The sequence below is a fragment of the Corynebacterium sp. UBA2622 genome, from assembly GCF_002339505.1.
GTDB lineage: Bacteria > Actinomycetota > Actinomycetes > Mycobacteriales > Mycobacteriaceae > Corynebacterium.
The window spans coordinates 37,794-95,464 of sequence record NZ_DDJO01000021.1 but is presented as its reverse complement, the minus strand read 5'-3'; the positions used below and the strand labels follow the sequence as shown (position 1 = coordinate 95,464).

The window sequence follows — 57,671 nt, the reverse complement described above, 5'->3', positions numbered from 1 at the left end:
CACACACCAAACCGGCACACCAAACCGGTACACACCGAACCGGCACACACCCCCGAACGCACAAACCGCCCTCTAGAGCTCCGCGCGGAGCTCTAGAGGGCGGGGAAGGTGCTAGGCGCTCACCAGGGGCGAGCGCTCAATCCTTAGTTGGTGGCCGGGGCGGGGGTGCCCTCCGGAGCCATGGTCTCGGCACCCGGGGTGGCAACCTCGGAACCGGAGACCGGAGCCTCGGTGCCGGAGGCCGGGGTGGCCTCCGAGGAGGTCACGGACGAGGTCGTGGTGGCCACGGTGTCGGTGGTGGTGGTCGTGGAGCTGTCACCCTCGTCATCACCGGAGAACAGGCTCCACAGCAGCCATGCCAGCAGCAGCAGGGCCAGCAGACCCAGCAGCCACTTCCACCAGCCGCCGCTCTTCTCCTCGCGCACGGCGGTGGAGCCGGCGGTGTCGCGGGCGACCGGCTTGGAGGTGGTGGTCTTCTCGGTAGTCGTCTTCTCCACGCGGGTGGGCTCCTCGGTGCGGCTGGTGCGCACTTCGTCGACGCGCTTGTCGGCCGCGCCCTTCACGTCATCGACGCGACGGTTAACGTCGTCCGCACCGGGACGGGGATCGTTCGGGTTCGGGGTGTTGCGGTTCGTCATTGCGAATCCTTTCGTGGGGTAATTTTCTTCGGGCATACGTCGCCATATTCACGTGTATCCGACGCGCCTTCACGTCTCCGCGGAGGCGTTGTCTTTATCCACGGTAACAAAATCCGCGGGCCTTACGTCGGAGCGAAGCGACAAGCGGGAAGGGGCGCACGGCTGCAATCCGGGAAATGTGCAGGTCAGACGAACCTGATGCGAACCAGAACGGATTTTCATTAAGTTGCCGATAACGCGGGGGGGTGGATAGACTCCCTTCCTATGACGGACGATTCGGGGGCCGCCCACGCCCACCACCACGGGCACGACCATCATCCGCCGACCGACGCGCCGCTGAAGGCCCTCTCGGCGGCGCTGGCCATCACGGCGGTCGTCTTCCTCGCTGAGCTCGTCGGGGGCTGGGTCACGGGGTCGATGGCGCTCATGGCCGACGCGATGCACATGCTCTCGGACGCGGCCGGCCTCATCATCGCCGTCATCGCGGTGATCATCGGGAGGAAGTCCACAACCGCTGCCGCAACCTACGGTTTCCGCCGTGTCGAGGTTCTCGCCGCGCTGCTCAACGCCGTTACGGTCCTCCTGCTCTCCGTGTGGATCGTCGTCGAGGCAGTACGCCGACTCAGCTCCCCGGGGCACATCATGGCGGGGCCCATGATGGTCATCGCGCTCGTCGGTCTGGTGGCCAACGCAGCTTCCGCGGTGGTGCTCAACCGCCAGCGCGCCAACTCGATCAACGTTGAAGGTGCTTTCCTCCACGTCCTGGTGGACCTCTTCGGATCGGTGGCCGTCCTAGCCGCCGGTGCCGTGATCCTGTTCACCGGCTGGGGTGCCGCCGACGTCGTCGCGTCCTTCCTCATCGCCGCGCTCGTTCTGCCCCGCGCCTGGCAGCTGATGAACCAGTCGGTGCGCGTGCTGCTCGAGCAGGTCCCGCCCGGCTTCGACACCTGCCGCATCGAACCTGCCCTGCGGGCCGTCCCCGGGGTCGTCGACATGCACGACCTGCACCTGTGGAGCCTCGACGGGAACAACGTGCTTGCCTCCGCCCACCTGGTGGTGGCACCGGGGGAGGACGCCGACGAGGTCCTGCGCGGCGCCCAGGCGGAGCTGGCGGCCTTCGGCATCGGGCATTCAACCATCCAGATCGAGCGGCCCGGCCACGTCAGCCTCGAAGGTCCCGAGAACGTTTGCTGAGTCTGCTCTACAGTTGGGCCCCATGGGCTTCACGACGCCGAGCTACTCTCTGTCCGACCTCTTCGCCCGCGCCGACCGGGGTGAACTCCAGCTGCCCGACTTCCAGCGCGAGTACATCTGGGACGTCGACCGCATTCGCACCCTGGTCACCTCCGTGCTGCGCGGGTACCCGATCGGCTCCCTCCTCGCGCTCGACACCCGCAACGTCCCGATGCGCTTCCGCGCCCGCGCCATCGAGGGGGCGCCCGACACGGGCAGGGACCCGGGCCTTCTGCTTCTCGACGGCCAGCAGCGCCTGACCTCCCTTTACCACGCGTTCCGGGGCGACGGTGAGATTCCCACCGTGGACTTCCTCGGCCGGCCAATCCGCCGGCGCTTCTACGTCGATGTCGCTGCGGCTGTCTCGGCGGACCCGATGCCCGTGGAGGCCGTCTTCGCGGTCGACCCCGACGGGCGGGTGTGCTCGCACTTCGGCCCCGGTATCGAGGGTGGGATCCACAGCCGCCGGGACATGCTCGCCCACGGGGTCGTGCCGGTCTCGGCGCTGCTGTGGCCGGAGGGTGACGACCTCCTGTTCGACATGGCCGCGGAGGGGGCGGACGAGGGGCGTCGTGAAGCAGCGAAGCTCTTCCACTCCCGGGTGGTCAGCCACCTGCCCGCGTACACGGTGCCGGTGATCCGCATCGACCGCGAAACGCCCCTGACGGGTATCGGGCAGATTTTCGCGCACGCCAACTCCGCGGGGGTGCAGATGGATGTCTTCGAGCTGCTGACGTCGCTGTTCGCGCTGGAGGACCCGGGTTTCGTGCTGGCTGAGCACTGGGCGGGCGTCGAACGGCGGTTGCGCGCCCACCCTGTCCTTGAGCGCGTGGGGCGCACAGAGTACCTCCGCGCGATGTCGCTCGTCGTGACCAGCCGGCGAGGGCCAGCCCTGGGGCACCGCGGCGACATACTGAATCTCAGCCTCTCCGATTACCTCGCACACGCCGGAGAGCTCACCGCGGCGTTCGAGGCGGCGGCGCACTTTCTCGCCCAGCGCCGGATCTTCACTGCGGAGCAGGTGCCCTACGCGGCGCAGATCGTGTCGCTCGCCGCCATCCTCGCGAGGCTGTCGGCGGACAAGGACGCGCTGGATCAGCGGGGGATAGACCGGCTCAACCAGTGGTTCTGGTGCGGCGTGCTCGGCGAGCTCTACGGTGCCCACGCCCCGACGATCCGCTCGGGCAGCGACGTCGACGAGGTCACGCCCTGGGCCGCGGGGGAGACCGACCGGATACCGCGCACCGTCGCGGACGCCAGCTTCAGCCAGTCCCGCCTGCTCACCGCCGGCCCGGAGTCGGGCGTCTACCGCGGCCTCTACGCCCTCATCATGGGCCGTGGCGCGCGGGACTGGCGCACCGGGCTCGCCTTCGACGCCGCGGCCTTCCGTGACCTGGACCCCCGCTTCAACCAGGTTTTCCCGCGCGGATACTGCGACTCCCGCGGGGTGGATGCGCAGCTGGCGGGCAGCGTGCTCAACCGGACCCCCATGGGCATCCGCACGCAGGTTCTCATGGAGGACAACGGTCCGAAGCGCTACCTGCCGCGGCTGCAATCGAAGTCCCTGCTCGAGGACGAGGAGTTCGACGCGATGCTCGCCGGGCACCTCCTCGATCCCACCCTGCTCCTGGCCTCGGACCACGACGCCTTCTTCCGCGACAGGCTGCGCCGCCTCACCGGGGCGGTCGAGTACTCCATCGGCAAACCGGTCGACCGCGACCTGGAAAACGGGGGCGATACGATGGGGGAGTAGTCACCCCAGCCCTGGAACCGAGCCGACCCCCGAGGCACATGACCCCCACACCCCGCACGCGCGGCACCCGCGCCCTCTGTGCCCTCTGCGCCACGGCCTGCGCGGCCGCCCTCGCCCTGACCGGCTGCGGCTCCGGCGGCCCGGCCAGTCCCCTGGGGACGGCGCGCAGCGCCAACCAGTCCCGCCACGTGGCCGAGCGTTTCGAGGGCCACCCCGTCGTGGTCGACGATCCGACCGGGGTTGAAACGGCCCGCCTGCTCTTCGACGCCTCCGAAACCCTCGTGGTCACCGACGCCACGCCGGAGGCCCAGCTGCGGGGGGCGTCGATAGCCGTCGTCGCCCATGCCCCGATGCTCGTCTACGACCCGGCGCACCGGGAGGACGTTGTCTCGGAGATCCAGCGGCTCAAGGCCTTCACGGTGCTCACGGTGGGGGACGTGACTCTCGCCGCGCGCACCGGCACGGTCCGCGTGTTCCGCGACCCGGGCGGTGAGGACGCGCTGGGCGTGATGACGACGCTGCGCTTCGGCCAACGCGACGTGGAGGACCCGGAACGCGCTGCGCGCGCCGTGGCCGGGCTCGACCCGAAGGCGCCGACGTGGCTGAGGGCCGCGTGGGCGGATCCGAAGGTGATGCCGGGAGCGGAGGCGCGGCCCTTCCCGGTACACTCGCGCCGGGATGCCGACATGGCACCGGCGGTGGTGGCCACCCCGGACAGCCCCGTCGCCGCGGTGGCGAACCTGCGCAGCTTCGGTGCCTCGGTGACGGTCGTGGACGACCCGGATCCGCGCGATTCCGAGGACACGCTCATGGCCATGGCCGGGTTGTCCCGCGCGCCGCTGCTCGCGATCGGCCGGAGGTTCGGCACGGGGGAGGAGCTCAGCTCCCGGATTATGCGGGCCGAGGAAAATTATTAGCCCCGGCGGGCGAGTTTCCCGGCGCAAGGGGCTACTCTATTCAGGGTCGGGCGGCGCGCGCCGCCCAGCGCACAACCGCTCATGCCCCCTTCACCGAACGCCGCGGGGGCGTTCAACCCGCAGGAGATAATTGCCGTGACTAAACCCGTCGTGCTCATCGCAGACAAACTGGCCCCATCCACCGTCGAAGCCCTGGGAGATTCCGTCGAGGTGCGTTGGGTTGACGGGCCGGACCGCCCCGAGCTCCTCGCCGCGGTGCCCGAGGCTGACGCGCTCCTCGTGCGCTCCGCCACCACAGTCGACCGCGAGGTCATCGAGGCCGCCCCAAACCTGAAGATCATCGGCCGCGCGGGGGTCGGCCTCGACAACGTCGACATCGACGCGGCAACCGAGCGCGGCGTGATGGTGGTCAACGCGCCGACCTCCAACATCCACTCCGCCTGCGAGCACGCCATCGCCCTCCTCCTGGCCACCGCCCGCCAAATCCCCGCCGCGGACGCCACCCTGCGTGAGGCGCAGTGGAAGCGCTCGGCCTTCAAGGGCGTGGAGATCTACGGCAAAACGGTGGGCATCGTCGGCTTCGGCCACATCGGCCAGCTCTTTGCCCAGCGCCTCGCGGCCTTCGAGACCAGCATCATTGCCTACGACCCCTACGCCAACCCGGCGCGCGCCGCCCAGCTCGGCGTGGAGCTCGTCGAGCTCGACGAGCTCATGGCCCGCGCCGACTTCGTCACCATCCACCTGCCGAAGACGAAGGAGACCGCGGGCATGTTCAACGCGGAGCTGCTCGCCAAGGCGAAGGAGGGGCAGATCATCATCAACGCCGCGCGCGGCGGGCTTGTCGACGAAGCCGCCCTCGCCGACGCCATCGTCTCCGGCAGGATCCGCGGCGCCGGATTCGATGTCTACGCCACCGAGCCGTGCACCGACTCGCCCCTGTTCGCCCTCGAGCAGGTTGTGGTCACCCCGCACCTGGGGGCGTCCACCGAGGAGGCGCAGGACCGCGCCGGAACCGATGTCGCCGCCTCCGTGCTCAAGGCGCTGGCAGGCGAGTTCGTCGCCGACGCCGTGAACGTCACCGGCGGGCGCGTCGGCGAGGAGGTGTCGCGCTGGCTGGAGCTGGCCCGCAAGCTGGGTCTCATCGCGGGCAAACTGCTCGACGACGCCCCCGTCTCCCTCAAGGTCACCGCCTCCGGGGAGCTCTCCACCGAGGACGTCTCCGCGCTGGGCCTGTCCGCCGTGCGCGGACTGTTCTCCGGCATCACGAGCGACCCGGTCACCTTCGTCAACGCCCCCGCCATCGCCGAGAGCCGCGGTCTCGAGTACGCCGTGGAGACGAAGACGGAGGCCGACATCCACCGCAGCGCCCTCGAGGTGCAGGTGGTCTCCGCCGGCGGTGCGACCTCCACGGTCACCGGTGCCCTGACCGGCATCGACGGGGTGGAAAAGATCGTGCGCATCAACGGCCGCGGCCTGGATCTGCGCGCGCAGGGCCGCAACCTCTTCCTCCTCTACACCGACGTGCCGGGTGCGCTCGGCCGCGTGGGAAGCCAGCTGGGCGAGGCTGACATCAACATCGAGGCCGCCGCGCTCACGCCCACGACCAAGGGCGATGGAGCGGTGCTTATCCTGCGCGTGGAAAAGGATGTTCCGGCCGAGCTCGAGCAGCGCATTGCGCAGTCCCTGGACGGGTTCTCCGCGCAGATCGACCTGGATTAGCCCGACCCGGGGAGCCGCCCGCCTGATAGGCTGAACGCACAGTCCATCAGGTGAGAAAGGAATCCCAAAAAATGAAGATCGCGGTTATCGCCGGAGATGGCATCGGCACCGAGGTGATGGCGGAGGGCCTGAAGGTCCTCCGCGCGGTGCGTGACGATGTCCACACCACCGACTACGACCTCGGCGCGCGCCGCTACCTGCGCAACGGCGAGCTTCTCACCGACGACGACCTGGACAGCCTGCGCGAGCACGACGCGATCCTGCTCGGGGCGATCGGCGATCCCGCCCGCGTCCCGTCCGGCGTCCTGGAGCGCGGCCTCCTCCTGCCCCTGCGCTCCAAGCTGGACCACTTCGTCAACCTCCGCCCGTCGCGTCTCTACCCGTCGTCGATAAGCCCTCTGGCCAACCCCGGCGACATCGACTTCGTGGTCGTACGCGAGGGCACCGAGAGCCTCTACGCCGGCAACGGCGGAACACTGCGCGAGGGGACGCCGCACGAGGTCGCGTGCGAGGTCTCCCAGAACACCCGCTTCGGAGTGGAGCGCCTGGTGCGCCACGCCTTCGAGACCGCCGCGGCCCGGCGGGGAAAGCTCACGCTCGTGCATAAGACGAACGTTCTGGTCAACGCCGGCGGGTTGTGGCAGAAAACCGTCGACGACGTCGCGCGCGAGTACCCCGACGTCGAGGTGGACTACAACCACATCGACGCCGCCACCATCTACATGGTCACCGACCCGCAGCGCTACGACGTCATCGTCACCGACAACCTCTTCGGCGACATCCTCACCGACCTCGCCGGCGCCGTCACCGGAGGGGTGGGCCAGGCATGCTCGGGCAACATCGACGCCTCCCGGGCCAACCCCTCCATGTTCGAGCCGGTCCACGGATCGGCCCCCGACATCGCGGGCAAGGGCGTCGCCGACCCGACCGCGATGATCCTCTCGGTGGCGATGATGCTGCGCTGGCTCGGCGATGAGGACAACGCGGTGCGCATCGAGGACGCGGTGGAAGCCGACGTGGCCGCCCGCGGGGGCGCGCCCGTGCGCACCGCCGAGGTGGGCGACCGGATTGCCGCGGCCGTGAAGTAGGGTATGACGCGGGCTCGCCCCGCCGCGGCCCCCGACGACCAGCACAGCAAGCACGACCGGGCGCGCCGCGCCGGGGAAGGACACACATGAACCTCACCTCCACACGGACACGGGCCCGCACGGGTGCCCTCGGACTCGGCGCGATCGCCGTCTCGGCCGCGCTGGTGCTCACCGGGTGCGGCGACGGGTCATCGGGCGGGAAGGCGAACGGGGGGTCCACGGGCGGGGCGAAGAACGCCAAGCGCCTGGAAACGCACGGGCAGGAGGTCATCGCCGACGCCGACGGCACCGGCGCGGAGGTCTCGCGGAGACTCTTCGAGAAGTCGGACGCGGTGGTCGTGTCCGGACCCGCCCGCGACGACCAGCTGCGCGCCGCGGCGGTGGCGAACAAGCTGGGCGCCCCCATGCTGGTGCGCCTGCCCGGCAAGGACGCCGCGGTGGACGGGGAGGTCCAGCGCCTCGGCGCGAAGCGCGTGGTCAACGTCCCCGGGGACGACTCCGATGCGCAGAACACCCAGCCGGTCGGTTCCGCCGAGCCGGGCTCGGATGTCGCCGCGGTGGCCGGGCAGCAGCCCGCGCAGCCCCTCGACCTTCAGCTGCCCCCGATGTTCGCCACCGGCGCCACCTCCATGGCGGCTGCCGCAACCGCCCGCGCGGCCGGTGCCGACGTGCACGTCCTGCCCGCCCCCGACCCGCGCGCGACCAGCGAGTCGATGAAGACCGTCACCTCGCAGGACACCATCGCCCTCGGGGAGCAGTGGGGAAGCACCGACAACTACAGCGAGCGCGCCCAGCTGGCCGGCAACGGCGAGCTCCCCGGTGGCGGCGGCCTGGTCTTCCCGGGCCGGCGCATGGTCGCGCTCTACGGCCACCCTTCCGGGCCCGCGCTCGGCGTGATGGGGGAGCAGGGGCCCTCGGAGGCCGCCGAACTGGCCAAGCAGTACGCGGAGAAATACGCGCCGCTGGACCCGCAGCCCATCGTGCCGGCCTTCGAGATCATCGTCACGGTCGCCTCCGACGCTCCCGGCGGCGACGGCGACTATTCCAACGAGACGGACCCGGCCGAGGTGGCACCCTACGTTGACGCCATCACCCAGGCTGGCGGTTACGCCGTGCTCGATCTCCAGCCCGGCCAGGGCGACTTCCTGCGCCAGGCGAAGATGTACGAGGACCTGCTGAAGCGCCCGAACGTGGGCCTCGCCCTCGACGCCGAGTGGAAGCTCAACCCCGGCGAGCAGCCGCTCTCGCGCGTGGGCTCGGCGACGGCGGAGGAGATCAACACGGCCGCCGACTGGCTGGCCCAGCTCACCCGCGACAACCACCTCCCGCAGAAGGCATTCGTCCTGCACCAGTTCCAGGTGGCCATGTTCCCCGACCGGGAGAACATCCGCACCGACCACCCCGAGCTGGCCTACGTCCTGCACGCCGACGGGCACGGCTCGCCGGACCAGAAGTACGACACCTGGAACGTGCTGCGCCAGGGTCTGGACCCGAACTTCTTCCTCGCCTGGAAGAACTTCATCGACGAGGACATGCCGATGTTCACCCCGGAGCAGACGTACAACGAGGTCTCGCCGCGGCCCTGGTTCGTCAGCTACCAGTAAAAACGCCTCTGGCCGCCCCGCGGGCGCGCTAAAGTTTTGGGCATGAAAGTAGAACTCGAGGAGATCGGCTCCTTCCTTTCGGGGCAGGAGCCGTTTGCACATCTGCCGGCAGAGACGCTGCGCGCGCTGCCCGGGCAGATGGGCATCACCTACGTCCGCCGCGGGCGCCGGATCATCGGGGCCGGCACCGAGAACAACAACCTCTACATCATCCGCTCCGGCGCCGTCGACGTCATGGACGGCGAGGGCATCCTGCTCGACCGCAGGGACGCCGGCCGCAACTTCGGCTACTCCACGCTTGTCGACGACCCCGTCTCCCGCTACACCATGGAGGCCGTCGAGGACTGCGTCCTGCTCATCCTCCCGCGCGACGCCTTCCGTTCCCTCGTCGCCGCCCACCCGGGGATCGAGCGCTACTTCCTCTCCCAGTCCCGCCGCATCCGCGCCGCAGCCGACGAGCTGCGCGAGGGCCACTCCGCGGCGGATGTCCTGCGCACCCCGATGGGAGGCCTCGTTTTAGGCCGCCCGGTGGTGGCGATCGGGGCGTCGGCAAGCATTGCGGAGGCCGCGCAGACGATGCGCGACAACCGTTCCTCCTACATCCTCGTGGAGGGCGCGGGTGAAACCGGCATCCTCACTGACCGCGACCTGCGCTCGCGGGTGGTCGCCCCGATGCTCGACCCGCGCCTGCCGGTCCGCGAGGTGGCGACCTTCCCCGTGCGCACAATCGGCGAGGACACGATGGTTTTCGAGGCGATGCTGCTCATGGGCGAGCTGGGCTTCCACCACCTGCCCGTGGAGGGTGCCGGGGGGATCATCGGCGTGGCCACCGGCAGCGACATCATGCGCCCGCTGCAGATGGACCCCATCTACCTCTCCGCCGCCGTGGAGCGCGCCGACGTGCACGAGCTGGAGGGGGCGTACCGCCGTGCAGCGGATGTCGCGGCACGCTTCCTGGAGCGGGGTGCCTCCGCCTTCGAGGCGCAGCGGCTGCTGACAAGCATCGCCGACGCCGTCGCGCGTCGGCTGTTCGCGCTGGCGACCGAGGCGCTCGGGCCCGCGCCGATTCCCTTCGCCTTCGTCGCTGTGGGGTCGCAGGCGCGCCACGAGATGGGGCCGGCCTCGGACCAGGACAACGCGCTGGTGCTCGACGACTCCTACGACGAAGCAGCCCACGGCGAATACTTCGCGCGCCTGAGCGAGTTCGTCTGCACCGGCCTCGCCGGCGCGGGCCAGATGCTGTGCCCGGGCGGGATGATGGCCATGTCCCCGCAGTGGCGCATGACGGAGTCCGAGTGGGACCGCACCTTCCACGGCTGGATCACGGCCCCCGAGCCCGACGCCCTCCTGCACGCCCAGGTTTTCTTCGACTTCCGCTGCGTCTTCGGCGACGCCGACATGGCCGCCCGCGTCCACGCCAACGCCGTGGCCGGGGCCCATGCCTCCCAGCGCCTGCACACGCACCTCGCTGCCCTGGCAACGTGGCGCGAGCCTCCGCTCGGGTTCTTCCGGGGCCTCGTGGTGGAGCGAAGCGGCGAATACGCCGACACGCTGGACGTGAAGAAGGGTGGTACCGCCGCGGTCGTGCAGATGGCCAGGCTCTACGCCATCACCGCCGGGGTAGCGGAGGTGGACACCCTGGCCCGCATCAGGGCGTCGTCGGGCGAGACGATCTCGGAGCGCGGCGCGGAGGACCTCGCAGGCGCCTACGAATACCTGACCAACCTCGCGCTGCGCCACCAGGCGCGGCAGGTGCGCGCAGGCGGAAGCCCCGACTACCACATCGACCCGAAGCAGCTTCCCGGCCGCGAGCGCGACGCCCTGCGCGACGCGTTCGGCGTGATCAAGTCGATGCAGTCGGCCCTGAGCAACCGATACCCCGTCAGGGCGGTTTAGGTGTTTCGCAGGAAGAAGAGCACGCTTGACGGCGCCCACCTCCTCGCCGTGGACGTCGAGACAACCGGCCTGCGCCCGGGCCGCGACCAGCTCGTCTCAGTCGGCTGGGTGCCGGTGACGGACCGGGTGATCGAGCTCTCCGGCGCGCGGCGCTTCCTCGTCGCGGGGGCGGAGGTGGGGGAGTCAGCCACGCTGCACGGCGTGACGGACGACGACATCGCCCTGGACGGCGTGGACCTCGCCGTCATCCTCGACGAGCTCGACCGGGCCCTGGAGGGCCGGCTGCTGCTCGCCCACTACGCGGAGATGGAGACGGGTTTCCTCGGCCACGCCTACAGGCGGGCGCGCGGGAGGGTGCGGCGGTTCCGGGAGTCTGAGGTCGTGGACACCTTCGCGCTGGAGCGCCGCCACATGGAGTGCATGGGCACCTACCCTCGCGGGGAGGACCTGCGCTTGGCGCGGGTGCGGCGGCGCTACGGTCTTCCCGACTACGGCAACCACGACGCCCTGACGGACGCCATCGCCTGCGCCGAGCTCTACCTCGCTCTCACCGCGGAGTGACCCGGGCCACCGGGTATGCTCGTCCGCATGCGTTTTGGACGAATTGCGACACCCGAAGGAATGACGTTCGCCGTCATCGACGACGAGGGGACCACGGCGAAGGCCATCGCCGGCACCCCCTTCACCGACCCCGAGTACACAGGCAGGGAGTGGCCGCTGGGTGAGGTCCGCCTGTTGGCCCCCATGCTGCCGTCGAAGGTCGTGGCCATCGGCCGCAACTACGCGGACCACGTGGCCGAGGTGTTCAAGCAGTCCGCCGAGCACCTCCCGCCCACGCTGTTCATCAAACCGCCGACAGCCGTCATCGGCCCCGAGTCACCCATCAAGATTCCCGACTTCGCCACCAAGGTCGAGTTCGAGGGCGAGATGGCCCTGGTGATCGGAACGCCCTGCAAGAACGTCAAGGCCGAGGACTGGAAGTCCGTCGTGCGCGGCGTGACCATCGTCAACGACGTCTCCTCCCGCGACCTGCAGTTCGCGGACGGGCAGTGGGCGCGGGCGAAGGGCATCGACACCTTCTGCCCGCTCGGACCCTGGATCGAGACCGACTTGGACAAGTTCGACTTCTCCGACACCCCGATCAAGGCGCACCTCACGCACGAGGGCACGACGGAAACGAAGCAGGACTCCAACTCCAACCAGATGATCATGAACCTCGGCGAGATCATCGAGTTCATCACCGCCTCCTTCACCCTCCTGCCGGGCGATGTCATCTGCACGGGCTCCCCGGCGGGCACCGCCGAGATGGTGCCGGGCGATTACATCCAGGTGGAGATTCCGGGCATCGGCACGCTGGGGAACCCGATCGAACGCGCCTAGGACGGGCTAGAGGCCGAAAGCGCGCATGATCGTGCGCAGCTTGGCCGTCGTCTCGTCGAGCTCCGCCTGCGGGTCGGACCCCGCGACGAGGCCCCCACCGGCCCAGGCGCGCGCCGCTGTGCCCGCGGCGTTGACCTCGGCGCAGCGGATGGCCACCATGTACTCGCCGTCGCCGTTGGCGTCGGTGAAACCCACGGCCCCGGCGTAGAAGCCGCGGTCGGACTCGGCGGTCGTGATGAGCGCCTCGGCCGCGTCCTGTGGTGTACCGCACACCGCGGGAGTGGGGTAGAGGCGCGTCGCCAGGTCGAGAGCGTTGAGGGACGGGTCCTTCAACACCCCCTCGACGGGCGTGGCCAGGTGCCACATCTCGCTCGTCCGCTCCAGGCGGGGGCGCTCCGGAATATCCAGGTGGGAGCACAGGGGCGAGAGCACCCGGCGGATGTGGTCGACCACGAAGGCGTGCTCGTCGAGGTCCTTGGCGGAGTCGTGGAGCGCGCGGCCCGCGGCGCGGTCGGCATCCGGGTCGTCGGGGTGGCGCGGCGCGGAGCCCGCCAGCGGGAATGAGCTCACCTTGGCGCCCCGGCGGCGCACCAGGACCTCGGGGGAGGAGCCGACCAGGAAATGCCCGCGCCGGCCGGAGGGGGTGAGGTCGGCGATGAAGCCGTCGCGGGTGAGGGAGAGGTCGATGAGCCGTGCGGCCACGAGGCGCGGGTCCACCGGGGGATCGAAGTCGATGTCGACGGCGCGGGCGAGCACGACCTTCTCCAGCGCGGAGCCCTGGATCGTGGAAACGGCCGCCTCGATGCGTCGCAAATGCTCTTCGGGCGCCGGGTCGAGCTCGCGCACCCTCGCCGTGAGCCTCGAGCCGGGCCCGACGCGATAGTAGGGGTGCGGCTCGAGCGTCCCCGGCTCCCGCACGATTGTCTCGGGAACGGTCAGGGCCGCCGCCGCATCGCGCTCGAAGGGGAGCGCACCCACGACCATCTCGGCATTCCCACTGTTCAGGGCGTCGATCGCGTCCCACGCGTCCGTGAAGGTCGCCGCGGCGCCCTGGGTGCGGACGGACCCGGTGCTGCGGGAGAGCAGGAAGTCGGGGGCGGTTGAGGGGCGCGCTGAAGACATGGGGCCACAGTGTAGTGCCCGCGCCGGGGCCGCCCCGCACCCACCTCGGGCGGGGCGGGGCCGGGCGCTACGATTGTCGGCATGACTGAAACCCCCGCCACCGCGCCCATGCGCGTCCGCTTTTGCCCTTCCCCGACCGGTACCCCGCACGTCGGGATGGTCCGCACGGCCCTGTTCAACTGGGCCCAGGCCCGCCACAGCGGCGGCACCCTCGTCTTCCGCATCGAGGACACCGACGCGGCACGTGACTCGGAGGAGTCCTACCAGGCGATCATCGACTCCCTGACCTGGCTCGGCATGGACTGGGACGAGGGAGTGGTCAAGGGCGGGCCGCACGAGCCGTACCGCCAGTCGCAGCGCATGGACATCTACAAGGACGTGCTGAACAAGCTCATCGAGGCGGGCGAGGTCTACCCCTCCTACTCCTCGAACGAAGAGGTGCAGGAGCGCCACAAGGCAGCCGGCCGGGACCCGCAGCTCGGCTACGACAACTTCGACCGCGAGCTTAGCGACGCCCAAATCGCCGCCTTCGAGGCCGAGGGCCGCAAACCCGTCTGGCGCCTGCGCATGCCCGACCAGGACTGGACCTGGACCGACCTCGTGCGCGGCGAGGTGACCTTCAAATCCGAGACGCAGCCCGACTACGTCGTCGCGCGCTCCAACGGGGCGCCGCTCTACACGCTCGTCAACCCGGTTGACGACGCGCTTATGCAGATCACCCACGTCCTGCGCGGCGAGGACCTGCTCTCCTCCACGCCGCGCCAGCTGGCGATGTACGCGGCCCTGCAGCGCATCGGCGTCACCAGCTTCACCCCGCAGTTCGGCCACCTGCCCTTCGTCATGGGCCAGGGCAACAAGAAGCTCTCCAAGCGCGACCCGGAATCCAACCTGTTCAACCACCGCGACAACGGCATCATCCCCGAGGGCATGATCAACTACCTCGCGCTGCTGGGGTGGTCGCTGTCTGCCGACAAGGACATCTTCACCGCCGACGAGCTCATCGAGGCCTTCGACGTCTCGGATGTGCTGGGCAACCCCGCGCGCTTCGACCAGAAGAAGCTCGAGGCCATCAACGCGGACCACATCCGCCTGCTGGACCCCGCCGACTTCGCCGGGCGCCTGCGCGACTACCTCACCGAGTTCACCGACTTCCCGACCGATTACCCCGCGGAGAAGTTCGCGGTCGCGGCGGACCTGGTGCAGACGCGCATCAAGGTGCTGTCCGATGCCTACGGCCTGCTCAAGTTCCTCGTCACCGCCGACGCCGACCTTGAGCTCGACGAAAAGTCGGCCCGCAAGAACCTCAAGGAGGCAGCCGTCCAGCCCCTCGATGCCGGCATCGCCGCCCTCGAGGCCCTTGGGGAGGGAGACTGGACCACCGAAAAGATCGAGGCGGCCCTGAACAAGGCCCTCATCGAGGACCTGGAGCTCAAGCCCCGCACCGCGTTCGGCGCCCTGCGCGTGGGCATTTCCGGTGCCGCGGTGTCCCCGCCGCTGTTCGAGTCCATGGAGCTGCTGGGCAGGGAGTCAACGCTCGCGCGCCTGCGCGCTGCCCGCGCCGTTACCCCGTATGCGCCAGCGGAGTAAAAAACACCGATGAGCTGGCGATTTGTTTAGTCGCCAGCCCGGTGGTTATAGTAATCCACGTTGTTCAGAGAGAGCAGCGAGGGCCGGAAAGCCCGAGCGGCAGGATCTGGAAAACGAATGGCCTATGGTGTAATTGGCAACACAGCGGTTTCTGGTACCGCCATTCTTGGTTCGAGTCCAGGTAGGCCAGCTGCAGAGATTTAGATTCTGCAAGTCCTCATGCCCCGTTCGTCTAGCGGCCTAGGACGTCGCCCTCTCACGGCGGTAACACGGGTTCAAATCCCGTACGGGGTACAAATATTGAAGCACCCGGTGGATCCCACCGGGTGCTTTTTCGTGCGCCGGAGGCGGAGTAGGGGAATCCGTGCGGCGGTACTAATGTTTCACCCGTGTTGCGCACCATGCTGAAATCCAAGATCCACCGGGCCACCGTCACGCAGGCCGACCTGCACTACGTCGGCTCCTGCACCATCGACGCCGACCTCATGGAGGCCGCCGACATCCTCGAGGGCGAGCAGATCGACATCGTGGACATCAACAACGGCAACCGCCTCACCACGTACGCGATCACCGGTGACAGGGGGACCGGTGTGATCGGCATCAACGGCGCCGCCGCGCGCCAGATCAGCCCGGGCGACCTCGTCATCATCATCGGGTACGCCCAGTACACCGAGGAGGATCTCGGGCACTACAGCTCGAGGGTGATTTTCGTGGACGGGGACAACCGGCAGGTGGAGGCGGGGGAGGACCCGGCTCATGCTCCCTCCGGGTCTGGCCTGGTGAATCCGCGCCACCCGGAATAGGCCCCACGGCTAAATGAGCGCCCGTAAAAGAGCGCCAGTCTGGCGGATTTTTCGACCGTTCGCCCGGTGACCAGACTGGCGCTCTTTTACGGGCGCTCATATGCGTCGGGTCGGCCGCGCCAACTGGGGAAGTGCCCGGTTCCGGGGCAGCCAGCGGGGCGTCGGCAAGCGGCGTTAATAAGGCGTTAAGGCGAATTAGTTTTCAGTCATGCGCGGCCGGCCGTCGGCATTGGGGTGGTTATTTAATGGGCATGACTCAAGATATTGTCGGAGCCATTCTCAGTGTCGGTGTCCTCGTGTACCTGGTGTACGCGCTGTTGAACCCCGAGAAGTTCTGAGGATGCCATGCCACTTCTAATCCAGACCGTCCTCGCCCTGCTGCTGGTCATCATCCTGCTCGCAGTGGCCCGCGTGCCGCTGGGCACGTACATGTACAAGTGCTTCACCGATGAGAGGCACAACCGCGCCGAGCGGGCCATCTACAAGGCGATCGGCGTCAACCCGGACAACGAGATGCGCTGGACCTCCTACGCCATCGCGGCGGTGGCCTTCGGTGTGTTCTCCGTGCTTTTCCTGTGGCTCCTGATCCTCGGGCAGGGCTTCCTCCCGTGGAACTTCGACCGGTCCCAGGACTGGCACACGGCGCTGAACACCGCCGTGTCCTTCACCACCAACACCAACTGGCAGAGCTACTCCGGTGAGACCGGGGCGGGATACGTGGTGGGAATGGCGGGCCTGACGGTGCAGAACTTCGTCTCCGCCGCCACCGGCATCGCCGTCGCCATCGCCCTGTTCCGCGGCCTGGCGCGCAGGGGAGCGTCGACCATCGGAAACTTCTGGGTCGACCTGGTGCGCGCCTCCCTGCGCGTGCTCCTGCCGATCTCCATCGTCGGCGCCTTGGTGCTCATGCTTGGCGGCGTGATCCAGAACCTGGCCGACCCACAGGTGGTCACCACCATCACGGGCCAGTCCCAGACCATCCTCGGTGGCCCGGTGGCGTCCGAGGAGGCGATCAAGATGCTCGGCACCAACGGCGGCGGCATCTTCAACGCCAACTCCGCGCACCCCTTCGAGAACCCGAACGCCTTCACCAATCTCATCGAGATCTTCCTCGTCCTCCTCATCCCCTTCGCCCTGCCCGTCACCTACGGGCTCTTCGTCAGGGACCGCCGCCAGGGCTGGGCCCTGACTGCCGCGATGCTCGTGCTCTGGGCCACCTCTGCCGCCCTGCTCGTCTGGGCGGAAAGCTCTGCGTCGGCCACCGCGATGGAGGGCAAGGAGACCCGCTTCGGTGTGCTCTGGTCGGCCATTTTCGCCACCACGACCACCGGGACGTCGACGGGAGCCGTCAACTCGATGCACGATTCGTACAGCCCCCTCGGCGGTGGGCTCGTGATGTTCAACATGATGCTCGGCGAGGTCTCACCGGGCGGCGTGGGCACCGGCATGTACAACATGCTCACCTTCGTGGTGCTCAGTGTCTTCATCGCGGGCCTGATGATCGGGCGCACCCCCGAGTTGCTGGGTAAGACCATCGGCCGCCGCGAGATCACCCTGGCCGCCCTGGCCGCCATCGTCATGCCTGCGCTGGTCCTGCTGCTCACCGGGACCGCCGTGCTTCTTCCGGGTGTGCGCGACTCCATGGCAAACAGCGGTTCCCACGGCCTGAGCGAGGTCCTGTACGCGTACACGTCGGGCTCGAACAACAACGGCTCCGCCTTCGCGGGCCTGTCCGCGGGCACGCCGTACCTCAACCTCACCATCGCCCTTGCGATGTTCCTCGGCCGCTTCATCCCGATCGTGCTCATGGTCGCCCTCGCCGGCGCTCTTGCCGCGCAGCGCGGCCGCACGGACACCACCGGTTCCATGCCGACCCACAACACCACCTTCACCGTCCTGCTCATCGGCGTGATCCTCATCATCGCCGGACTCACCTTCCTGCCGTCGCTCGCGCTCGGCCCAATCGCGGAGGCACTCTCATGACAACCGCCACCACGGCACCCCAGACACACCAGCCGGAGCAGCACGCCGCGAAGAACAGCTCCCTGGGGTCCCAGCTCAGCGCCAACTTCGTTGACGCGCTGAAGAAGCTCAACCCGGTCAACCTCGTGCGCCAGCCGGTCATCTTCGTCGTTTGGCTCGGCGCGGTGCTCACCACGATCCTCGCGATCCTGGATCCGTCGCTGTTCTCCATCAGCGTCACGGTGTGGCTCTGGGCGACCATCCTCTTCGCCAACCTGGCCGAGGCCGTCGCCGAGGGCCGCGGCAAGGCCCAGGCCTCCGCCCTGCGCCAGACCCGGACGGATGCCAAGGCCCGCCTGCTCCACGCGGACGGCACCGAGACCGAGGTGGCGGGCTCCGAGCTGACCATCGGCGACCTCGTCGTCGTCGAGGCGGGGGAGCAGATCCCCGGCGACGGTGACGTCGTCGAGGGTGTGGCCACCGTCGACGAGTCCGCCATCACCGGTGAGTCCGCCCCCGTGATCCGCGAGTCCGGCGGCGACCGCAGCGCCGTCACCGGCGGCACCACGGTCCTTTCCGACCGCATCGTCGTGAGGATCACCTCGAAACCGGGCGAGACGTTCATCGACAGGATGATCTCCCTCGTCGAGGGCGCCGAGCGCAAGAAAACCCCGAACGAGATCGCCCTCAACATCCTCCTGATCACCCTGACCATCCTCTTCGTCCTCGCCGTCATGGCCATCCAGCCCATGGCGATCTACTCCGGGCACAAGCTCTCCCTCATCGCGCTCGTTGCGCTGCTGGTCTGCCTCATCCCGACCACCATCGGGGCCCTGCTCAGCGCCATCGGCATCGCGGGCATGGACCGCCTGGTGCAGCACAACGTGCTCGCCATGTCCGGCCGCGCCGTCGAGGCCGCCGGCGACGTCTCCACGCTGCTGCTCGACAAGACGGGAACCATCACCTTCGGCAACCGCCGCGCCTCCGACCTCATCGCCGTCTCGAGCGCGGAGAAGTCCGAAATGATCGACGCAGCATGGCTGAGCTCGCTTTCCGACGAAACCCCGGAGGGCCGCTCCATCGTCGAGTACGTCGACGCCCTGGACGACAACGGCCACCCGGCGGGCACCGACGCCGCCTCCCTGGCCCGCGAGGGCGCTACCTTCGTGCCCTTCAGCGCCAACACCCGCATGTCGGGCGTGGACTTCCCGGACGGCACCCAGGTGCGCAAGGGTGCGAGCTCGGCGGTGAAGGCCTGGGTCTCGGCCGAGGGCGGCCGGGTCGCGGATGACGTCGACGGAATCGTCGAGACGATCTCGGCGTCCGGTGGCACCCCGCTGGTCGTGGCCAAGCGCAACCCCGGTGAGACGCCGCGCGTGCTCGGTGTGCTGCACCTCAAGGACGTCGTCAAGCCGGGCCTGACGGAGCGCTTCACCCAGCTACGCGAGATGGGCATCAAGACCGTCATGATCACCGGCGACAACGCCGTGACCGCGGCGGCCATCGCGAAGGAGGCGGGCGTGGATGACTTCCTCGCCGAGGCCACCCCCGAGGACAAGATGCGCCTGATCAAGTCGGAGCAGGCGGGCGGCCACCTCGTCGCCATGACCGGCGACGGCACCAACGACGCGCCCGCCCTCGCACAGGCCGACGTGGGCGTGGCCATGAACACCGGTACCTCGGCGGCGAAGGAGGCGGGCAACATGGTCGACCTCGACTCCGACCCGACCAAGCTCATCGACATCGTGGGCATCGGCAAGCAGCTCCTCATCACCCGCGGCGCGTTGACCACGTTCTCCATCGCCAACGACCTGGCGAAGTACTTCGCCATCATCCCCGCCATGTTCATCCCGATCTTCCCGGGCCTGCAGGCGCTGAACATCATGCGCCTCCACTCGCCGGAATCGGCCATGCTCAGCGCGGTGATCTTCAACGCCCTGGTCATCGTGGCGCTCATCCCGCTCTCGCTGAAGGGCGTGAAGTACCGGGCGATGTCCGCCGGCGCGCTGCTCAACCGCAACCTCCTCGTCTACGGCCTGGGCGGCATCATCGCCCCCTTCATCGGCATCAAGGCGATCGACCTCATCATTCAGTTCCTCCCCGGGATGTGACTTCCATGAATATTCTCCGCCAATCCGGCGCCGCAATCCGCGCCCTCATCGTCCTCACCGTCATCCTCGGTGTCGCCTACCCGCTGCTCATGGTGGGCGCGGGGCTGCTCATGCCCGCCCGGGCGAACGGCTCCATGCTGAAAAACGGCGACGAGCCCGTCGGCTCCAAGCTCCTCGCCCAGCCCGCCGGGGGCCCCGAATGGTTCCAGCCCCGCCCCTCCGAGGGCTACTGGGCCGGGGACGCCTCCGGTGGCAGCAACCTCTCCCCGGTCTCCGACGAACTGAAGCAGAAGATGGACGAGCGCCGGGCCGAACTCGAGGCCGCCAACCCCGGTGCGGGCGATGTCCCTCCGGAGGCGCTGACCGCCTCCTCCAGCGGCCTCGACCCGCAGATCTCGCCCGAGTACGCCCGCTGGCAGGCCCCCCGCGTCGCCGCCGCCCGCGGCATTACGGAGGAGCGGGTCAACGAGCTCATCGACGACCACACCTCAAAGGCCCTCCTCGGGTTCTTCGGAACGGATACGGTGAACGTCAACGAACTGAACTACTCCCTGGCGTACGAAAGCTAAGAACTCATGGCACGTGGACGACTTCGCGTCTTTCTCGGTGGCGCCCCCGGCGTCGGCAAAACGGTCGCAATGCTCACGGAGGGCCACCGGCTCCTGGCGACGGGGGAGGACGTGGTGATCGGCCTCGTCGAGACCCACAACCGGCCGTTCACGCTGAAGCAGGTCGAGGGCCTCGAAGTCGTCCCCCGCCGGGAGGTCCACTACAAGGGCGCGACCATCGCCGAGATGGACCTCGACGCGATTCTCGCGCGCCGCCCCGATGTCGCGCTCGTCGACGAAATGGCCCACACCAACCCCCCGGGCATGCGCAACGAGAAGCGGTGGCAGGACATCGACGAGCTTCTCGACGCCGGGATAGACGTCATCTCCACCGTCAACGTCCAGCACCTCGAGTCGCTCAACGACGTGGTGGAGACGATCACCGGCGTGGTGCAGAACGAGACCATCCCGGACGCCGCACTGCGCGCGGCCGACCAGATCGACCTGGTGGACCTCTCACCGGAGGCCCTGCGGATGCGCATGTCGTACGGCGACATCTACGCCCCCGAGAAGATCGACTCCGCCCTGTCGAACTACTTCCGGGAGGGCAACCTCTCCGCCCTGCGCGAGCTGGCCCTGCTCTGGCTCGCGGACCGGGTCGACGAGGCGCTCGCCCGCTACAGGGCCGACAACAGCATCGACAAAGCGTGGGCCACGCGCGAGCGCGTCGTCGTGGCGCTCTCGGGCGGGCCGGAGGGGGAGATGCTACTGCGCCGCGGCGCGCGCATCGCCTCGCGCGGCGTGGGCGGGGAGCTCCTCGCCGTCTTCGCCGCCCGCTCCGACGGTCTCTCGGGCGCGACGCTGCCGGACATCGCCAAGCTCCGCCGCCTGACCGAGGAGCTCGGCGGCACCTTCCACACCGTGACGGGGGAGGACCCGGCGCAGGCCGTGCTCGACTTCGCCCGCGGGTCGAACGCCAGCCAGATCATCATCGGCACCAGCCGGCGGCCCCTGTGGCAGCGGCTGCTTTCACGCGGGTTCAGCGAGGCGATCATCGACTCCTCCCGGGAGATCGACACCCACGTGGTCGCCTACGCCGGGGGCGGGTCGCGGGTGCGCGGCCGCCGCCGGAGCGCGCTGCCGGGTCGGCGGATCAGGGAGGGCCTTGCGCTCGCGTTGGCGCTGCCGGTGCTCACCACCGCCGCGTTCATGGTTTTCCGCCACCACCTGAACCTCGCGCTGGTCACGCCCGTGTTCCTCCTCATGGCGGTCGTGGTTGCCCTGGTTGGAGGCGTGTGGCCGGCGATCCTCGCGACGGTGCTCGGCTCGATGTTGGCCGACTGGTTTTTCACCCCGCCGTTTGGGACGCTGACCATCCAGCACCCCGCCAACGCCCTCGCGCTCATGGTGTCGGTGGCGGTGGCCATCCTCGTGTCCTCTCTGGTGAACAGGTACGCGCTGCGCCTCCACGAGGCGATGGTGGCGCAGACGGAGGCGACCGCCATGGCCGACATGACGAACGTCCTGCTCGGCTCGACCGACCAGCTGGGCCTGCTCCTGGAGCAGATTGTGGAGATGTGCGGGTTGTCGGGCGCCGCCGTAATCTTCCGCCGCACGAAGCGCGGTGCCTTTGACGTGGTCAAGGCCACCGACGGGTTCGACCCCTCCGGTGTCTCGGGCAGCGAGCGCGACACCATCGACGACACCCACGACCTCATCCTCCAGCCCGGTGACATTTCGGCGGAGAAGCGCCGCCTGATCAGCGCCTGTGTGGTGTACGCCCGGGCCATCCTGCAGAAGGAGGACCTGGAGAAGTCCGCCTCCGCCGCGGAGGTGCTCGCCCAGGACAACCGGGCGCGCACGGCCCTTCTCTCCGCCGTCTCCCACGACCTGCGCACCCCGCTGGCCGGGATCAAGGTGGCCATTGAGAGCCTGCGCAGCACGACCGTGCCGTTCACCGAGGAGGAGCGCGGGGAGCTCATGGAGTCCATCGAGATCAGCGCGGACAAGCTGGACAGGTTGATCACAAACCTCCTCGGCATGTCGCGGCTCCAGGTCGGGGCGCTGGTGGCCAAGCCGGACCTCTACGACCTGCGCGAGCTCCTGCCCGAGTACGCCTCCCAGGTCACCCAGCCGGAGCGCGTCGAGTGCGCTGCCCCGCCCGAGCCCGTCGTGGCCTACGTGGACCCGGGTCTGCTGGAGAGGGTGGTGACGAACCTGCTGGAGAACGCCCTGCGGTACCAGGCCACCGGGCGGGTGAGGCTGACGGCCGAGCGCGCCGCAACCGGTGTCCGCATCCGGGTCATCGACACCGGCCCCGGTGTCGAGCGCGCGGACCGTGAGGCGATATTCCTGCCGTTCCAGCGCAAGGGGGATACGTCGACAAGCGACGGCGTGGGCCTGGGGCTCGCTGTCGCCCGGGGCCTGGCGGAGGCCATGGGCGGTAGGGTGGAACCGGCCGAAACCCCCGGCGGGGGGCTGACCATGAACGTGACGGTGCCGGCGGCGGCGGGCCAGAAAGTAGCGCCATGACGAAGATCCTCGTTGTCGACGACGACTCCACGATTCTGCGCACCCTGCGGATCAACCTGCGCGCCCGCGGGTACGAGTCAGTCTGCGTCGGCTGCGGAACCGACGCGCTGGATGAGATGGAGGCGGACCCCGCCGACCTGATCATCCTCGACCTCGGTTTGCCCGACATCGACGGGACCGAGGTGCTGCGCCGCGTGCGCCACGCCTCGAACGTGCCCGTCATCATCCTCTCCGCGCGCGACCAGCCCGACGACATCGTCGAGGCGCTCGACGACGGGGCGAACGACTTCGTCACCAAACCATTCGGCATCGAGGAGCTCATGGCGCGCGTGCGGGCGAGCCTGCGCACCAGCGGTGTGGCGACGGCGGCCGTGCCCTCCTTCGTCACCGATTCCCTGGTGCTCAACTTCGCCGACTCCGTGGCCACGCGCGAGGGGGAGGAGTTCCACCTCACGCCCACCGAGTGGCGCATGCTCTCGGCTCTGGCCAGGGCGCAGGGCAAGCTCGTGCGCCACGACGAGCTCCTGGCGGCGATCTGGGGCCCGGGCTACGGGCGCGAGCTGAACTACCTGCGGGTCTACGCGCACCAGATCCGCCGCAAGATTGAGGAGGATCCGACGCGTCCGCGGTACCTCATCACAGAGCCGGGGGTGGGCTACCGCCTTTCGCGGGGACAATAACCTGCGACCTGGCGATTTGGTCCTTCCATGCACCGTCCTTTAGGGTTGACGAGTCGCAAACGAAAAGCGAACGCGCCCCGTTCGTCTAGCGGCCCAGGACGTCGCCCTCTCACGGCGGTAACACGGGTTCAAATCCCGTACGGGGTACCACAATAAGGCACTCGGTGATAACGCACCGGGTGCCTTTTTCGCGTCCGAAAAAACCTCCCCCGCGCGAGAGGGGGATTCGGCGGGTTTGAGGGGCATCGGAAAGCAGGTGCGCAATGGTGGCTGGCGCTGGTAAACCCGCGTTAGCCAGGCAAAATAGTTAGGGGTGTGCAATACCGGTGGTGCAACAGAAAATCACCCCCGGTGCTGAATTTTGCGTGGAGCGGCCCCGGGTGCGGGCATAGCGTTGGGGGCGTAGGCACAACGCCAGCAGAAGGAGAACCGAGATGCGATACACAAGCGGAAACTACGAAGCATTCGCCCGCCCCCGCAAGCCGGAGGGGGCCGAGGAGAAGACGGCGTGGATTACCGGGTCGGGCCTGGCGGGGCTGTCCGCCGCGGCCTTCCTCGTGCGCGACGCGCAGGTGCCGGGGGAGAACATCCACATCCTCGAGCAGGACACCATCCCGGGTGGCGCGCTCGACGGCATCAAGGAGCCGGAGGACGGCTTCGTCATCCGCGGCGGGCGCGAGATGGAGAACCACTTCGAGTGCCTCTGGGACCTCTTCCGCTCCGTGCCCTCCCTCGAGGTGGAGGGCGCGAGCGTGCTCGACGAGTTCTACTGGCTCAACCGCGACGACCCGAACTACTCCCTCCAGCGTGCGACCGTCAACCGAGGGCAGGACGCACACACGGACGGCAAGTTCGACCTCACCCGGAAGGCGCAGAAGGAGCTGGTCAAGCTCTTCCTCGCCTCCCGCGAGGACGTTGAGAACGTGCGCATCAACGAGTGGTTCAGCGAGGACTTCCTCGCCTCCAACTTCTGGATGTACTGGCGCACCATGTTCGCCTTCGAGGAGTGGCACTCCGCGCTGGAGATGAAGCTCTACGTCCACCGCTTCATCCACCACATCGGTGGGCTGCCCGACTTCTCCGCGCTGAAGTTCACCAAGTACAACCAGTACGAGTCGCTGGTGCTGCCACTGACGAAGTACCTCAAGGACAACGGCGTCCAGTTCGACTACGGGGTCCGCGTCACCGACGTCGACTTCCGCGTCGCGGACGGCGAGAAGCGCGCCACCTACATCCACTGGGTGAAGGACGGCGAGGAGGGCGGCGTGCCGCTGACGGACAACGACCTCGCCTTCCTCACCATCGGCTCGCTGGTGGAGAACTCCGACAACGGCAACCACCACCGCGCGGCGACGCTCAACGAGGGCCCGGCGCCGGCGTGGGAGCTGTGGCGCCGGATCGCCGCCAAGGACCCCTCCTTCGGCCACCCGGACGTCTTCGGCGCGCACATCCCGGAGACGAAGTGGGAGTCCTGCACCGTCACAACGCTGGACGAGCGGATCCCGAAGTACATCGAGAAGATCGCCAAGCGCGACCCCTTCTCCGGCAAGGTCGTCACCGGTGGCATCGTCACAGCCAAGGACTCCAGCTGGCTCCTGTCGTGGACCGTCAACCGCCAGCCGCACTTCAAGAACCAGCCGAAGGACCAGATCGTGGTCTGGGTCTACGCGCTCTACTCCGACAAGCCCGGTGACTACACCGGCAAGACCATCGAGGAGTCGACGGGCGAGGAGATCACCCGCGAGTGGCTCTACCACCTTGGTGTGCCCACCGACCAGATCGACGAGATGGCCGCCACCGGCGCCAAGGCAGTCCCGGTGATGATGCCCTACGTCACCGCCTTCTTCATGCCCCGCGCGGCGGGCGACCGCCCCGACGTCGTTCCAGAGGGCGCGAAGAACTTCGCCTTCATCGGCCAGTTCTCCGAGTCGGCCCAGCGCGACTGCATCTTCACCACCGAGTACTCGGTGCGCACCCCCATGGAGGCCGTCTACACCCTGATGAACGTCGAGCGCGGCGTACCCGAGGTGTTCAACTCCATCTACGACGTGCGCACGCTTCTCGACGCCACCGTGCAGCTCCGCGACGGAGAACCGCTCACCTCCGCCCGCGACACGAAGGCGAACCGCCTCCTGCGCAAGTACGTCCTGGACAAGCTGGAGGACAACGAGGTCGGTGAGCTCCTGCGCGAGTCCGGCCTGATCGCGGCCGAAAAGTAGCCCCACCGCGGAAAACCCGTGGGCCGCCCTGGGCGGTTCCCACGGGTTTTACCGCGTCTACGGGGTGTTACCGGGTGAGGTCCTTCACCAGCTCGCGGGCAAGGCTCTCCGACGACGCGGGATTCTGCCCCGTGTACAGGTTGCCGTCCACCACCACGTGCGGGGCGTAGGGCTCGTCGGCCTTTTCGTAGCCCACGCCCAGCTCAACGAGGCGGTCCTCGAGCAGCCACTTTGCCTTCTCCGCCAGGCCGCCCGCCTGTTCCTCCGCGTTGGAGAAGCCGGTCATCCTCCGCCCGGCGAAGGGGGAGTGGCCCTCCGCGTCGGCGGTGGCGAGGACGGCTGCAGGGGCGTGGCAGAGCAGCGCCACCGGCCGGTCGGAGGCGAGGCGCCCCGCGAGGATGCGCCCGGAGGTCTCGTCGACGGCGAGGTCCTCCATCGGGCCGTGGCCGCCGGGGTAGAAGACGACGTCGTACTCGTCGGCGTCAACGTCCTCGAGCGCGGTGGGGTTCTGAAGAACGGGGAGTATCTCCTCCAGGAGCTTCTCCACCGTCTCCAGGGTGGCGGGGTCGCCGGCGCCCTTCTGCAGGCTCACTTCGTCGACGACGGGGACCTTGGCGCTCGGGGTGGCCACGGTGATGTCCCAACCGGCGTCCGAGAAGATGCTGTAGGGCATCACCAGCTCCTCGGCCCAGAACCCGGTGGGGTGCGTCGTGCCGTCGTTCAGCGTCCAGTGGTCTGCGCCGCTGACAATCATCAGTACGTTTGTCATGGGAATTCTCCTTGTGCCTTGGTGGGGTGTCTCGGGGGCCGGCTTAGAGCTCGACGACCATCTTGCCGGTGTTGCTGCCCTCGAAGAGCTCGAGGAATGCACCGGGCATGTTCTCGATGCCGCTGCGGGTGGTCACGTCGTAGTCGATGGAGCCGTCGATGACGAGCGGGGCGATCCTCTCCTGGAACTCCCGGGCCAGCTGCGAATACTGGCCCACGACAAAGCCGCGCAGGGTGAGGCACTTGCCGATGGCCAGGCCGAGGTTGGCCGGCCCCGGCGCCGGCTCGGTGGAGTTGTACTGCGCGATCGCGCCGCACATCGCCACCCGGCCGAAGGTGTTCAGGTTGTCGATGGCCGCCTCGAGGTGGTCGCCACCGACGTTGTCGAAGTAGAAGTCGATGCCCTCGGGGGCGGCCTTCGCCAGCTGACCGGTGACGTCACCGTCCTTGTAGTTGAAGGCGTCGTCGAAACCGATTTTCTTCAGGTACTCGATCTTCTCGGCGGAGCCGGCCGAGCCGATGACCCGCGACGCGCCGAGGTGCTTGGCCATCTGGCCGGCGGCGGAGCCCACGGCGCCGGCGGCACCGGAGATGAAGGCGACATCGCCCTCCTTGAGCTCCCCCACGGCCGTGAGGCCCGCGTAGGCGGTCAGGCCGGTCATGCCGAGGATGCCCAGGTAGGCGGCGGCGGGGGCGGCGTCCGTGTCGACGGCCTCGGCCTCGGAGTCGTCGAGAAGCGCGAGCGTGCGCCACCCCGAGAAGTGGCGAACGGTATCGCCCACCTTAAATTTCTCCGAGCGGGACTCCTTGACGGTGCCGACGGCGTAACCGGTGAGCGGCTCGTCGATCTGGAAGGGCGGGATGTAGGACTTGACGTCGTTCATGCGCCCGCGCATGTAGGGGTCGACACTGGCGATGTCGTTGCGCACCAGGATCTGGCCGTCGGCGAGCTCGGGAAGCTCCGCGGTCTCCAGGCGGAAGTTCTCGCTGGTCGGGGTACCCTCCGGGCGGGAGGCCAGGACCCACTGCTGGGTGGAATTCGTGGACGTCATTTTCAGCTCCTGTATTGGATTCACGTTTTCGTCTGCACCGCGGCAGGGACTGCGGTGCACCTTCACCACAACCGGCCGGGCGAGCGACATATTCCCCCGCGTGCATGGATCATCCCCGAAGCGCCCGTAGTATGGCCCCATGAACTGCGACATCATCGAGCTCGACGTCTTCGGCACCGGGGCGTTCACAGGAAACCCGGTCGCCGTCGTGGGAGGCGCCGAGGGTCTAACCGCGGCCCAGATGCGCAGAATCGCCTCCTGGTTGAACTACTCCGAGACGACCTTCCTCCTCTCGCCCACCCGGCCGGGGGCGGACTACCGCGTGCGGATCTTTTTTCCGGCGGGGGAGTTCGACTTCGCGGGCCACCCCACGCTCGGCACGGCGGCGGCGTGGCTCGAGCTGGGTGGGCGACCGGCGGGGGAGGCGGCAATTGTCCAGGAGTGCGCCGCCGGCCTCGTCCCGGTTCGGGTGGAGGGCAGCAACTTCTCCTTCGCCGCGCCCCCGCTCGAGCGTTCCGGCCCCCTGTCGCGGGAGGAGCTCAGGGAAGTGCTGGGCGCGTTCGGGCTCTCAGCCGACGACGTCGTCGATGCCGCGTGGGGAGACAACGGCCCCGGGTGGCGCCTGGTCCAGCTTCGCGACGTCCACACCCTGCGCTCCCTGCGCCAACCCACGAAGCCGGTCAAGACGGGCTTCGCGGCTTTCGGGGGCGCCGGGGACTGGCTCTACGAGGTCCGCGCCTTTTCCCTTGATCGGGAGGACCCCGTCACCGGCAGCCTCAACGGCGCGCTTGCCCAGTGGCTGCGCGGGCGCGGGGCGGTGCCGGCGCGTTACGCGGTCTCGCAGGGCCGCGCGGTGGGTCGCGACGGACGGGTGGAGATATTCGACGACGGCTCCGACATCTGGGTCGGGGGCCGCGTCGAGGTGCGGGTGCGGGGGACCATCCGGGTGTAGGAGGGGCCCGTCAAGCGGTCATGATGATCTTCGTTTCCGCGGCGGCATCCTCCATTTTCATGATGGTGGACTCAATCATCGAGCGCACCCACAGGCCGAGGACCAGGAAGGGCACCGCGAAAAGCAGGAGTATCCCGATGGCGCGCCAGAAATCCCAGTGGTAGGTGCCGAACTCGGCCGCGCGCATAGCCTGGATCGAATAGGTGGCGGGCAGCCACGGGCTCAGAGCATGCACCCAGCCGGGGAGCAGCTGAAGCGGGTAAGCACCGCCCGCGGCTGAGATCTGCAACACCAGAATGAGGACACCGATAGCCTTACCGGCGTTGCTGAGGGAGAGCACCAGCGTGTAGCAGATCATGTGGAACACGAGGCTCGAGACCCAGCCGGCGACAAAGAGAAGGAACGGGTGGGCCGGGTGAATCTCCACGTACAGGATCAGCCCGGCCATGATCAGCGTGGACTGCGCCAATCCCGTCACCGCGAAGGTGAGGTAACGGCCGAAGTACTTCTGAGCCGGAGAAAGCTCTGAGGGGTCTACGGAGTGCTGCACAAATGAGTTCTCGTCCGAGCGCAGGGCCACGGCCGTGAGCAGGGCGCCGACCCACAGTGCGAGAACCGTGTACAGCGGTGCCATGCCTGCACCGAAGCTGACTCTGGGGTAGACCTCCTGACGGTCTACCTTGACCGGATCGACGAGCGCGTTCGCGATCTCCTCGGGGTGTTTCGACACCAGATCGGAAAGCTTGCCAAGGTCGTTGCTGGAGCGGGCGTCGGCGATGGAGCGCTGGGCATCCCCGAGTTGTGCTGCGTTGTCGCGCAGCTCCGTCGCCAGACTGCGAAGCGTGTCCCCCGATGTCGCCAGGGTGTTCTGGAGGGAGCCTGGGCGGTCGGCGAGGGTCGCCGAGATCCTGTCGATGTCGGCGCGGGCCTTGTCGACGCTCCCACCGATCTGGTCGACGGAGCCGGAGAGTGCCTCCAACCGCGGGCGCACCCCGGTGTCGAACGAGTTCCGCGCGGTCGCGATGGCGTCGCGGGCCTTGGCTATGGACTCCTGGATCTCCTGCCGGTCACCCTGTGTGGCGCGTCCGGTTGCCACGCGGGAGGCGGCGTCGTTGAGCCGGTCGCGGACACCCGTCTGGCGGGCGATGGCGTCATTGAGGTTGCCGATCACCGTGGAAAAGGCCGGTTGCGCCTCGGGAGGCAGGGCGGGGGAGACATTCGCGTTCAACTGGTCGCGCAGGGCAGTGTACTGGTTGACCTGGACATCCACCGCCGCGGCGATGCTGGTCAGGGTGGTCGCAGTCGCCGCGGATGTTTGGTCGGTGTTGGCCAGCAGCTCGTTTACCCGGTCATTGACCGGTCCGAAGCTGTCCGAGGTGGCGGAAAGGGCCGCCCCCAGCGCGGCTGCGCTGCCGCCGACACCCGCACCTATGCCGTCGAGGTTGGCGGGTTGGATCGAATCGAGGTTGGCCCCGACCGAGGACGAGATCCGCTCGGCGCTGGCGACCAGCGGCACGCTTGATTCGGTGAGGGCCGCGAGAGCGTCCACGGTATTGGCGCTCGAGAGCATCTGGTTGCGGGTCCCCACCACACGCGTTTCGATCGAATTCAGGGCTTTCTGCGTTTCCGCCTCGTTGAAGAAGTCGGACGCGGTTTCGATCAACCCGAACGACACCTCCGAGAGCGCGCGGGTGAACGAGGCATTGATCTGCGCACTCACTCCCTGGGTTCCATTGGAGATGAGGAGGGGGGCAATCGGGTTCTTCTTCTCGTTGACGTAGAGGTCGATCTTGCTCGGCTCCGCGTCCCCCGAGTAGAAGGTGAACATGTCGTCGCTCAGCGTGGGGGGCAGGACGATCGCGGCGTAGTACTCGCCCGACTTCGCGCCCTCCACCGCGTCGGCGGCATCGGTGATGACCCAGTCCATGTCGTCGTTGCGGTAGAGCTGGGAAAGCACCATGTCGCCGACGTTGACGGACAGGGGAGTTAGATCACTCGTGTGGCCCCGGTCGGTGTTGGCGACGGCCACCTGCAGGCGCTCGGTGTTCTGGAACGGGTTCCACGTGGCCAGGACGTTGAACCAGGCGAACAGGCACGGGATCGCGATGAGGCCGACCATGACTATTCCGGCCATCACGTTGGTGTAGAGCCGGCGCAGGTCGTTGAAGGCAATCGAGAAAACGGTTCTCACGGTTTCACCTGCTCCATCTGTGTGGTGTCGTCATCCGGCCCGCGGCGGTCACCGGACCGCCCACCGCCGCCAGCGGGGCCGTCGTCAACGCCTTCGCCGGGTGCGCCCACGCTCACGCGGGTTCCGGCCGAATCGTGGCGGTGGACCACGGCATCCCGCAGCTCGTTGTCTCCGAGGCGGGAGACCTGGGCGGCGTCGACAAGGCTCTGCTTGAAGTACTCCACGCCGCCCAGGTAGAGAATGACCAAAAGCGACCAGCCGACCACGATGGCCAGCATGATTGTCCTGTCGGTGGGCAGCAGGTAGGTCATGCCCGTGATGATTGCCACCCCGACGACGCCGAAGGCGATTCCCCCGAGGATCATCGTCCGGTAGTTCTCATGGAACATCCGGGTTCTCCGTGCGACGCTTTCGCGGTATTCATCGCGGTCCGAAAGCGCCGCGGTGACGTCGGAGATGCGGTAGGGCGAACCCATCACCTCAACCTGTTCGTGGGTGATCAGGTTTGTCCGCGCGAGTTGGCGGTTAAAGAGGAGATTTGCGTGCGACAGCGTGCGGCGGAACAACCAGCCCAGGGTGAACGCCGCCAGCGCCATGAGGAGAAGAGTGGACATGAACCGGAAGTAGTGGTGCCCGTAGAAGCCGGCGATTGTCTCGCGCATGGCGTCGATTCCGTAGCGGAACGGGAGGAACGGGTAGATCCGCCGGAAGAACCCCGGCATCAGCTCGATCGGGTAAAGCCCGGACGCACCCGGGATTTGCACCACGACCATGAACACGGCTATCCCGCGCCCGATGTGGCCGAGCGCGGAAACAAGCGCGTAAATGATCGCGGTGTACGACATGCCGGTCAGCATCGCTGTCACCAGGTAAGCGGGGATCGATTCCATCTGCACACCGAAAGCGATGTTGCCGAGCGTGACGACGACCGCCTGCAGTACGGAAACCACGGCGAAGAACAGGTAGCGGCCGAGGTAGGCCTGACCCACCGTCAGCCGTCTGAAGCCCTCGGTGTCCACCTCCACGCGGTAGATGATCGTGAGCACGAAAGCACCGATCCACAGAGCAAGGTTGGTGAAGAACGCGGCCATCGCGCTGCCGTAATTCTCGGTGGGGTAGACCGCCTGCTGCTGCACAGTGACCGGGGACGCGAAGTAGTCGCCGATCTTCACGGAGTTCAGGCCCGTCACGGTGTTCAGAACGTCGTTGTCGTTCGTGGCGAGCAGCGCCGCGATATCACCCTGGGCGGCCCGTGCGCCGTCGGAAAGCGTGCTCAGATCCCCCGACACCTCATCGAGGATCCCCTCCGCCGATGCAAGTTGGCTGTCGACTCCCGCGAGGAGCGTTGTGGTTTCATCGGTCAGCGCTCGCTGGCTGGTCACGGCCCCGCGCACGGAAGCGACGCTGCCGGAGAGCTGGGCGAGAGCCGAGTTGATCTCCGGCAGTGAGGCGGCGAGTTGGTCACCCGCCGCCCGGGCTGAGGCATTGGAGTCCGCGGTGGCCTTCTGCAGGGAGTCACCCACACCGCGGAGGGAGTCCAGCGTTGCCGTGGTCGACTGGTCAACCCCGTTGAGGCTGTCGAGGATCTGGCGCGACGCCCCCGTGCGCTCGTTGAGGGCGCTGATCGCGCTGTCGACCTGGGCTTTGACGGGTGGTGACAGGGCCGCGCCATCCGCGGTCGCCTGAAACTGGGCGACAGCCGCCTCTCCCTGGGTGACCACCCCGTTGACCTCGTCGACGGCCGAGCGCACGCGTGTCTGGGCGGTGCCGAGCTGGTCGGTCGCCGAGGCAATCGAGGTGTTCGCGGACGCTGCACCCACACTCAGCGCGTTGGTGGATTCGATGAGGGCCGTCGAGGTCGCGGAGGAGAAGCCGGCCGATGAGTTCTGCAGCTCCGTGACCAGACCGTCGACGTTCGTGAGCGCGGAGTCCACCTCGCCGAGGGTCGAGTCGACATCGTGGACGAGCCCCGTCAGCTCCCCGATGACGGGCCGGGCACCGTCCACGGTGGACTTCATTCCCGAGACTCGAACGCTGGCCGAATCGAGGTTGTCCGCGACCTGGCCGAGGCTTCCCGACGCTTTCCCGCGGGCGTCGTCGATGTCCCCGCGCAGTGCGACTCCCTTCTCGCGCAACTGGGTCGCCGCTGCATCACCGACCTTCTGCTTGAACGCCTCGGACACGGCGCTGTCGACCGCGTTCGCGCCCGTGTCAGTGATCGAGGGCGAAACACCGTTGGTCTTCTCGTTGACGTAGTACTGCAGCGCGGGCTGGGTGTAGGTGCCCGTGACCAGGCTGAGCAGGTCCTGGCTGAACTCAGGCGGGATGACGAACATGGCGTAGTAGTCCCCGCGCATCAGGCCTTCGCGGGCCTTGTCCTCGGGGACGAACTCCCACCCGATCCTGTCGTTGCTCTTGAGCTGTTCCTCGATCTGGGATCCCACGTCGATGTCGCCGACCCGGTCCGCGGAACCGCCACGGTCATTGTTGACCACGGCGATGTGGATGTTCTGGGTGTGGGAGTAGGGGTCCCAGAACGCGTTTATGTTGAACCATGCGTACAGGGCCGGGGTGATCAGAACACCGATTACAATGACAAAAGCCCTGGGCACGCGTAGTAGTCGGCGGATATCCCGCCCAAATATCTGCCCGCTAGTTCGCACGTCGCGAGCGTACCCCTGAAAAGTTGATAGGGAAAACGCGCCACCTGTCAGTTGCCGCCAAGTAAAAGCGAATACATTGGCGGTCCGGCGGGCGTGCAAAGGCCCGTTCGCGGCGGCCCGCGCGGGATAGCCCGAAAGTATGACCCGGATTGAAAGAAGCATAAGATATTGTTCATGTTTTCTGACGCAGGTAACGGCCTGCTCTCGGCCATCGGGCACACCCCCCTTGTGAAGCTCACCGGATTCGGTGAGGACGGCTCGCAGAGCGCATGGGCCAAACTCGAATCCTTCAACCCCGGCGGCAGCGCGAAGGACCGCACCGCCCGGGCCCTCGTCAACGATGCCGTGGAGCGGGGGGTGCTCCGCCCCGGGTCCGTGATGGTGGAGTCCAGCTCCGGCAACCTCGGGGTGGCATTGGCGCGGGAGGCCGCCGTCGGCGGCTGGGAGTTCCACTGCGTGGTGGACCCGCGCACGAACCAGGCCACCCTCGCTCACATGAAGGCTCTCGGTGCACACATACACCCCGTGGAGTCCCCGGATCCGGAGACGGGTGACTGGCTGACCGCGCGGCGCACCAAGGTTGCGGAGCTCGTGCGCGAGCTGGACGCGGTCAACCTCGACCAGTACTCCAACCGCGCCGCCTTCCTCGCCCACAGTGAGGGCACGATGCACGAGATCATGGACCAGCTCGGCCACGCCCCGGACTTCCTGCTGGTGGCCGTCAGCACCACGGGCACCGTCGGCGGCTGCGCGCGCTTCATCGACGAGCACGACCTGCCCACCCGCGTTGTCGCCGTGGACGCGGAGGGCTCGGTGCTCTTCGGCGGCGCGCGCGGGGAGCGCATCCTGCCCGGTTACGGTGCGGGGGTGGTCACGGACCTGTCCCGCGAGACGACGCCCGACGAGGTCGTCCGGGTCAACGCAGCGGACGCCGTCAGGGCCGCGCGCCGTGTCGCGCGCGCCACCGGGTTCATGCCGGGCGCCTCGGGAGGGGCGGTGTGCGTGGCCGTCGACAAGTTCGTGCGCGACTACCCGGGTGCGGAGATCGCCGCCATCTTCCACGACGACGGCCGGGCGTATCTGGACACGATTTACAACGACGAATGGGTCGAAAGGAACGTGGGGTAGAGCGATGAAGGTTGCAATCATCGGGGCCGGGCCGAGGGGCCTGTGGGCTGCGGAGGAGCTCATGGGCCGGGCACGCGAGCGCGGTGCGTCCATCAATCTCACCGTGTTCAACGACGGGCCCGTAGCCGGCGCGAGCGGGCCCGGGGCGTACCACCCCGACCAGCCGGACGAGTGGCTGCTCAACGTGCCCTCCCGTATCGTGCGCACCCAGCTCGGCAGTTTCAACGAATGGCGCGGCGCCGACGACACCTTCCCGCCCCGCCGCGCCGTCGGCGGTTTCCTCGCCGCCTCGTGGGCTGCGCTGGCGGGCCACCTCCCGGCGAACTGCAGCCTCTCCTTCGTCGACGCCGCGGTCGCCGAGCTCACACCGCGCGGGGAGGGATTCGAGATCGAGGGCGCGCTTTTCCGCGAAGTCCTGGTGACCACCGGCCACGCCCCCGACTGGCCGGGCTCCCTGCGTCACACGGATATCGGGGGTGTGGACGTGATCCCCGCGTTCCCGCCGGAGGGGCTCGACGCCGTGACCGAGGAAGACACCGCCCTCATCAGGGGCGCAGCTCTGACCTTCATCGACGTGGTGCGCTCCGCGCGCGCGGGGGTGTTCTACCCCGTCACTCGCGGCGGGAGGTTCATGGAGGTCAAGGCCTACCCGCCGGAGGAGACGGAGCGCGGACTGCGCCCCGCGCTGCGGGAGGCCTCCGATGCAATCCTCGCCGCGGGGAACCTCGGGGAATTCACGGCCGCGCTCGAGGAGTTCGCCTCGGAGGTTCTCGCCGCGACCGGCTCACCCGCGGACCCGCAGGGCATCCGCGCGGTCCTCGGTGGCCGCGACGCGGGCGACCCGGTGGAGGACCTGCGCCGGTCCTGGGAGGTGGCCACGGGTGCCCGTCCCTGGACTGCGGCGGCGGCCGTGGGTTACGCGTTCCGTGCCGCCTACGATGCCGTCATCGAGCGAGCCTCCTTCGGTGGTCGCGACAGCCTGGGCGGGGAGAATTTCGGCCGCCTCACCCGCACCCTCGAGCGCGTCGCCTTCGGCCCCCCCGCCGAGACGGCCGGGGAGGTACTGGAGATGCTCGATTCCGGGCGCATCCGCACCGACCTCCTTGCCCGCGGTGGGGAGAACCTGGAGGAGCTGGCGCGGGAAGTCGGTGCGACCGTCGTCATCGACGCCGTGAACGCGCCCCCCGGTCCCGTGCCCGGCACCCTTGCGGGCAAGCTTGTTGAGAGCGGTCTGGCGCGGGTGCACCGGGAAACGGGTTCCATCATGGTGGAGCGCGACGGCACCCTCACCGGCCAGCGTCATATCGCGGCGGCCGGCCGGATGAGCGAGGGGTGGATCCTCGGCCACGACACGCTCCGCCGGGGCGCCCACGAGGTCATTCCCGGCTGGGCGCGCCGGGTGACGCGTGCCGCCATGGCGGATCCTGACCGCGTGCACGGACTGCCCCCCATGCGGGCGCGCCTCGAGCCCTGGGCGGGCGACCTCGTGGCCGATGCGGAGGCGTGCCAGTCGCTGCTCGACGACTTCTCAAGCCCCGTCAACGTCCTCGACCCCGCCCCGATGCTGGACAACATCACCGAGCTCGTCGACGCTGCCGCGGCCAGCGGAGTGGACCTCAAGGTCTTCTTCGCCCGCAAGGCCAACAAGGCCCTGACCTTCGTGGACACCGTGCGCGACGCGGGCCACGGGGTCGACGTGGCCAGCGAGAACGAGCTGCGCCAGGTTCTCGGGCGCGGGGTGGCGGGGGAGCGCATCATCCTCTCGGCCGCCATCAAGACCGATGCGCTGTTGCGCCTGGCCATTGACAACGGGGTCGTCATCTCGGCGGACAACGTCGACGAGTACGAGCGCATCCGGGCCCTGGCGGGATCGGCGACGGCGCTGGTCGCCCCCCGCCTCGCCCCCGACCCGGTAACGATGGCGCCCACCCGCTTCGGCGAGCTGTCCCGCAACTGGGTGCGCCACCTGACCGAGCCCGCCGGCAACGTGCGGGTAGTCGGCGTGCACGCCCACCTTCACGGCTACGCCTCCGCCGAGCGCCGCTCCGCGCTGCGGGAATGCTTCGGGCTCGTCGATGCTCTGCGCGCCGCCGGCCACGATCCGGAGTTCATCGACCTCGGTGGCGGGGTTCCGATGAGCTACCTCGACGACGAGGGCGAGTGGCACGCCTACCGGGACGCCATCGCCGCCCAGCGCGACGGTTACGCCGACCCCTTCACGTGGAAGGCCGACCCCCTGCGCACCACCTACCCCTACTGGCAGAGCCCCACCCGCGGGGGGTGGTTGCGGGACGTCCTCGCCGGGGACATCGCAGAGGGCCTCGTCGACCGCGGCTTGCGGCTGCACCTCGAACCCGGGCGCTCGCTTCTCGACGGCTGCGGGCTCATCCTGGCCCAGGTCGCTTTCGTCAAGACCCGCAGCGACGGGCTGCCCCTGGTGGGCCTGCACATGAACCGCACGCAGTGCCGCACCACCTCGGACGACTACCTTGTGGACCCGATCCTGGTCCAGCGCGCCGCCCCCGGGGATGAGCTCGAGGCGTTCCTGGTCGGCGCGTACTGCATCGAGGACGAGCTCATCCTCCGCCGCAAGGTGCGCTTCCCCCGCGGTGTGGCGGCGGGCGACATCGTGGCCATCCCGAACACCGCCGGCTACTTCATGCACATCCTGGAGTCCGCCTCGCACCAGATCCCCCTGGCGAAGAACGTGGTGTGGCCCGCGCGCGAGCTGGATTACATCGACCGCTAGCTACAGCGCCTCGCTGAGCTCCCGGGCGGCCGCCGCGAGTTGCGTCCCCCACTTCTCCTTCGGGCTGGGGGTGAGGCGCTCCACCGGTCCGGAGACGGAGAGCACCGCGACCACCGAGCCGTCGGACTCCCGGATGGGGGCGGAGACGCTGGCGAGGCCCACCTCGCGCTCGGCGACGGATTCGGCCAAGCCGGTCTCCCGCACGTCGGCGAGTTCGTCCGCGGGGAAGGGGTGGGCGTCGATAAGCGAGAACGCGGCGTAGACGCGCGCGGCGGACCCGGCGGAGAGCGAGAGCCGCGAACCGACGGGCACGGTGTAGGTGAGGCCGCTGGAGGGCTCCTCGGCGGCGATGCATGTGCGGGTGTCGCCGGTGAGCTGGTAGAGCTGCACGGACTCGCCGGTGCGTTCGACGAGCCCGCGCATGATGGGCGCGGCGGCGGACAGCAGCTGCGGGGAGGTGTGGGTGGCGTAGCTCGCCAGGGCGGGCCCGATCGTCCACGCCCCGGCGGGGGTGCGCGCGAGGATATGATGGAGCTCCAGCGCCGTGGCGATGCGGTGGGTGGTCGCCCGGGGCAGCCCGGTGTCCGCGCTGAGCGCCGCGAGCGTCTTGTCCCCCGAGGACACGGAGCGCACGATCGCGACGGAGCGGTCGAGCACCTTTATGCCGGAGATCCCGGCGATTCCGGAAACGTCTGAAAACTCAGATTCTTCGCTATACTGTCTCACAACATGGATTCTACCATCTCGCATTATGAGAATGTGCGGGGTTGACGTGAGGAGGAACGCGATGGCGGACACACCCTTGACACTCGCCGAGAAGGTCTGGCGTGACCACGTGGTCACGCCCGGGCAGGGCGGAGACCCGGACCTCATCTTCATCGACTTCCAGCTCCTCCACGAGGTCACCTCGCCCCAGGCATTCGACGGTCTGCGCATGTCGGGGCGCACCCTGCGCCACCCCGAGCTGCACCTGGCCACCGAGGACCACAACGTGCCCACCCTGGGCATCAAGACCGGCAACCTGCTCGAGATCGCCGAGCCGACCTCGAGGGTGCAGGTGGAAACGCTTCGCAGGAACTGCGCCGAGTTCGGGGTCAAGCTGCACGCCATGGGCGACGTCAGGCAGGGCATCGTGCACACCGTCGGTCCGCAGCTGGGTATCACCCAGCCCGGAATGACCATCGTGTGCGGCGACTCGCACACCTCCACCCACGGGGCGTTCGGATCCATCGCGATGGGCATCGGCACCTCCGAGGTCGAGCACGTCATGGCCACCCAGACGCTCTCCCTCAAGCCCTTCAAGACAATGGCCGTCAACGTCTCCGGGGAGCTGCGCGAGGGTGTGACGGCGAAGGATCTCATCCTCGCGATCATCGCGAAGATCGGCACCAACGGCGGCCAGGGCCACATCATCGAGTACCGCGGCGAGGCCATCGAGAAGCTCTCGATGGAGGCCCGCATGACCATCTGCAACATGTCCATCGAGGCGGGTGCGCGCGCCGGGATGGTCGCCCCCGACCAGAAGACCTTGGACTACGTCGAGGGCCGCGAGTACGCGTCGACGGGTAAGGACTGGGACGACGCCGTCGCCTACTGGAAGACCCTGCCCACCGACGAAGGCGCGGAGTTCGACACCGTCGTGGAGATCGACGGCGACGCGCTGACTCCCTTCGTCACCTGGGGCACCAACCCGGGCCAGGGCCTGCCGCTGTCCGAGTCCGTGCCCGACCCGGAATCCTTCGGCGACGAGTCCACCAAGCGCGCCGCCGAGAAGGCCCTGCGCTACATGGACCTGGAACCGGGCACCCCGCTGCGCGACATCCGGATCGACACCGTCTTCCTCGGCTCCTGCACCAACGCCCGCATCGAGGACCTGCGCGCCGCCGCGGACGTGCTGAAGGGCCGCACCATCGCCGAGGGCACCCGCATGATGGTCGTGCCCTCCTCCACGATGGTCAAGCAGCAGGCGGAGGAAGAGGGTCTGCACGAGATCTTCACCGCCTTCGGGGCGGAGTGGCGCACCGCGGGGTGCTCCATGTGCCTGGGCATGAATCCGGACCAGCTGGCGCCGGGGGAGCGCTCCGCCTCCACGTCGAACCGCAACTTTGAGGGCCGCCAGGGCCCGGGCGGGCGGACCCACCTCGTCTCGCCCCTCGTCGCCGCGGCAACCGCCGTCGCCGGCCACCTCGCCAGCCCCGCAGACCTGTAGAAGGAGACCGATCAAATGGAAAAGTTCACCACCCACACCGGTGTCGGTGTGCCGCTGACCCGCTCCAACGTGGACACTGACCAGATCATCCCCGCGCGCTACCTCAAACGCGTCTCGCGCACCGGTTTCGAGGACGGGTTGTTTTCCAACTGGCGCGAGAACGAGGCCGACTTCGTCCTCAACCAGGATGCCTACCGCGACGGTTCCGTGCTCTTCGCCGGCCCGGACTTCGGCACGGGTTCCTCCCGCGAGCACGCGGTGTGGGCGCTCAACGACTACGGCTTCCGGGCCGTGTTCAGCCCCCGCTTCGCGGACATCTTCCGCGGCAACGCGGGCAAGGCGGGCCTGCTCGCCGGGGTGATGGCCGAATCGGACATCGAGCTGATCTGGAAGCAGCTCGAAGCCCGCCCGGGCGAGAGTGTCACGGTCTCCCTCGAGGACTGCACGGTCACGGTGGGGGAGAACACCTACACCTTCGACATCGACGGCTACACCCGGTGGAGGCTCATGGAGGGCCTCGACGACATCGGCCTGACGCTGCGCGACGAGGGTGCCATCCGCGACTTCGAGGCCCGGCGCCCGCCGTTCAAGCCGAGCATCCCCGCTTAGCGACGCCCCGCCCGCGCTCCCGGCACCCCGCCCCCTAGTGCACGGGCAGCGCCGACGGCATGTAGTCCGCGCCGGTGAGCTCGCCTTCGTGGAAGGAAAGCACCCACACCCCGCCCTTCTTCACGGCGATCTCGCCGTCGATGGGCAGGCGCCCCTGCGCGGAAAGCCACGCGATCATCGGCGGCATGATGGTGCCCTGGCCGCAGATCACGCTCGTGCCGCCCTGTTCCACGACGGACATGAAGGCCTTCTGCGCCTCCACCTGGCTCTGCTCCCACCCGGCGTCCCCGAACCGCACGTCGACGTGGACGTCGAGCCCGAGCTCATCGGCGAGCGGGGCCACGGTGGTCTGGCAGCGGTCGGGCTGGGCCGAGAAGATGCGCTGCGGCTCGAAGGGGGCGAGCATGGGCACGAGCATCTCGGACTGGCGGCGACCCTTTTTGTCCAGCGGGCGCAGGTTGTCGTCGCCGGACCACTTCTTGCGTTCGTGGGCGCGGGCGTGGCGCACGTAGAGGATGCGCGCGTCCGCCGGGAGGCGGAAGCGCTTCTCCGCCTTCTCCAGCACCTGGCGGTCCAGGTCGTAGCTCACCAGCTTCTTCGCCTCGTCGAAGGGCAGCCAGCGGATCTCGTCGACCTCGTCGTTGGGGACGAACTCCCCGCCGGTGACCTCGCCCGTCCAGTAGTAGACGACCTTGGTGGTGTTCTTCACCGGGTACACGGTCTTGCCCAGCAGCTTGCCCAACCGGACGCGGTAACCGGTCTCCTCGGCGATCTCGCGCACGGCGGTGGCGACGAGTGACTCGCCCGGGTCCACCTTCCCCTTCGCCAGGGACCAGTCGTCGTAATGCGGGCGGTGGATGCAGGCAACCTCAATGCCGTCGACGCTTCCCCCGTCCCCCGTCTCCCCGCGCCAGAGGACGGCGCCCGCGGCGAGGGTGGTCCTGGTGAACTCCTTGTCGGGGCGGCGCGGAATTTCCTGGTGACGCCCCGTGAGGAACATCTCGCCGTGCGCGTCCTTGTCCTGCTCGTGCGGCGCCGACTTCTTCGCCGCGCCCTTGACGTCTTTCATCGGGGTGTCCTTGGCCATGAAATCATTGTGGCTCACTTCAAGCTGGCGTGCGAACTGTTCTAAGCTGGACGGGTTCTGAGCCGCCGAGAGTCGAGGAGCCGACAGATGGTCAACGTTGCGGTCATGGGTGCCGGTTCGTGGGGCACCACCCTCGCGAAGGTGTTCGCCGATGCCGGCAACACCGTCACGCTCTGGGCCCGGCGCGCGGAGCTGGCCCAAACAATCTCGGAGACCCGCGAGAACTCCGGCTACCTGCCCGGCATCCGGTTGCCGGAATCCATAACAGCCACCCACGATGACACCCTCGCGCTCGATGGCGCGGACATCGTCGTCTTCGCCGTGCCCAGCCAGACGATGCGCGACAACCTGACCACCTGGACTCCACACCTGTCCGGCGACGCGACGCTGCTGTCCATCTCCAAGGGCATCGAGTCCGGCACCTACATGCGCATGAGCGAGATCATCGCCGAGGTCACGGGGGCGAACGAGGAGCGCATCGCGGTTCTGTCGGGGCCGAACCTCGCCCGCGAGGTCGCCCTGGAGCAGCCCGCCGCCACGGTCATCGCCTGCACCAACCTGAACCGTGCCAAGCTCGTCCAGGCGGCGTGCGCAACCGGGTACCTGCGCCCGTACACCAACACCGACGTCATCGGGTGCGAGATCGGCGGCGCCTGCAAGAACGTCATCGCGCTGGCGTGTGGCATGGCCGCGGGCCAGGGGTTGGGGGAGAACACCCTGGCCACCCTGATCACCCGTGGCCTGGCGGAGATCACCCGCCTGGGCATCGAGCTGGGGGCGGACCCGCGCACCTTTTCCGGCCTGGCCGGTATGGGCGACCTGGTGGCCACGTGCTCCTCGCCTCTGTCACGCAACCGCACGTTCGGCGCGGCCCTGGGCGGCGGGGCCAGCGTGGAGGAGGCGAAAGAGGCGACGAAGGGACAGGTAGCCGAGGGCGTGACCTCCTCGCGGAGCATCCACGAGCTGGCCCGCGAGCACGGCGTGGACATGCCGATTACGCACTCCGTCTACTCTGTCTGCCACCGGGGCCAGTCGGTCTCCGAGAGCGTGCGGGCTCTCATGGGGCGCTCGAAGAAATCGGAGTAGGCGGCTGTAGGATAACCGGCGTGATTCGCATAGCTGTTATCTACGGTGGCCAGTCCACAGAACACTCCATCTCGTGCATTTCCGCGGGCTCGATCATGGCGGAGCTCGACCCGGAGCGCTATGAGGTCTTCCCCGTGGGTATCACCCGTGAAGGTGCGTGGGTCGTCGGCGAGCTCGACCCGGTTGCGGGGCAGACGCTGCCGGAGGTCACCGGTGGGCGCGAGATCGCGCTCTCCCTGAACCCGGCGCGCCGCGGCGAGTTCGTCGACGCGCTGAGCGGCGAGTCCCTCGCCTCCGTCGATGTCATCTTCCCCGCCCTGCACGGCAAGTACGGTGAGGACGGCACCATCCAGGGCATGTTCGAGCTCTCCGGCATCCCCTACGTCGGCCCGGGCGTGCTCGCCTCCGCCTGCGGAATGGACAAGGAATACACCAAGAAGCTCGTGCAGCTCGCGGGCGTCGCCATCACCGACGAGGTCGTCCTCGGCCCGGGTGAAACGCTTGACGACGCCGACCGCGGGCGCCTTGGCCTGCCCGTCTTCGTCAAACCCGCCAGCGGCGGGTCGTCCATTGGCGTCTCGAAGGTGGAGGACTGGGCCGACCTGGACGAGGCGATCCGCCTGGCGCGCGAGTCGGACGGCAAGGTCATCGTCGAGGCGGAGCTCATCGGCGACGAGGTCGAGGTCGGGGTGCTCGAGCACCCCGACGGGCGCGTCGTCGCCTCCGTGCCCGCGAAACTCAACGGCACCGAGGACGGCGGGGAGGGCTTCTACGGCTTCGAGACGAAGTACCTCGACGATGCCGTCACCGCGACGATCCCCGCGCCCTACGATGCGGCCCTGACCGGGGAGCTGCGCGAGCTCGCGGAGCGCGCGTTCCGCGCGGTGTCGTGCACGGGTCTCGCACGCGTGGATTTCTTCGTCACCAACAACGGCCCGGTGCTCAACGAGATCAACACGATGCCGGGCTTCACCCCGATTTCGATGTACCCCCAGGTCTGGCTGGCCTCGGGCCTTTCCTACGGCCAGCTCCTCGACACCCTCGTCTCTACCGCTCTGGCACGTTCCGGGCGATAGCCTCCGACAGCGCCGTCACCGCCGCGTTGCCCTCCGACTGCGGCAGGTTCGCCGCGACATTCGCGGTGCGCCCCAGCGCAAACCAGGTCGCCGAGGTGGTCCCGTTGGCCAGGGTCGTGTCCTCGAACCACGTCACGTCGTTGACCTGGTAGAGCTCCACACCCGGCCGGTAGTTCTCCGGGTCGGCCACCCCGCAGCGAACGACGATCGGCTCCCTGCCCCGCGCCACCCACACTGCGGTGCCCGGCGTGCGCACCCTGTCCGCCCCGAGGCGCGTGAAACCTTCGGCGGGGGAGTCGGGAAGATCGGCCAGAAGGGCGTCGCAGTGCTCCGCCGGGCCCGCGGAGAGGGCGCTCAGCGGGGCGGGCGCGGGCGCCACGTCCTGGTGGTGTAGCGAGGAGAGGTCCAGCTTGTCCAGCGGGCTCCTGCCGTTCAGGGCGGCCTCGTCGGAGGTCACGGCGACCACCGGCGAGCGGTCGACGGTGTACCAGGTGGTCATCGACGAGCCGGGGGTCGCGTCGTCGACGCGCATCCAGCGTGCGCCGGCCGCCTCCTCCGTCGGGGTGTACTCGTTGTACTGCAGCGGCGCATCCACCCCGCAGCGCAGGGTGACGCGCTGGGTGGAGGACGACTGCCACGCCGCCGCCCCCTGGGGCGCCGGTTCCGCCAGCTCGGCGCGGCGGTGGCCGAGGAGGGTGGCGGGGAGGGCGTCGATAAGCTGCGTGCACTCCTGCGAGCCCGCCTCGGGGGAGGCGACGTCCGCCATGGCGACGGGCTGGAGTGCGACCCGGTCGTAGAAGATTTTCACGCCGACGAGGACACCCGCGACAAGCACGAGGGCGAGCCCGAGGAGGGCGTAGATCAGTTTCCGGCTAAGTTGGGATTCGTTCTCCTCCTCCTCCGCGAGCTCGGCGGCCTCGGTGACCCAGTCTTCGTCCGCCCGGCCCGCGTGGGGTGTGCGGGAGTCCTCGTCCATGTCGCGCATGACCCCACAGTCTACTGAAAGGGCCCTATTCCCCGTGATTAGCACTGGTTTCCCCACCGGCGGGCCCACGCTGGGCGAGGTCGGCGAGCAGCAGGTGATCCGCGCGATCATGGAGGCCGCTCCCTCGACGATCAACGGCGATGACGCCGCTGTGCTCACCCCGCCGGCGCCGAACTCGCGGGTGGTGGCCACCACGGACATGCTCGTCGAGGGGCGGCATTTCCTGCCGGAGTACACAACCCCCCACCAGGTGGGGCGTAAGGCCGTGGTGCAGAACTTCGCGGACATCGAGGCGATGGGGGCGCGCCCCGCAGCCGCGCTGCTGGCCATCTCCGCGCCCGATTCGCTGCCGCTCGCGGTGGTTGCGCAGCTCGCCGAGGGGATCCACTCGAAGGTGGAGGAGTACTCGACCGAACTCGTCGGCGGCGACGTGACGGGGGGAGCCAGCCTGGTCATCTCGATATCCGCCATCGGCTCCCTCGGCGGCAGCCTGGAGCCGCTGACGCTCGGCCGCGCCCGGCCGGGCCAGAGGGTGGTCGCCCACGGGCGCATCGGGTATTCGGCCGCCGGGCTCGCCCTGCTGCGCGCGGGGGTCGACGTGCCCGGGGAGCTTGAGCCGCTGGTGGAAGCCCACCAGGCGCCGCACCTCACGCCGGGCCGCGGCGTGGTGGCCCGCGCGGCGGGTGCGACGGCGATGACCGACAACTCCGACGGCCTGGTGCGCGACAGCGGCCTGCTCGCCGACCGCTCCTCCGTGGCCATCGACCTCGACCCGGGGGCGATCGCGCCCGACACGCTGCTCACCGCCGCGGGGGAGCTGCTCGGCGAGGACCCGTGGAAATGGGTGTTAACAGGCGGGGAGGACCACGCCCTGCTGGGCACGATCGAGGGGGAGGCCCCCGCGGGCTTCCGCACCATCGGCGCCGTCCGCAGGGGCGCCGGTGTCACCGTGGGTGGGGAAGCGCCCGCCTACCGGACCGGATGGGAGAGCTTCTGATGGACCTGCCCGTGCATGAGTCGTGGAAGGAACCGCTCGCTCCCGTCGAGGCGCAGATCCACGCGATGGGGGACTTCCTCCGCGCGGAGGGGCACTACCTGCCGCGGGGCAACGACATCCTCCGCGCCTTCGCGGACCCCTTCGACGGCGTCCGCGTGCTCATCCTGGGCCAGGATCCGTACCCCACCCCGGGCCACCCCATGGGGCTCGCCTTTTCCACCCAGCCCGGGGTGGCGGCCCCGCGCTCGCTGGTGAACATCTACGAGGAGCTCAACGCGGATCTCGGCGTGCCCCCGCGCGCCGACGGGGACCTGAGTTCCTGGTCCCGGCAGGGGATCCTTCTGCTCAACAGGGTGCTCACCGTCAGACCCGGCAAGCCCGCCTCGCACCGCGGCAAGGGGTGGGAGGCCGTGACCGAGCAGGCCATCCGCGCCCTCGCCGCCCGCGAGCAGCCCCTCGTGGCCATCCTCTGGGGCCGCGACGCCCAGTCCGCAGCCCGCTTCCTCGGCGACACCCCGCGCATCGAGTCCCCGCACCCCTCCCCGCTGTCCGCCCACCGGGGGTTCTTCGGCTCCCGTCCGTTCTCGCGGGCGAACCGCGCCTTGCAGGACCAGGGGGCCGAACCCGTCGATTGGTCGTTGTAGACTCTCCAACCATGGTCACTGCAGCTGAGTCCGCGGTATTCGACGGCACGAGACTGATGTCCTGGGCGCGCCGATCCGCCGCGGAGCTCGAGCGCAGGCGGGTGGAAATCAACGACCTCAACGTGTTCCCCGTCCGCGACGCCGACACCGGCTCGAACATGGCCCACACGATGCAGGCGGCGGTGCGCGAGGCCGAGAAGCTCGGTGAGACCGCCAGCATGGTCGACGTCGCCGAGGCCCTCGCCGTAGGCAGTATGCGCGGGGCCCGCGGAAACTCCGGCGTCGTGCTCTCGCAGGTCATCCGCGCGGTTGCCCAGAGCGTGGGCCGCGCGCCCGTGGACGGCGCCGTCGTCGCGGAGGCGCTCAACTCGGCCGTGAAGTTCGTCGACCGCGCGATTTCCGAGCCCGTGGAGGGCACCGTGGTCACCGTCCTGCGCGCCGCCGCCCTCGCCGCGCGCGAGGCTTCTGGGGGCTCGCTTTCCGACGTCTCCGCCGCCGCCCTGGCCGCCGCCCGCATGGCTCTGGCAAAGACCCCCTCCCAGCTTGACGTCCTGCGTGCCGCCGGTGTCGTCGATGCTGGCGGCACGGGGCTGGTGATCCTCCTGGAGGAGCTTTACAAGGAGATCACCGGCGAGGAGCCCGGTGCAGCGCCCGTCGAGGCACCTGAGGAGCCCCACTCCGAGCCCGCGAACCTCGAGGTGATGTTCTTCTTCGAGGGCCCCGTCGACGAGCTGGAGCAGGCCATTGCGCCGCTGGGCACCAGCCTGGTCATCGCCCGCGCCGACGACACCCGCGGCAAAGTGCACATCCACTCCGTCACCGCCGGCACGCTCATCGAGAAGGCCTTCGCCCTCGGTGCCGTGAGCGACCTGCGCCTCGAGGTGCTTCCCGCGGACCCGGTGACGGACAACCCCGGGCGCCTCATCGTGGCCGTCACCCCCTCCGGGTCGCTCGCCGAGCTGTATTCGCAGGCGGGCGCGGCCACCGTCGCCCCGGGCGAGGACGTCGTTTCGGAGGTTCTCGCCGTGATCCGCCGCTCGCCGGCGCGCGAAGTAATCCTCCTGCCCAACGGCCAGCTCGGCAGCCGTGAACTCGGGGCCATCGAGAAGGCCGCCCGAGCCTTCGAACAGACCGTCACCGTCCTGCCGACCGTGCGCTTCGTCTCCGGCATCGCGGCCCTGACGGTGCACGACCCCGACCAGCCTCTGTCCACGGTCGCCTTCACCATGTCGGAGGCGGCGGGGGAGATGCGCACCGCCGCCGTCCAACGCGCCGACGCGCCGGGCCTGGCCCAGGGCGGGCCGGTGGCCGCCGGGGATATCGTGGTCGTCGCCCACGGCGAGACCGCCCGGGCTCCGGAGGATCCGCGGGAGGCCGTGGTCTTCGCCTGCGAGCGCCTGCTCCGCCACGGCGGCGAGCAGGTTTCCATCCTCTACGCGCCCGAGGAGTTCGGCGATTTCGAGACCGGCCCCCTCGCGGAGGAACTCGGTGTGGATGTCCTGGCCTACCCGGCCGACGGCCTCGATGCCGTCGCGGAGATCGGGGTGGAGTAGAGCGGTGCTGGGCTTCCACGACGCGCGGCCGCTGAACCTCGTCCTGCCGTTGAAGCAGGCCCGCGCGCTGGCCACGCACCTGAATCTGAACACCTGCGGCGACCTGCTGAGCCACTACCCGCGGCGCTACCTGCACTACGGCTCCGGCAGCTCGATCGAGGGCGCCCTGGAGGGCGACACCGTGAGCATCGTCGGCAACGTTGTCTCCGCCCGGCGCATCAACACGGCGAAGCGCCCGCTTCACAAGGTCACCGTTTTCGACGGAACCTACTCGGTAGACGCCACCTTCTTCGGCTCGCGCTACGCCATGAACGTACTCACGGAGGGTAAGCGGGTGATGCTCACCGGCAAGCTCAGCTCCTTCCGCGGCCAGCCCCAGCTGCAGCACCCCGACTTCGTGCTTCTCGACGGCCCGACGCAGGCGACCGGGGCCCTCAAACAGCTCCAGCACTTCGGCGACCTGGAGGAGATCCTCTCCGGCCGGGAGTGGCTCCCCCTCTACCCGGCCACCGCCAAGGTGAGTTCCTGGACCGTCATGGGCGCCGTCCACGCGGTGCTTCGCTCGCTGCCGGAGGTGGAGGAGCCGCTGGGTTTCACCCCGCGGGGCCACATCCCGCTCGACCGCGCCGTACGCGAGATTCACGAACCGGGCCCCGCCGGGCCGGACGCGGCACGGGCGCGCCTGAAGTACGACGAGGCGATGGGCGTCGCGCTGGTGATGGCCGTGCGCCGCGCCGACGCCGAGGCGGACACCGCCCGGCCCCTGCCGCGGGTGGAGGGCCGCGACCAGGACGGCCTGTTAGCCCACCTGCCCTTCCCACTCACCCGGGGCCAGAGCGATGTGCTCGGTGAGATCAGTGGCGACCTGGCCCGCCCGCACCCGATGAGCCGGCTGCTGCAGGGGGAGGTCGGCTCGGGCAAGACCATCGTCTCCCTTCTGGCCATGTTGCAGGCGGTGGACAACGGAGCGCAGTGCGCGCTGCTCGCCCCCACGGAGGTGCTGGCCATGCAGCACGCCCGCTCCCTCACCGAGACGCTTATGCGCGCCGGGGTGCCCACCCGGGTGGTCGCCCTGACCGGTTCGATGGGTGCCGCGCGAAAGCAGGACGCGCTGCTGAAGATCGTCTCGGGGGAGGCGGACATCGTCGTGGGCACCCACGCGCTCATCCAGGAGGGCGTCGAGTTCTTCCGGCTCGGTCTCGTGGTCGTCGACGAGCAGCACCGCTTCGGTGTGGAGCAGCGCGACACGCTGCGCGCCAAGGCGGGGGACGTGACCCCGCACCTGCTGGTGATGACGGCGACGCCCATCCCGCGCACCATCGCCATCACGGTCTTCGGCGACCTCCGGGTCTCCACCCTGCGCGAGCTGCCGGGAGGGCGCAAGCCGATCCAGTCCTCGGTTGTTCCCGAGTTCCGCAGCTCCTGGGTCGCGCGCGCGTGGGAGAAGATCCGCGAGGAGGTCGCCGCGGGCCACCAGGCCTACGTGGTCTGCCCCCGCATCGACGGAGAGGGAGGGGTGACCGAGGTGGCGCAGTGGCTCGCCGCGGGCGAATTCAGCGGCCTCACGGTGGGGGTGCTGCACGGGCGGATGAAGGGCGAGGAAAAGGATGCGGTGATGAGCGACTTCGCCGCTGGCGGCATCGACGTGCTGGTGTCCACGACCGTCATCGAGGTCGGCGTGGACGTGCCCAACGCCACCGTGATGATGGTGCGCGAGTCGGAGCACTTCGGCGTCTCCCAGCTCCACCAGCTGCGCGGGCGCGTCGGCCGCGGCGGGAACGCCTCCCTGTGCCTGTTCCACACCCTCGCGGAGCCGGAGTCAGCCGCGTTCCAGCGCGTCGCGGCGGTGGCCGCCACCACCGACGGTTTCCAGCTCGCCGAGCTGGACCTGTACAACCGGCAGGAGGGCGATGTCCTGGGAGCGCAGCAGTCCGGAGCCCGGCGCACGCTGCAGCTGATCAACCTCGTCGACGACTACGACGTCGTAGTGCGCGCCAACGATGATGCCGCCCGCCTCGTCGCCGACAACCCAGAGCTCGCGCGCGGGGTGGCCGACACGGTCACCGAATCGTTCGTGCCCGAGCGTCTCGAGTACCTGGAGAAAAGCTAACATCGTGGGAATGAACCGAATCATCTCGGGTGAGGCCCGTGGCCGCAAGATCAAGGTGCCGCCGGAGGGCACGCGCCCGACCTCCGACCGCGCCCGCGAGGGGCTCTTCTCCTCGCTCCAGGTGCGCTTCGGCATCGTCGACCAGACGGTGCTCGACCTCTTCGCCGGTTCCGGCGCGCTGGGCCTTGAGGCTGCCTCCCGCGGTGCCGCAGAGGTCGTGCTCGTGGAAAACGACCCGCGCGCCGTTCAGGTCATCGAGTTCAACGCCGGCGTCGTCGGCCACCCCAACGTGCGCGTCGAGCCGGTCAAGGCCTCGACCTACCTCGCCCGCGCACCGCGCCGCCACTTCTCCATGGTTCTCGCCGACCCGCCCTACGACCTCGCCGACGAGGCCGTTGCGGACATGATCGCGGCGCTCGAGCCTTCGCTTGTCGACGGCGCCGTGGTCGTCGTCGAGCGCCATCGCGCAAGCCCCGAGACCGCCTGGCCCGCGGCCTTCACCCCGACCACCCAGAAGCTGAAGAAGCGCCTGTACGGAATAGCCCGGATGGACATGGCCGTCTACAGCGCAGAAGGAGAGTAGCCATGACCGTCGCAGTGTGCCCCGGTTCCTTCGACCCGGTGACCAACGGTCACCTGGACATATTCCAGCGCGCCGCGCGCCACTTCGAGGAGGTCATCGTCCTGGTCACGGGCAACCCCACGAAGACCTCCGGCCTGTTCACCGTGGAGGAGCGGGTGGAGCTCATCAGGCGGGTGACCGGGCACGTGCCCAACATCCGGGTCGACTTCTGGGGCGGGCTTCTGGTGGATTACACCACCGCCCACCACGTCACGGCTCTGGTCAAGGGGCTGCGCTCCTCGCTGGACTACGAGTACGAGCTGCCGATGGCCCAGATGAACCGCCGGTTGACCGGGGTGGACACCTATTTCCTGCTCACCGACGAGAAGTACGGCTACACCTCCTCCTCGCTGTGCAAGGAAGTGGTCAAGTACGGCGGCGATGTCACGGGCCTGGTGCCCGACGAGGTCGCCGAGGCGATGCGGGAGAAGTTGCGATGACCACCGTGGTCGTCGGGCTGTTCCTGGCCGTGCTCATCGGCTCGACGCTGCAGCGCGTCTCCGGCATGGGCGTGGGCCTGATTGCCGGACCGGTGCTGTCCATCCTCATCGGACCCGTCGAGGGCATCCTGGTGGTCAACATCCTCGCCATGGCGAACGCGGCGCTGACCACGCTCGCGGTCCGGGAGGACGTGGACTGGAAGAAATTCGCCTCCATCGCCCCCTACCTCGTCGCCGGGGCAATCCCCGGGGCCTTCCTCGTGCGCGCGCTGTCGGCGGACCTGCTGCTCGTCATCGTGGGTATCCTGCTGCTCATCGCGCTCAGCGTGGTCACCCTCGGGAAGCGCTACGTCCCGCCGATTGACGGCGCCGTTCCCGCGGCGGTGGCGGGAGTGGCCGGCGGATTCATGAACACCCTGGCCGGCGTGGCAGGGCCCGCCATCACGGTCTTCGCCCAGGCGGCCCGCTGGCCGCAGAAGGTCTACGCGGCGACGCTCCAACCCATCTTCATGGTCAGCGGAGCGACCTCGTTCCTCCTCAAGGAGCTCACCGGCGCGGCGAATGTGGCGTCGATTGGCTGGCACCTGTGGGCCGCTGGAGCCGCCGCAATGGCACTGGGGCTTTTTGCGGGAACACGCATTGCCCCGCGGGTGCCGGGGGACAAGGCCCGCAGCATGGCGCTGGGCCTCGCCATCCTGGGAGGGGTGACGGCCCTGGTGCGCGGCGCTACGGGCCTGATCGGGTAGAAGCTAGAACAGCGTCGAGAGGAACTCCTGAGTGCGCCGTTCGCGGGGGTTGTCCAGGACCTGCTGCGGGGTGCCGTACTCGACAATGTGGCCGTTGGCCATGAACGCGACCCGGTCGGCGACCTCGCGGGCGAAGGCCATTTCGTGGGTCACCACGAGCATGGTCATGCCCTGGGCGGCGAGGTCCTTCATCACGCGCAGCACCTCGCCCACGAGCTCGGGGTCGAGGGCGGAGGTGGGCTCGTCGAAAAGCATGAGCTTGGGGTCCATTGCCACCGCGCGCGCGATGGCGACGCGCTGTTGCTGGCCGCCCGAAAGCTGGATCGGGTAGGCGTCGGCCTTGGACTCGAGGCCCACCATGGCGAGTAGCTCGCGTGCGCGGGCGGTGGCCTCGCCGACGGACTGGCCCTTGACGTGCACGGGGGCCTCGATGATGTTGTCCAGAACCGTGCGGTGGCCGAAGAGGTTGAAGTTCTGGAACACCATGCCGATGTCCCGGCGCTGCTTCGCGGCGTCCTTCTCGCTCATCTCGTGCAGGACGCCGTCGCGCTCCCGGTATCCGATAAGGTCGCCGCTGACGTAGAGCCGGCCGGCCGTGATCTTCTCCAGGTGGTTCACGCAGCGCAGGAAGGTCGACTTGCCGGAGCCCGACGGGCCGATCAGGCAGGTCACCTCACCGGGCATGACCTCGAGGCTGATGCCCTTGAGCACGTCGAGGTTGCCGAAGGACTTCCAGACATCCACGGCCTGGATCATGGGGGTTGTGGGGGTTGTCATTAGCGTCCCTTCCTTTCGGGGGCCCCGATGACCTCGACATTGCCGGGGATGGTGCCCTCGGCGTCGGCGAGGCTGGCCAGTTGGCGGGCGGTGAGCTGGCGGGTGGCTCCGCGGTCGAAATACTTCTCCAGGTAGTGCTGTCCCACCATGAGCAGCGAGGTGATCACCAGGTACCACGTCGCGGCGACAAGCAGCATCGGCACCGGCTCGAACAGGGCGGCGGCGATGTCCATCGAGCGGCCGTAGAGCTCGAGGGAGTAGGGCACCGCGACCACGAGCGAGGACGTCTTGAGCAGGGAGATGAACTCGTTGCCCGTCGGCGGGATGATGATGCGCATCGCCTGCGGCAATACCGTGCGGGTCATCGTCTGGGTCCAACTCATGCCGAGCGCCTTGGACGCCTCGACCTGGCCCTCCGGCACCGAGGAGATACCGGAGCGGACGATCTCCGCCATGTACGCGGCCTCGTTGAGGCCCAGGCCCACCACGGCGAGCATGAACGCCGAGGAGGTGAACGGCTCGAGCGGGATGCGGGCGACACCGAGGTTGATCGAGTCGTAAATCGCGCCCAGCAAACCCCAGAACATCAGCTGCACGTAGACGGGGGTACCGCGGAAGATCCAGAGGAAAACCCAGCCGACGGCCTTGAACACGGGGTTCGGGCTCATGCGCATCACCGCGAGGATGATGCCGCCGACCACACCGATGACCATCGCGAGGATGGTGATGGCGAGCGTGTGCAGCGCGGCCGTCGCGATGCGGGTGTCCAGCAGGTAGTCGAAGTAGGTGTGCCACCCGTACGCCTGATTGCGGGCCGCGCCCCAGATAAACCAGGCGAGCAGGAGCAGTAGAACGGCGGCGAGGACCCAGCGGCCCGGGTGGCGCATCGGCACCGCCCGGATGCGCTCCGGGGGTGTGCTGCGGGTGTTGGTGGTGGTGCTCATCGTGGGTTAACCCCGTCCTTTCAGTGGTTCTTCGTTTACTTGCGCCTGCTCGAGGTAGCCGGACTCGACGTTCCATTGCTTGAGGATGCGCTGGTACTCACCTGTGTCAATGAGGTGTTGGATGGCCGCGGCGAGGGCAGGACCGAGGGGGGAATCCTTCGGCACGGCGAAGCCGTAGGGGGCGGCATCGAACATGTCGCCGACGAGTTCGAGCTTTCCCTCGGAGCGCTCGACGGCCCAGGCGGTGACGGGGGAGTCCGCGCTCATCGCGTCGGCGCGGCCCACCAGCGCGGCCAGCGCCGCGTTGTCGGAGGTGTCGAAGGCCAGCACGGTGATCGGTTTCTCGCCGTTGGCCACGCACTCCTCGCTCTTGGGCCGCACATCGTCGGTCTCGGAGACGGTGGTGCGCTGCACCGCGACGGTGAGCCCGCAGGGATGGGAAGGATCAACGTTCTTGCCCGGGGCCGCGGCCCATTGCACGCCGGCGTAGAGGAAGTCCGCGAAGTCGAAGCTCTGGCGGCGCTCGGCGTTGTCGGTGAAGCCGGACATGCCCGCGTCGAGGCTGCCCGCCTGAACCGCCGGCAGGATCATCGAGAAGTCCATGTCCTGCGGGTCGAACTCCAGCCCCATGATGGAGGCCGCGGCGCGCCCCATGTCCATCTCCATGCCGATGATCGAGCCCTTCGAGTCCTTGAACTCAAACGGCGCGAACGGCGGGTTGGACCCCACGGACAGCTTCCCGTCGGCGGCCACCTGCTCGGGCACCATCGCGGCGATCTCGGGAACCTTTTCCTGCTCGACGGGTTGCCACCCCTCCGGGTTGCCGCCCTCCTCGTTGGTCACGCAGGACGGGAGCATGCTTATCGACGCCACCCCAGCCAGCACCGCGGCAATGCGGCGTAGGGAGCGTGTCTGTTTTTCCGGAACCTTCATGTCGCCCCTAGATCCCCGCCTCGGCGGTCACGGGCGCTGTCATCGTGCCCCGGGCGCAGGCAGGCGCCACCGCAATGAGAGATTTACGCATATCCGTATAATAACCAGCGGAGCCCGGTTCCCGTGAATTCCGCTCGGGGCGCGATTGTTGGGTCGCCGCGGCCTGCGCTAGACTTTTCTCTCGCGCCCCAGTAGCCCAATTGGCAGAGGCAGCGGATTCAAAACCCGCCCAGTGTGAGTTCGAGTCTCACCTGGGGCACCATTACAGCAAGTCGAGGGAGCTTACGACCCGGGGTACCTCCTTGTCGTTCGATCCCGTTTTCGTCTTGGCTTACGCTCTTTTCTCAGGTCACAAAGGTCGGTCCTAGGGCGTGGAAATTGCGTGCCTGCTCTACATTGAATGCCTCTTTTGGCCTTGACAACGGGGGAGAGTTTTGACCTAACGCTCATAAACCTTTCTTCGAAGCCGCGAGCGAGGAGCGAAATGCCCCAACTACACCGGCACCACGACATATTCTTCCAAGAACCTGCGCTACCCCCATCGAAGCCCAAGTGAATTCCGACGATGGTTCTGCTGAGCTCCACTCGAGCAGCCGTTATTCGATGGGTAAGAGTGATTCCCTTCAGTCCGGGGTCTCACTCTTATGCCTGATATGTCTTAGGAGGATCGCCACATTGTGTTGGCAGGAGGGGACGAGCAAATCAAGGGCACAAAGACAAGCACCCGGGCCCTGCCGCGGCGCGCCTCGGCGAAAATGCTCGGCCAAACGAAGAGCGGTAAACGTCTCGCCCGTACCGCACACCATGATCAACTTGCCCCGGTCATGAGTCCTGTAACCGGAAAGCGCCTTCTCAACCGCTTCGACCTGATGCTTGCGTGGGGCTAAAGCCTGCTTGCGGGTGAGGTTGACATCGATCTCCGAGCCGGGGAAGACAACATCCCAGTTCACGGGTGCGGCAATGATGTCGGCCATGCCGGTCCGGCTGGTCTCCAGTACCTGGTTCGTCACCGCCGCCTCCGCATTGGTGTAGTACTGCGTACCTTTATCGGTGACACACGAATGTCCCGACGCCTCGAAGACGGAATTGATGTGCGCCTTCTGGATGCTCGTGGTCGGCTCGCCGAACGTTGCCCGGATCGCCACCTAACTGTGGTCATCGACACAGTGGGCAACAATGTCGCTACCTGTGTCTGCCAACCCGCCGTTGCAACGCCAATCCACCCACCGGCACACTTTATCGAACTGTCCTGCGAAAGTGGGGGTTGCGCGGAAGGAGTTCACCATCAACTTCTTAAAAGCAATCCTATAGTTGTTCTTGGGTTAGTTTTCACGTAACTGATCAAGAACTTCTTCAAACGATGCTATTCAGGTGATTATGCCTAACGGGAGTGTATTCACAGAGGTATCTCGCGAATGTGGCGTTGCCTACAGGAATTTCCATCCCCGCCCGTCAACCCCGGTTACACAGGCCGGGGTCCGGGAAGCCGCAGAACGATTACCTGTTTGTTCGAAAGAAGGGCCCTTGGCCAATTGGGTTGTTAATTGCTTGACATGAGCCCAGTTCCCCGCTTCCAGGTCCACTGCTTGCCCAGTTGGTCCCGGAACGAGATTTCTTCGACCGTGTGAGATTCCGCGTGAAGAAGCGGGAGGAATGACTCACTGCTAGAAACAGGTCTAGGGCTAATAAACTTCAACCCTTCCGCCCCCCACACACTCTCGATGAAATACTGACCGGGGGGGAGAGTTGCTACTTGAATGCTGAGAGGCTTCTCGTTGGCCTTGACATGGAGCACGACTTCGAAAAAGACGGAGTTGATTGCCCCTGTAGTTGAAACCAGAATTCCCCAGCGACCTTTGGCTGACGTATCTTCTTTTACCCACCACGCCTGCATGTTGCTTGCAATTCCACGCTGATCCCGCTCTCTTTCGCGCTCGTCTGCCTCGAGGGCATGGGCTTCCGCTTTTTGGGAGGCTTCGAGTGCGACGCGGTTCGACTCAGCCACGTGCTTCGAGGTTTCGTCTGCTGTCGCCTTGGCAAGCTGATTTGCCTGCCGCGCGATTGCGAGTGCGGCGAGCGAGGCCCCGGCGCCGACAAGGTCCGCGACTTGCCCTAAATCAATCATGATTTCCCTTTCTTTCTAGTAGGAACCGAGGAAAGACCCAGGAATGCGGTCTTTCCCTGTGATCAAACTCAAAATTTATCGTCTAGCACGCCCGCCGGCATCTGCAATGGCGAACCAAAACGACGCTGCCGCAGGGAAATTCCACACAGGGAATCTTTAGAAGGCTTAAGCGCCCCGTTTAGGACCGGTTGCGAATACCGATCACCCCGAGCCACAAGGCCGGGTAGCCCTTCGCTCCATCGATTCCGAGGCGCTGGAGGCGCTTGCCGAGAAGAACATCACCGATCCCACCGAGGGCAAGAAGCAAATCCGCATCCACACCGAGACAGACGAAGCGTTTCGCAACTGCCCGCAGGTTCGCGACTTGGCCCCCGTTCTCGTTGCCGAACCGTCTCTCCTCCTCGGCTACAACACCGCCCCCAGCCCGACGGAGGTGGTCCAGGCGCTGCTGGTCTTTTACATCGCCGTGGGTATCCAGGCCATCGCAACGCACCGCGGTGTCACCCTGACCATGACCGACATCTCGGCTGTGTGGGACGGGGGACACCGATGAGGAGAAGCGCACAGGTGTCTCCGACGTCCGCGTCATCATCGACCTTGAGGGTGACACCGACCCTAACACCCTGGTCCAGACCCATCGGGATGCCGCCAAGTAGTCTCCCGTGGTGAACACCTACACCCGCCCGGCTAACCCGACATCTGAGCTGGCTTAGATGGCGCGGTCGGAGTCCGCAGTGGGGACTTCTGAAGCCCGTGGGTGTGGCAGCAGACACCATCACATTCGACGAAAGATGCAACCTTAGTCAGCGATATTGGGGCACAATGGATCCTGAGCCTCGGGTTCTTCCTAGCTCTGGGATTCAGGCTCGATGATTTGCATAGCGGGGCTGTCTCGACCGCGCTCACTGGGGCGATCCCGCAGGTAATCATCGCCCTGATGATGGAACGGAGGCGAGTGAGCCACCATCATGTCCCCGAGCGCGAAGAACGGGGACCGGTCGTTGTCGCCATTCTTGTATGCCTGACTGCCACCAGGGGGTCTATTAATGGTGCTTCCCACCCCCAGGGAAGAGCGGATTGTCCTAACGATAGCTATCGGCTTCGTCGTTGTCTTCGCCTTTGTGCCGCCCGTACTGCATGTGAAACTTTCCGTACACGTCGGTTAGTCGGCGACAGTGTGGGCGTACTTGGCAGTGGTTCTCTCACCCTGGTGGGTGCCTAATTTTTTTGCTGCCCCCCCCCCCTCGTGGCGTGGTCCCGCTTGAAGTTGGCCCATCACACGCCCCGTGAACCCGCTTCCGGCTTTGCGGCCAGAATCTTCGTACTTGGAGGCACCCTCGAGTTTCGGGCGGTGGGATAGGGACTCCGCGTTGCGGACTTGCGTGCGCGGGACTCCGCGTTGCGGACTTGCGTGCGCGCCGTCGACTCCGCGT

The 57,671-nt window shown here is 68.0% G+C and carries 46 protein-coding genes, 4 tRNA genes and 2 pseudogenes; 37 read left to right on the top strand and 15 right to left on the bottom strand.

The features are described from left to right. Positions 1-143 precede the first annotated feature (143 nt). A complete protein-coding gene (locus B3611_RS08905) occupies positions 144-638 on the bottom strand; it encodes a hypothetical protein (protein WP_291314722.1) in 495 nt (164 codons plus the stop codon). Positions 639-902: 264 nt separating this feature from the next. On the opposite strand from B3611_RS08905, the gene B3611_RS08900 reads away from it, so the two are divergent. From B3611_RS08900 to B3611_RS08860, 9 genes are all read left to right on the top strand, one after another. Continuing rightward, a complete protein-coding gene (locus B3611_RS08900; protein ID WP_291314721.1) occupies positions 903-1,832 on the top strand; it encodes a cation diffusion facilitator family transporter in 930 nt (309 codons plus the stop codon). A 22-nt stretch (positions 1,833-1,854) separates the two neighbouring features. After that, the gene (locus tag B3611_RS08895; RefSeq protein ID WP_291314720.1) at positions 1,855-3,624 is read left to right on the top strand and encodes a DUF262 domain-containing protein; all 1,770 of its coding nucleotides are present in this window, start codon (positions 1,855-1,857) and stop codon (positions 3,622-3,624) included. Between the two features lie 38 nt (positions 3,625-3,662). Beyond that, positions 3,663-4,541: a hypothetical protein gene (locus B3611_RS08890; RefSeq protein ID WP_291314719.1), complete on the top strand. Its 879-nt coding sequence runs from the start codon at positions 3,663-3,665 to the stop codon at positions 4,539-4,541. A gap of 135 nt (positions 4,542-4,676) precedes the next feature. Next, positions 4,677-6,260 (top strand): phosphoglycerate dehydrogenase, encoded by a 1,584-nt coding sequence (serA, locus tag B3611_RS08885; protein WP_291314718.1) that lies wholly within the window; start codon positions 4,677-4,679, stop codon positions 6,258-6,260. Positions 6,261-6,331: 71 nt separating this feature from the next. After that, positions 6,332-7,348 (top strand): 3-isopropylmalate dehydrogenase, encoded by a 1,017-nt coding sequence (locus B3611_RS08880; protein ID WP_291314717.1) that lies wholly within the window; start codon positions 6,332-6,334, stop codon positions 7,346-7,348. A gap of 86 nt (positions 7,349-7,434) precedes the next feature. Then, positions 7,435-8,952 (top strand): cell wall-binding repeat-containing protein, encoded by a 1,518-nt coding sequence (locus B3611_RS08875; RefSeq protein ID WP_291314716.1) that lies wholly within the window; start codon positions 7,435-7,437, stop codon positions 8,950-8,952. A gap of 42 nt (positions 8,953-8,994) precedes the next feature. After that, complete coding sequence (locus B3611_RS08870; protein ID WP_291314715.1) at positions 8,995-10,848, top strand: DUF294 nucleotidyltransferase-like domain-containing protein; 1,854 nt, start codon at positions 8,995-8,997, stop codon at positions 10,846-10,848. Then, on the top strand, positions 10,849-11,409 hold the full coding sequence (locus tag B3611_RS08865; protein WP_291314714.1) for an exonuclease domain-containing protein: 561 nt from the start codon (positions 10,849-10,851) through the stop codon (positions 11,407-11,409). It abuts the gene before it with no gap. A 27-nt stretch (positions 11,410-11,436) separates the two neighbouring features. Further along, positions 11,437-12,228 carry a fumarylacetoacetate hydrolase family protein gene (locus B3611_RS08860; protein WP_291314713.1) on the top strand — a complete coding sequence of 264 codons (792 nt, stop codon included), beginning with the start codon at positions 11,437-11,439 and terminating at the stop codon, positions 12,226-12,228. 6 nt (positions 12,229-12,234) lie between these two features. Here B3611_RS08860 and B3611_RS08855 read toward each other — a convergent pair whose 3' ends face one another. Further along, positions 12,235-13,350, bottom strand: a complete 1,116-nt coding sequence (locus tag B3611_RS08855) for an isochorismate synthase (RefSeq protein WP_291314712.1) — start codon at positions 13,348-13,350, stop codon at positions 12,235-12,237. 81 nt (positions 13,351-13,431) lie between these two features. Here B3611_RS08855 and gltX point away from each other — a divergent pair, with 81 nt between their 5' ends. The 12 genes from gltX to B3611_RS08800 all read left to right on the top strand — a co-directional run bounded on the left by gltX (position 13,432) and on the right by B3611_RS08800 (position 25,792). Next, entirely contained in the window at positions 13,432-14,937 is a 1,506-nt protein-coding gene (gltX, locus tag B3611_RS08850) for a glutamate--tRNA ligase (protein ID WP_291314711.1), read from the top strand. 118 nt (positions 14,938-15,055) lie between these two features. Next, positions 15,056-15,127, top strand: a tRNA-Gln gene (locus B3611_RS08845). Between the two features lie 31 nt (positions 15,128-15,158). Then, positions 15,159-15,231 (top strand) — tRNA-Glu (locus B3611_RS08840). 95 nt (positions 15,232-15,326) lie between these two features. After that, positions 15,327-15,740: an aspartate 1-decarboxylase gene (gene panD, locus B3611_RS08835; RefSeq protein ID WP_291314710.1), complete on the top strand. Its 414-nt coding sequence runs from the start codon at positions 15,327-15,329 to the stop codon at positions 15,738-15,740. A 245-nt stretch (positions 15,741-15,985) separates the two neighbouring features. Beyond that, positions 15,986-16,078, top strand: a complete 93-nt coding sequence (gene kdpF, locus B3611_RS10200) for a K(+)-transporting ATPase subunit F (RefSeq protein WP_414646324.1) — start codon at positions 15,986-15,988, stop codon at positions 16,076-16,078. Positions 16,079-16,085: 7 nt separating this feature from the next. Further along, positions 16,086-17,723 (top strand): potassium-transporting ATPase subunit KdpA, encoded by a 1,638-nt coding sequence (gene kdpA / locus B3611_RS08830; protein WP_291314709.1) that lies wholly within the window; start codon positions 16,086-16,088, stop codon positions 17,721-17,723. Then, positions 17,720-19,813: a potassium-transporting ATPase subunit KdpB gene (gene kdpB / locus B3611_RS08825; protein WP_291314708.1), complete on the top strand. Its 2,094-nt coding sequence runs from the start codon at positions 17,720-17,722 to the stop codon at positions 19,811-19,813. Before kdpA ends, kdpB begins: the two co-directional genes overlap by 4 nt. A 5-nt stretch (positions 19,814-19,818) precedes the next feature. Continuing rightward, entirely contained in the window at positions 19,819-20,382 is a 564-nt protein-coding gene (gene kdpC, locus B3611_RS08820; protein ID WP_291314707.1) for a potassium-transporting ATPase subunit KdpC, read from the top strand. A 6-nt stretch (positions 20,383-20,388) separates the two neighbouring features. Further along, complete coding sequence (locus B3611_RS08815) at positions 20,389-22,893, top strand: ATP-binding protein (RefSeq protein ID WP_291314706.1); 2,505 nt, start codon at positions 20,389-20,391, stop codon at positions 22,891-22,893. Next, positions 22,890-23,573, top strand: coding sequence for a response regulator (locus tag B3611_RS08810; RefSeq protein WP_291314705.1), 684 nt, complete (start codon positions 22,890-22,892; stop codon positions 23,571-23,573). The genes B3611_RS08815 and B3611_RS08810 overlap by 4 nt, the downstream gene beginning before the upstream one ends. A 74-nt stretch (positions 23,574-23,647) precedes the next feature. Continuing rightward, a tRNA-Glu gene (locus B3611_RS08805) sits at positions 23,648-23,723 on the top strand. A gap of 284 nt (positions 23,724-24,007) precedes the next feature. After that, complete coding sequence (locus B3611_RS08800) at positions 24,008-25,792, top strand: oleate hydratase (protein ID WP_291314704.1); 1,785 nt, start codon at positions 24,008-24,010, stop codon at positions 25,790-25,792. Between the two features lie 67 nt (positions 25,793-25,859). On the opposite strand, the gene B3611_RS08795 is transcribed toward B3611_RS08800, so the two are convergent. Continuing rightward, a complete protein-coding gene (locus B3611_RS08795; RefSeq protein ID WP_291314703.1) occupies positions 25,860-26,561 on the bottom strand; it encodes a type 1 glutamine amidotransferase domain-containing protein in 702 nt (233 codons plus the stop codon). A gap of 43 nt (positions 26,562-26,604) precedes the next feature. Then, a complete protein-coding gene (locus B3611_RS08790) occupies positions 26,605-27,618 on the bottom strand; it encodes an NADP-dependent oxidoreductase (RefSeq protein WP_414646325.1) in 1,014 nt (337 codons plus the stop codon). Positions 27,619-27,751: 133 nt separating this feature from the next. On the opposite strand from B3611_RS08790, the gene B3611_RS08785 reads away from it, so the two are divergent. Beyond that, the gene (locus B3611_RS08785; RefSeq protein WP_291314701.1) at positions 27,752-28,564 is read left to right on the top strand and encodes a PhzF family phenazine biosynthesis protein; all 813 of its coding nucleotides are present in this window, start codon (positions 27,752-27,754) and stop codon (positions 28,562-28,564) included. A gap of 10 nt (positions 28,565-28,574) precedes the next feature. Here the strand turns inward: B3611_RS08785 and B3611_RS08780 are convergent, their stop codons facing one another. Both B3611_RS08780 and B3611_RS08775 read right to left on the bottom strand, forming a co-directional pair. Beyond that, positions 28,575-30,755, bottom strand: a complete 2,181-nt coding sequence (locus B3611_RS08780) for a YhgE/Pip domain-containing protein (protein ID WP_291314700.1) — start codon at positions 30,753-30,755, stop codon at positions 28,575-28,577. Beyond that, entirely contained in the window at positions 30,752-33,580 is a 2,829-nt protein-coding gene (locus tag B3611_RS08775) for a YhgE/Pip domain-containing protein (RefSeq protein WP_291314699.1), read from the bottom strand. Before B3611_RS08775 ends, B3611_RS08780 begins: the two co-directional genes overlap by 4 nt. A 12-nt stretch (positions 33,581-33,592) precedes the next feature. Here B3611_RS08775 and B3611_RS08770 point away from each other — a divergent pair, with 12 nt between their 5' ends. After that, positions 33,593-34,546 carry a pyridoxal-phosphate dependent enzyme gene (locus tag B3611_RS08770; RefSeq protein ID WP_291314698.1) on the top strand — a complete coding sequence of 318 codons (954 nt, stop codon included), beginning with the start codon at positions 33,593-33,595 and terminating at the stop codon, positions 34,544-34,546. Between the two features lie 4 nt (positions 34,547-34,550). Further along, the gene (locus B3611_RS08765) at positions 34,551-37,295 is read left to right on the top strand and encodes an FAD/NAD(P)-binding protein (RefSeq protein WP_291314697.1); all 2,745 of its coding nucleotides are present in this window, start codon (positions 34,551-34,553) and stop codon (positions 37,293-37,295) included. Here the strand turns inward: B3611_RS08765 and B3611_RS08760 are convergent, their stop codons facing one another. Next, positions 37,296-38,021, bottom strand: a complete 726-nt coding sequence (locus B3611_RS08760) for an IclR family transcriptional regulator (RefSeq protein WP_291314696.1) — start codon at positions 38,019-38,021, stop codon at positions 37,296-37,298. Between the two features lie 61 nt (positions 38,022-38,082). Here B3611_RS08760 and leuC point away from each other — a divergent pair, with 61 nt between their 5' ends. Both leuC and leuD read left to right on the top strand, forming a co-directional pair. Next, a complete protein-coding gene (leuC, locus tag B3611_RS08755) occupies positions 38,083-39,504 on the top strand; it encodes a 3-isopropylmalate dehydratase large subunit (protein ID WP_291314695.1) in 1,422 nt (473 codons plus the stop codon). A 15-nt stretch (positions 39,505-39,519) separates the two neighbouring features. Continuing rightward, entirely contained in the window at positions 39,520-40,113 is a 594-nt protein-coding gene (gene leuD, locus B3611_RS08750) for a 3-isopropylmalate dehydratase small subunit (RefSeq protein WP_291314694.1), read from the top strand. Between the two features lie 34 nt (positions 40,114-40,147). Here leuD and B3611_RS08745 read toward each other — a convergent pair whose 3' ends face one another. Continuing rightward, positions 40,148-41,200, bottom strand: a complete 1,053-nt coding sequence (locus tag B3611_RS08745) for an NUDIX hydrolase (protein WP_291314693.1) — start codon at positions 41,198-41,200, stop codon at positions 40,148-40,150. Positions 41,201-41,287: 87 nt separating this feature from the next. Here B3611_RS08745 and B3611_RS08740 point away from each other — a divergent pair, with 87 nt between their 5' ends. Both B3611_RS08740 and B3611_RS08735 read left to right on the top strand, forming a co-directional pair. After that, positions 41,288-42,286 (top strand): NAD(P)H-dependent glycerol-3-phosphate dehydrogenase, encoded by a 999-nt coding sequence (locus B3611_RS08740; protein WP_291314692.1) that lies wholly within the window; start codon positions 41,288-41,290, stop codon positions 42,284-42,286. Between the two features lie 20 nt (positions 42,287-42,306). Next, the gene (locus B3611_RS08735; RefSeq protein ID WP_414646323.1) at positions 42,307-43,362 is read left to right on the top strand and encodes a D-alanine--D-alanine ligase family protein; all 1,056 of its coding nucleotides are present in this window, start codon (positions 42,307-42,309) and stop codon (positions 43,360-43,362) included. On the opposite strand, the gene B3611_RS08730 is transcribed toward B3611_RS08735, so the two are convergent. Next, positions 43,334-44,347, bottom strand: a complete 1,014-nt coding sequence (locus B3611_RS08730) for a DUF3515 domain-containing protein (RefSeq protein WP_291314691.1) — start codon at positions 44,345-44,347, stop codon at positions 43,334-43,336. The genes B3611_RS08735 and B3611_RS08730 overlap by 29 nt on opposite strands. Here B3611_RS08730 and B3611_RS08725 point away from each other — a divergent pair. Genes B3611_RS08725 through B3611_RS08695 form a run of 7 tightly spaced genes read left to right on the top strand, consistent with a single transcriptional unit; the run spans position 44,346 to position 51,459 of the window. Then, the gene (locus B3611_RS08725; protein WP_414646322.1) at positions 44,346-45,344 is read left to right on the top strand and encodes a thiamine-phosphate kinase; all 999 of its coding nucleotides are present in this window, start codon (positions 44,346-44,348) and stop codon (positions 45,342-45,344) included. The two genes, B3611_RS08730 and B3611_RS08725, sit on opposite strands and share 2 nt — an antisense overlap. Next, complete coding sequence (locus B3611_RS08720) at positions 45,344-45,988, top strand: uracil-DNA glycosylase (RefSeq protein WP_291314730.1); 645 nt, start codon at positions 45,344-45,346, stop codon at positions 45,986-45,988. The genes B3611_RS08725 and B3611_RS08720 overlap by 1 nt, the downstream gene beginning before the upstream one ends. 11 nt (positions 45,989-45,999) lie before the next feature. After that, positions 46,000-47,541 (top strand): DAK2 domain-containing protein, encoded by a 1,542-nt coding sequence (locus B3611_RS08715; protein WP_291314689.1) that lies wholly within the window; start codon positions 46,000-46,002, stop codon positions 47,539-47,541. 4 nt (positions 47,542-47,545) lie between these two features. Further along, entirely contained in the window at positions 47,546-49,651 is a 2,106-nt protein-coding gene (locus B3611_RS08710; RefSeq protein WP_291314729.1) for an ATP-dependent DNA helicase RecG, read from the top strand. 10 nt (positions 49,652-49,661) lie between these two features. Beyond that, positions 49,662-50,234: an RsmD family RNA methyltransferase gene (locus B3611_RS08705; RefSeq protein WP_291314688.1), complete on the top strand. Its 573-nt coding sequence runs from the start codon at positions 49,662-49,664 to the stop codon at positions 50,232-50,234. Between the two features lie 2 nt (positions 50,235-50,236). Further along, positions 50,237-50,713 (top strand): pantetheine-phosphate adenylyltransferase, encoded by a 477-nt coding sequence (gene coaD / locus B3611_RS08700; protein WP_291314687.1) that lies wholly within the window; start codon positions 50,237-50,239, stop codon positions 50,711-50,713. After that, positions 50,710-51,459 (top strand): sulfite exporter TauE/SafE family protein, encoded by a 750-nt coding sequence (locus B3611_RS08695; RefSeq protein WP_291314686.1) that lies wholly within the window; start codon positions 50,710-50,712, stop codon positions 51,457-51,459. Before coaD ends, B3611_RS08695 begins: the two co-directional genes overlap by 4 nt. A 3-nt stretch (positions 51,460-51,462) precedes the next feature. Here the strand turns inward: B3611_RS08695 and B3611_RS08690 are convergent, their stop codons facing one another. The 3 genes from B3611_RS08690 to B3611_RS08680 are packed head-to-tail and all read right to left on the bottom strand — an operon-like array spanning position 51,463 to position 54,113. Further along, positions 51,463-52,236 carry an amino acid ABC transporter ATP-binding protein gene (locus tag B3611_RS08690; protein ID WP_291314685.1) on the bottom strand — a complete coding sequence of 258 codons (774 nt, stop codon included), beginning with the start codon at positions 52,234-52,236 and terminating at the stop codon, positions 51,463-51,465. Then, positions 52,236-53,180: an amino acid ABC transporter permease gene (locus B3611_RS08685; RefSeq protein ID WP_291314684.1), complete on the bottom strand. Its 945-nt coding sequence runs from the start codon at positions 53,178-53,180 to the stop codon at positions 52,236-52,238. The genes B3611_RS08690 and B3611_RS08685 overlap by 1 nt, the downstream gene beginning before the upstream one ends. Positions 53,181-53,186: 6 nt before the next feature. Then, the gene (locus B3611_RS08680; protein WP_291314683.1) at positions 53,187-54,113 is read right to left on the bottom strand and encodes an ABC transporter substrate-binding protein; all 927 of its coding nucleotides are present in this window, start codon (positions 54,111-54,113) and stop codon (positions 53,187-53,189) included. A 185-nt stretch (positions 54,114-54,298) separates the two neighbouring features. Between B3611_RS08680 and B3611_RS08675 the strand changes: the two genes are divergently transcribed. Then, positions 54,299-54,375 (top strand) — tRNA-Leu (locus B3611_RS08675). Between the two features lie 361 nt (positions 54,376-54,736). On the opposite strand, the gene B3611_RS08670 is transcribed toward B3611_RS08675, so the two are convergent. From B3611_RS08670 to B3611_RS08660, 3 genes and pseudogenes are all read right to left on the bottom strand, one after another. Beyond that, positions 54,737-55,087 carry a DEAD/DEAH box helicase family protein gene (locus B3611_RS08670; RefSeq protein ID WP_291314728.1) on the bottom strand — a complete coding sequence of 117 codons (351 nt, stop codon included), beginning with the start codon at positions 55,085-55,087 and terminating at the stop codon, positions 54,737-54,739. A gap of 3 nt (positions 55,088-55,090) precedes the next feature. Further along, a pseudogene (locus tag B3611_RS08665) lies at positions 55,091-55,399 on the bottom strand (hypothetical protein); the annotation flags it as partial. 254 nt (positions 55,400-55,653) lie between these two features. Then, positions 55,654-56,238 (bottom strand): hypothetical protein, encoded by a 585-nt coding sequence (locus tag B3611_RS08660; protein ID WP_291314682.1) that lies wholly within the window; start codon positions 56,236-56,238, stop codon positions 55,654-55,656. 188 nt (positions 56,239-56,426) lie between these two features. On the opposite strand from B3611_RS08660, the pseudogene B3611_RS10195 reads away from it, so the two are divergent. Then, positions 56,427-56,894 (top strand): annotated as a pseudogene (locus tag B3611_RS10195) (OsmC family protein). Positions 56,895-57,671: the final 777 nt, after the last annotated feature.

Excerpts from the sequence above, each read along its gene's own strand:
- B3611_RS08810 (WP_291314705.1), top strand. The coding sequence starts at position 22,890 with ATGACGAAGATCCTCGTTGTCGACGACGACTCCACGATTCTGCGCACC.
- B3611_RS08795 (WP_291314703.1), bottom strand. The coding sequence starts at position 26,561 with ATGACAAACGTACTGATGATTGTCAGCGGCGCAGACCACTGGACGCTG.
- B3611_RS08785 (WP_291314701.1), top strand. The coding sequence starts at position 27,752 with ATGAACTGCGACATCATCGAGCTCGACGTCTTCGGCACCGGGGCGTTC.
- B3611_RS08725 (WP_414646322.1), top strand. The coding sequence starts at position 44,346 with ATGACCCCACAGTCTACTGAAAGGGCCCTATTCCCCGTGATTAGCACT.
- B3611_RS08855 (WP_291314712.1), bottom strand. The coding sequence starts at position 13,350 with ATGTCTTCAGCGCGCCCCTCAACCGCCCCCGACTTCCTGCTCTCCCGC.
- B3611_RS08870 (WP_291314715.1), top strand. The coding sequence starts at position 8,995 with ATGAAAGTAGAACTCGAGGAGATCGGCTCCTTCCTTTCGGGGCAGGAG.
- B3611_RS08745 (WP_291314693.1), bottom strand. The coding sequence starts at position 41,200 with ATGGCCAAGGACACCCCGATGAAAGACGTCAAGGGCGCGGCGAAGAAG.
- leuD (WP_291314694.1), top strand. The coding sequence starts at position 39,520 with ATGGAAAAGTTCACCACCCACACCGGTGTCGGTGTGCCGCTGACCCGC.
- B3611_RS08770 (WP_291314698.1), top strand. The coding sequence starts at position 33,593 with ATGTTTTCTGACGCAGGTAACGGCCTGCTCTCGGCCATCGGGCACACC.
- B3611_RS08765 (WP_291314697.1), top strand. The coding sequence starts at position 34,551 with ATGAAGGTTGCAATCATCGGGGCCGGGCCGAGGGGCCTGTGGGCTGCG.
- coaD (WP_291314687.1), top strand. The coding sequence starts at position 50,237 with ATGACCGTCGCAGTGTGCCCCGGTTCCTTCGACCCGGTGACCAACGGT.
- gltX (WP_291314711.1), top strand. The coding sequence starts at position 13,432 with ATGACTGAAACCCCCGCCACCGCGCCCATGCGCGTCCGCTTTTGCCCT.
- B3611_RS08680 (WP_291314683.1), bottom strand. The coding sequence starts at position 54,113 with ATGAAGGTTCCGGAAAAACAGACACGCTCCCTACGCCGCATTGCCGCG.
- B3611_RS08685 (WP_291314684.1), bottom strand. The coding sequence starts at position 53,180 with ATGAGCACCACCACCAACACCCGCAGCACACCCCCGGAGCGCATCCGG.
- B3611_RS08800 (WP_291314704.1), top strand. The coding sequence starts at position 24,008 with ATGCGATACACAAGCGGAAACTACGAAGCATTCGCCCGCCCCCGCAAG.
- B3611_RS08740 (WP_291314692.1), top strand. The coding sequence starts at position 41,288 with ATGGTCAACGTTGCGGTCATGGGTGCCGGTTCGTGGGGCACCACCCTC.
- B3611_RS08670 (WP_291314728.1), bottom strand. The coding sequence starts at position 55,087 with ATGGCCGACATCATTGCCGCACCCGTGAACTGGGATGTTGTCTTCCCC.
- B3611_RS08860 (WP_291314713.1), top strand. The coding sequence starts at position 11,437 with ATGCGTTTTGGACGAATTGCGACACCCGAAGGAATGACGTTCGCCGTC.
- B3611_RS08695 (WP_291314686.1), top strand. The coding sequence starts at position 50,710 with ATGACCACCGTGGTCGTCGGGCTGTTCCTGGCCGTGCTCATCGGCTCG.
- B3611_RS08660 (WP_291314682.1), bottom strand. The coding sequence starts at position 56,238 with ATGATTGATTTAGGGCAAGTCGCGGACCTTGTCGGCGCCGGGGCCTCG.
- B3611_RS08720 (WP_291314730.1), top strand. The coding sequence starts at position 45,344 with ATGGACCTGCCCGTGCATGAGTCGTGGAAGGAACCGCTCGCTCCCGTC.
- B3611_RS08775 (WP_291314699.1), bottom strand. The coding sequence starts at position 33,580 with ATGCTTCTTTCAATCCGGGTCATACTTTCGGGCTATCCCGCGCGGGCC.
- B3611_RS08905 (WP_291314722.1), bottom strand. The coding sequence starts at position 638 with ATGACGAACCGCAACACCCCGAACCCGAACGATCCCCGTCCCGGTGCG.
- kdpA (WP_291314709.1), top strand. The coding sequence starts at position 16,086 with ATGCCACTTCTAATCCAGACCGTCCTCGCCCTGCTGCTGGTCATCATC.
- kdpC (WP_291314707.1), top strand. The coding sequence starts at position 19,819 with ATGAATATTCTCCGCCAATCCGGCGCCGCAATCCGCGCCCTCATCGTC.
- kdpF (WP_414646324.1), top strand. The coding sequence starts at position 15,986 with ATGGGCATGACTCAAGATATTGTCGGAGCCATTCTCAGTGTCGGTGTC.
- B3611_RS08815 (WP_291314706.1), top strand. The coding sequence starts at position 20,389 with ATGGCACGTGGACGACTTCGCGTCTTTCTCGGTGGCGCCCCCGGCGTC.
- B3611_RS08690 (WP_291314685.1), bottom strand. The coding sequence starts at position 52,236 with ATGACAACCCCCACAACCCCCATGATCCAGGCCGTGGATGTCTGGAAG.
- kdpB (WP_291314708.1), top strand. The coding sequence starts at position 17,720 with ATGACAACCGCCACCACGGCACCCCAGACACACCAGCCGGAGCAGCAC.
- B3611_RS08715 (WP_291314689.1), top strand. The coding sequence starts at position 46,000 with ATGGTCACTGCAGCTGAGTCCGCGGTATTCGACGGCACGAGACTGATG.
- B3611_RS08880 (WP_291314717.1), top strand. The coding sequence starts at position 6,332 with ATGAAGATCGCGGTTATCGCCGGAGATGGCATCGGCACCGAGGTGATG.
- B3611_RS08730 (WP_291314691.1), bottom strand. The coding sequence starts at position 44,347 with ATGCGCGACATGGACGAGGACTCCCGCACACCCCACGCGGGCCGGGCG.
- leuC (WP_291314695.1), top strand. The coding sequence starts at position 38,083 with ATGGCGGACACACCCTTGACACTCGCCGAGAAGGTCTGGCGTGACCAC.
- B3611_RS08895 (WP_291314720.1), top strand. The coding sequence starts at position 1,855 with ATGGGCTTCACGACGCCGAGCTACTCTCTGTCCGACCTCTTCGCCCGC.
- B3611_RS08875 (WP_291314716.1), top strand. The coding sequence starts at position 7,435 with ATGAACCTCACCTCCACACGGACACGGGCCCGCACGGGTGCCCTCGGA.
- B3611_RS08900 (WP_291314721.1), top strand. The coding sequence starts at position 903 with ATGACGGACGATTCGGGGGCCGCCCACGCCCACCACCACGGGCACGAC.
- B3611_RS08705 (WP_291314688.1), top strand. The coding sequence starts at position 49,662 with ATGAACCGAATCATCTCGGGTGAGGCCCGTGGCCGCAAGATCAAGGTG.
- B3611_RS08890 (WP_291314719.1), top strand. The coding sequence starts at position 3,663 with ATGACCCCCACACCCCGCACGCGCGGCACCCGCGCCCTCTGTGCCCTC.